The 57,671-nt window shown below is 42.5% G+C and carries 55 protein-coding genes and 1 pseudogene (2 of these 56 cut by a window edge); 45 read left to right on the top strand and 11 right to left on the bottom strand.

Annotated features, from left to right (window positions below):
* Positions 1-128, bottom strand: partial view of an LrgB family protein gene (locus JU57_RS02670; protein WP_037956617.1) — the 5' portion only. 583 nt of this gene lie to the left of the window's left edge; the window shows 128 of its 711 coding nt (coding positions 1-128); its start codon is at positions 126-128; the stop codon falls past the left edge of the window.
* Positions 125-472, bottom strand: a complete 348-nt coding sequence (locus tag JU57_RS02675; protein WP_037956618.1) for a CidA/LrgA family protein — start codon at positions 470-472, stop codon at positions 125-127. Before JU57_RS02675 ends, JU57_RS02670 begins: the two co-directional genes overlap by 4 nt.
* A 20-nt stretch (positions 473-492) precedes the next feature.
* Here JU57_RS02675 and JU57_RS13955 point away from each other — a divergent pair, with 20 nt between their 5' ends.
* From JU57_RS13955 to JU57_RS02685, 3 genes are read left to right on the top strand one after another with little or no spacing between them, the layout of a single operon-like run.
* Entirely contained in the window at positions 493-657 is a 165-nt protein-coding gene (locus tag JU57_RS13955) for a hypothetical protein (RefSeq protein WP_294875461.1), read from the top strand.
* Positions 644-1,510, top strand: coding sequence for an adenine-specific DNA-methyltransferase (yhdJ, locus tag JU57_RS02680; protein WP_037956619.1), 867 nt, complete (start codon positions 644-646; stop codon positions 1,508-1,510). The genes JU57_RS13955 and yhdJ overlap by 14 nt, the downstream gene beginning before the upstream one ends.
* The gene (locus JU57_RS02685; RefSeq protein WP_037956622.1) at positions 1,503-2,603 is read left to right on the top strand and encodes a hypothetical protein; all 1,101 of its coding nucleotides are present in this window, start codon (positions 1,503-1,505) and stop codon (positions 2,601-2,603) included. The genes yhdJ and JU57_RS02685 overlap by 8 nt, the downstream gene beginning before the upstream one ends.
* Positions 2,604-2,615: 12 nt before the next feature.
* On the opposite strand, the gene JU57_RS13630 is transcribed toward JU57_RS02685, so the two are convergent.
* Both JU57_RS13630 and JU57_RS02695 read right to left on the bottom strand, forming a co-directional pair.
* Positions 2,616-3,935, bottom strand: coding sequence for a TIGR04283 family arsenosugar biosynthesis glycosyltransferase (locus JU57_RS13630; RefSeq protein WP_051906512.1), 1,320 nt, complete (start codon positions 3,933-3,935; stop codon positions 2,616-2,618).
* Entirely contained in the window at positions 3,917-5,008 is a 1,092-nt protein-coding gene (locus tag JU57_RS02695; RefSeq protein WP_037956623.1) for a phosphotransferase, read from the bottom strand. Before JU57_RS02695 ends, JU57_RS13630 begins: the two co-directional genes overlap by 19 nt.
* A 292-nt stretch (positions 5,009-5,300) precedes the next feature.
* On the opposite strand from JU57_RS02695, the gene JU57_RS02700 reads away from it, so the two are divergent.
* From JU57_RS02700 to JU57_RS02720, 5 genes are read left to right on the top strand one after another with little or no spacing between them, the layout of a single operon-like run.
* Positions 5,301-5,747 carry a rhodanese-like domain-containing protein gene (locus tag JU57_RS02700; RefSeq protein ID WP_051906514.1) on the top strand — a complete coding sequence of 149 codons (447 nt, stop codon included), beginning with the start codon at positions 5,301-5,303 and terminating at the stop codon, positions 5,745-5,747.
* A complete protein-coding gene (locus tag JU57_RS02705; RefSeq protein ID WP_037956636.1) occupies positions 5,747-6,418 on the top strand; it encodes a TVP38/TMEM64 family protein in 672 nt (223 codons plus the stop codon). The genes JU57_RS02700 and JU57_RS02705 overlap by 1 nt, the downstream gene beginning before the upstream one ends.
* Complete coding sequence (locus JU57_RS02710; protein WP_294875468.1) at positions 6,408-7,520, top strand: (Fe-S)-binding protein; 1,113 nt, start codon at positions 6,408-6,410, stop codon at positions 7,518-7,520. The genes JU57_RS02705 and JU57_RS02710 overlap by 11 nt, the downstream gene beginning before the upstream one ends.
* Positions 7,517-8,152: a TVP38/TMEM64 family protein gene (locus tag JU57_RS02715; RefSeq protein WP_051906516.1), complete on the top strand. Its 636-nt coding sequence runs from the start codon at positions 7,517-7,519 to the stop codon at positions 8,150-8,152. Before JU57_RS02710 ends, JU57_RS02715 begins: the two co-directional genes overlap by 4 nt.
* Positions 8,142-11,123 (top strand): radical SAM protein, encoded by a 2,982-nt coding sequence (locus tag JU57_RS02720; protein ID WP_037956644.1) that lies wholly within the window; start codon positions 8,142-8,144, stop codon positions 11,121-11,123. Before JU57_RS02715 ends, JU57_RS02720 begins: the two co-directional genes overlap by 11 nt.
* A 1-nt stretch (position 11,124) precedes the next feature.
* Here JU57_RS02720 and JU57_RS02725 read toward each other — a convergent pair whose 3' ends face one another.
* Both JU57_RS02725 and JU57_RS02730 read right to left on the bottom strand, forming a co-directional pair.
* Complete coding sequence (locus tag JU57_RS02725) at positions 11,125-11,985, bottom strand: DMT family transporter (RefSeq protein WP_037956647.1); 861 nt, start codon at positions 11,983-11,985, stop codon at positions 11,125-11,127.
* 123 nt (positions 11,986-12,108) lie between these two features.
* Positions 12,109-12,309, bottom strand: a pseudogene (locus JU57_RS02730) (4Fe-4S dicluster domain-containing protein); the annotation flags it as partial.
* 175 nt (positions 12,310-12,484) lie between these two features.
* Here JU57_RS02730 and JU57_RS02735 point away from each other — a divergent pair.
* From JU57_RS02735 to ychF, 12 genes are all read left to right on the top strand, one after another.
* On the top strand, positions 12,485-13,621 hold the full coding sequence (locus JU57_RS02735) for a nicotinate phosphoribosyltransferase (protein ID WP_037956650.1): 1,137 nt from the start codon (positions 12,485-12,487) through the stop codon (positions 13,619-13,621).
* A 54-nt stretch (positions 13,622-13,675) separates the two neighbouring features.
* The gene (locus JU57_RS02740; RefSeq protein ID WP_037956653.1) at positions 13,676-13,927 is read left to right on the top strand and encodes a type II toxin-antitoxin system RelB/DinJ family antitoxin; all 252 of its coding nucleotides are present in this window, start codon (positions 13,676-13,678) and stop codon (positions 13,925-13,927) included.
* On the top strand, positions 13,924-14,181 hold the full coding sequence (locus JU57_RS02745) for a type II toxin-antitoxin system YafQ family toxin (RefSeq protein ID WP_037956656.1): 258 nt from the start codon (positions 13,924-13,926) through the stop codon (positions 14,179-14,181). Before JU57_RS02740 ends, JU57_RS02745 begins: the two co-directional genes overlap by 4 nt.
* A 394-nt stretch (positions 14,182-14,575) precedes the next feature.
* A complete protein-coding gene (napA, locus tag JU57_RS02750; protein WP_037956659.1) occupies positions 14,576-17,365 on the top strand; it encodes a nitrate reductase catalytic subunit NapA in 2,790 nt (929 codons plus the stop codon).
* Between the two features lie 8 nt (positions 17,366-17,373).
* Positions 17,374-18,189, top strand: a complete 816-nt coding sequence (gene napG / locus JU57_RS02755; protein WP_037956662.1) for a ferredoxin-type protein NapG — start codon at positions 17,374-17,376, stop codon at positions 18,187-18,189.
* Positions 18,186-19,019, top strand: coding sequence for a quinol dehydrogenase ferredoxin subunit NapH (gene napH, locus JU57_RS02760; RefSeq protein ID WP_037956665.1), 834 nt, complete (start codon positions 18,186-18,188; stop codon positions 19,017-19,019). The genes napG and napH overlap by 4 nt, the downstream gene beginning before the upstream one ends.
* The gene (locus JU57_RS02765; protein ID WP_294875482.1) at positions 19,016-19,540 is read left to right on the top strand and encodes a nitrate reductase cytochrome c-type subunit; all 525 of its coding nucleotides are present in this window, start codon (positions 19,016-19,018) and stop codon (positions 19,538-19,540) included. Before napH ends, JU57_RS02765 begins: the two co-directional genes overlap by 4 nt.
* A 2-nt stretch (positions 19,541-19,542) precedes the next feature.
* The gene (locus JU57_RS02770) at positions 19,543-20,061 is read left to right on the top strand and encodes a ferredoxin-type protein NapF (RefSeq protein ID WP_037956668.1); all 519 of its coding nucleotides are present in this window, start codon (positions 19,543-19,545) and stop codon (positions 20,059-20,061) included.
* Positions 20,058-21,005, top strand: coding sequence for a hypothetical protein (locus tag JU57_RS02775; protein ID WP_037956672.1), 948 nt, complete (start codon positions 20,058-20,060; stop codon positions 21,003-21,005). The genes JU57_RS02770 and JU57_RS02775 overlap by 4 nt, the downstream gene beginning before the upstream one ends.
* The gene (locus tag JU57_RS02780) at positions 21,002-21,355 is read left to right on the top strand and encodes a chaperone NapD (protein WP_037956675.1); all 354 of its coding nucleotides are present in this window, start codon (positions 21,002-21,004) and stop codon (positions 21,353-21,355) included. The genes JU57_RS02775 and JU57_RS02780 overlap by 4 nt, the downstream gene beginning before the upstream one ends.
* Positions 21,356-21,365: 10 nt before the next feature.
* Entirely contained in the window at positions 21,366-21,902 is a 537-nt protein-coding gene (locus JU57_RS02785; protein ID WP_037956678.1) for a PAS domain-containing protein, read from the top strand.
* A gap of 57 nt (positions 21,903-21,959) precedes the next feature.
* Positions 21,960-23,060 carry a redox-regulated ATPase YchF gene (gene ychF, locus JU57_RS02790; RefSeq protein ID WP_037956681.1) on the top strand — a complete coding sequence of 367 codons (1,101 nt, stop codon included), beginning with the start codon at positions 21,960-21,962 and terminating at the stop codon, positions 23,058-23,060.
* A 58-nt stretch (positions 23,061-23,118) separates the two neighbouring features.
* Here the strand turns inward: ychF and JU57_RS02795 are convergent, their stop codons facing one another.
* Positions 23,119-23,538 (bottom strand): hypothetical protein, encoded by a 420-nt coding sequence (locus JU57_RS02795; RefSeq protein ID WP_051906519.1) that lies wholly within the window; start codon positions 23,536-23,538, stop codon positions 23,119-23,121.
* Between JU57_RS02795 and JU57_RS02800 the strand changes: the two genes are divergently transcribed.
* The 6 genes from JU57_RS02800 (at position 23,531) to JU57_RS02825 (ending at position 31,366) form a co-directional block, all read left to right on the top strand.
* On the top strand, positions 23,531-23,758 hold the full coding sequence (locus tag JU57_RS02800) for a hypothetical protein (RefSeq protein ID WP_037956683.1): 228 nt from the start codon (positions 23,531-23,533) through the stop codon (positions 23,756-23,758). The genes JU57_RS02795 and JU57_RS02800 overlap by 8 nt on opposite strands.
* A complete protein-coding gene (locus tag JU57_RS02805) occupies positions 23,755-24,489 on the top strand; it encodes a DUF4391 domain-containing protein (RefSeq protein ID WP_037956685.1) in 735 nt (244 codons plus the stop codon). Before JU57_RS02800 ends, JU57_RS02805 begins: the two co-directional genes overlap by 4 nt.
* 1 nt (position 24,490) lies before the next feature.
* Positions 24,491-24,877, top strand: coding sequence for a type II toxin-antitoxin system PemK/MazF family toxin (locus tag JU57_RS02810; RefSeq protein WP_037956688.1), 387 nt, complete (start codon positions 24,491-24,493; stop codon positions 24,875-24,877).
* Positions 24,878-25,066: 189 nt separating this feature from the next.
* On the top strand, positions 25,067-26,968 hold the full coding sequence (locus JU57_RS02815; protein ID WP_037956689.1) for a site-specific DNA-methyltransferase: 1,902 nt from the start codon (positions 25,067-25,069) through the stop codon (positions 26,966-26,968).
* A 94-nt stretch (positions 26,969-27,062) separates the two neighbouring features.
* Complete coding sequence (locus JU57_RS02820) at positions 27,063-28,406, top strand: ATP-binding protein (RefSeq protein ID WP_037956691.1); 1,344 nt, start codon at positions 27,063-27,065, stop codon at positions 28,404-28,406.
* Positions 28,403-31,366: a DEAD/DEAH box helicase family protein gene (locus JU57_RS02825; protein ID WP_037956899.1), complete on the top strand. Its 2,964-nt coding sequence runs from the start codon at positions 28,403-28,405 to the stop codon at positions 31,364-31,366. The genes JU57_RS02820 and JU57_RS02825 overlap by 4 nt, the downstream gene beginning before the upstream one ends.
* Before the next feature lie 35 nt (positions 31,367-31,401).
* On the opposite strand, the gene JU57_RS02830 is transcribed toward JU57_RS02825, so the two are convergent.
* Positions 31,402-32,145, bottom strand: a complete 744-nt coding sequence (locus tag JU57_RS02830) for a ferredoxin-thioredoxin reductase catalytic domain-containing protein (RefSeq protein WP_037956693.1) — start codon at positions 32,143-32,145, stop codon at positions 31,402-31,404.
* 205 nt (positions 32,146-32,350) lie between these two features.
* Here JU57_RS02830 and JU57_RS02835 point away from each other — a divergent pair, with 205 nt between their 5' ends.
* From JU57_RS02835 to JU57_RS02895, 13 genes are all read left to right on the top strand, one after another.
* Positions 32,351-32,896: a molecular chaperone TorD family protein gene (locus tag JU57_RS02835; RefSeq protein ID WP_037956695.1), complete on the top strand. Its 546-nt coding sequence runs from the start codon at positions 32,351-32,353 to the stop codon at positions 32,894-32,896.
* Entirely contained in the window at positions 32,893-35,169 is a 2,277-nt protein-coding gene (locus JU57_RS02840; RefSeq protein ID WP_294875499.1) for a molybdopterin-dependent oxidoreductase, read from the top strand. Before JU57_RS02835 ends, JU57_RS02840 begins: the two co-directional genes overlap by 4 nt.
* A 12-nt stretch (positions 35,170-35,181) precedes the next feature.
* On the top strand, positions 35,182-35,820 hold the full coding sequence (locus JU57_RS02845) for a 4Fe-4S dicluster domain-containing protein (RefSeq protein ID WP_037956697.1): 639 nt from the start codon (positions 35,182-35,184) through the stop codon (positions 35,818-35,820).
* A 4-nt stretch (positions 35,821-35,824) separates the two neighbouring features.
* Complete coding sequence (locus tag JU57_RS02850) at positions 35,825-36,187, top strand: hypothetical protein (RefSeq protein WP_037956699.1); 363 nt, start codon at positions 35,825-35,827, stop codon at positions 36,185-36,187.
* A gap of 81 nt (positions 36,188-36,268) precedes the next feature.
* On the top strand, positions 36,269-36,961 hold the full coding sequence (locus JU57_RS02855; protein ID WP_037956702.1) for a response regulator transcription factor: 693 nt from the start codon (positions 36,269-36,271) through the stop codon (positions 36,959-36,961).
* Positions 36,948-38,618: an ABC transporter substrate-binding protein gene (locus tag JU57_RS02860; protein WP_037956704.1), complete on the top strand. Its 1,671-nt coding sequence runs from the start codon at positions 36,948-36,950 to the stop codon at positions 38,616-38,618. The genes JU57_RS02855 and JU57_RS02860 overlap by 14 nt, the downstream gene beginning before the upstream one ends.
* Positions 38,611-40,275 (top strand): HAMP domain-containing sensor histidine kinase, encoded by a 1,665-nt coding sequence (locus JU57_RS02865; RefSeq protein ID WP_051906522.1) that lies wholly within the window; start codon positions 38,611-38,613, stop codon positions 40,273-40,275. The genes JU57_RS02860 and JU57_RS02865 overlap by 8 nt, the downstream gene beginning before the upstream one ends.
* Positions 40,276-40,472: 197 nt before the next feature.
* Positions 40,473-40,763: a c-type cytochrome gene (locus JU57_RS02870; RefSeq protein ID WP_037956705.1), complete on the top strand. Its 291-nt coding sequence runs from the start codon at positions 40,473-40,475 to the stop codon at positions 40,761-40,763.
* A 13-nt stretch (positions 40,764-40,776) separates the two neighbouring features.
* Entirely contained in the window at positions 40,777-41,283 is a 507-nt protein-coding gene (locus JU57_RS02875; protein ID WP_037956707.1) for a Rieske 2Fe-2S domain-containing protein, read from the top strand.
* 9 nt (positions 41,284-41,292) lie between these two features.
* The gene (locus JU57_RS02880; protein ID WP_037956709.1) at positions 41,293-42,543 is read left to right on the top strand and encodes a cytochrome bc complex cytochrome b subunit; all 1,251 of its coding nucleotides are present in this window, start codon (positions 41,293-41,295) and stop codon (positions 42,541-42,543) included.
* On the top strand, positions 42,540-43,394 hold the full coding sequence (locus JU57_RS02885) for a c-type cytochrome (RefSeq protein WP_037956711.1): 855 nt from the start codon (positions 42,540-42,542) through the stop codon (positions 43,392-43,394). The genes JU57_RS02880 and JU57_RS02885 overlap by 4 nt, the downstream gene beginning before the upstream one ends.
* Positions 43,395-43,432: 38 nt before the next feature.
* Positions 43,433-45,028 (top strand): methyl-accepting chemotaxis protein, encoded by a 1,596-nt coding sequence (locus JU57_RS02890; RefSeq protein ID WP_037956714.1) that lies wholly within the window; start codon positions 43,433-43,435, stop codon positions 45,026-45,028.
* 289 nt (positions 45,029-45,317) lie between these two features.
* Positions 45,318-46,517: an OprD family outer membrane porin gene (locus tag JU57_RS02895; RefSeq protein WP_037956715.1), complete on the top strand. Its 1,200-nt coding sequence runs from the start codon at positions 45,318-45,320 to the stop codon at positions 46,515-46,517.
* Between the two features lie 45 nt (positions 46,518-46,562).
* On the opposite strand, the gene JU57_RS02900 is transcribed toward JU57_RS02895, so the two are convergent.
* Together JU57_RS02900 and JU57_RS02905 are read right to left on the bottom strand one after the other, a co-directional pair.
* The gene (locus JU57_RS02900) at positions 46,563-48,551 is read right to left on the bottom strand and encodes an EAL domain-containing protein (RefSeq protein WP_294875517.1); all 1,989 of its coding nucleotides are present in this window, start codon (positions 48,549-48,551) and stop codon (positions 46,563-46,565) included.
* Complete coding sequence (locus JU57_RS02905) at positions 48,487-49,377, bottom strand: phosphatidylserine decarboxylase (protein ID WP_037956716.1); 891 nt, start codon at positions 49,375-49,377, stop codon at positions 48,487-48,489. Before JU57_RS02905 ends, JU57_RS02900 begins: the two co-directional genes overlap by 65 nt.
* A gap of 88 nt (positions 49,378-49,465) precedes the next feature.
* On the opposite strand from JU57_RS02905, the gene dbpA reads away from it, so the two are divergent.
* The 3 genes from dbpA (at position 49,466) to JU57_RS02920 (ending at position 52,968) form a co-directional block, all read left to right on the top strand.
* Entirely contained in the window at positions 49,466-50,857 is a 1,392-nt protein-coding gene (gene dbpA, locus JU57_RS02910; protein ID WP_051906526.1) for an ATP-dependent RNA helicase DbpA, read from the top strand.
* A gap of 108 nt (positions 50,858-50,965) precedes the next feature.
* Positions 50,966-52,237, top strand: a complete 1,272-nt coding sequence (locus JU57_RS02915) for an ATP-binding protein (RefSeq protein ID WP_037956718.1) — start codon at positions 50,966-50,968, stop codon at positions 52,235-52,237.
* Between the two features lie 2 nt (positions 52,238-52,239).
* Complete coding sequence (locus JU57_RS02920) at positions 52,240-52,968, top strand: RloB family protein (RefSeq protein WP_037956719.1); 729 nt, start codon at positions 52,240-52,242, stop codon at positions 52,966-52,968.
* 111 nt (positions 52,969-53,079) lie between these two features.
* Here JU57_RS02920 and JU57_RS02925 read toward each other — a convergent pair whose 3' ends face one another.
* Complete coding sequence (locus tag JU57_RS02925; RefSeq protein WP_037956720.1) at positions 53,080-53,691, bottom strand: PAS domain-containing protein; 612 nt, start codon at positions 53,689-53,691, stop codon at positions 53,080-53,082.
* 89 nt (positions 53,692-53,780) lie between these two features.
* Here JU57_RS02925 and JU57_RS02930 point away from each other — a divergent pair, with 89 nt between their 5' ends.
* From JU57_RS02930 to JU57_RS02945, 3 genes are all read left to right on the top strand, one after another.
* On the top strand, positions 53,781-54,632 hold the full coding sequence (locus JU57_RS02930; protein ID WP_037956723.1) for an NAD(P)-dependent oxidoreductase: 852 nt from the start codon (positions 53,781-53,783) through the stop codon (positions 54,630-54,632).
* Positions 54,633-54,881: 249 nt separating this feature from the next.
* A complete protein-coding gene (locus JU57_RS02935) occupies positions 54,882-55,079 on the top strand; it encodes a twin-arginine translocation signal domain-containing protein (RefSeq protein ID WP_037956725.1) in 198 nt (65 codons plus the stop codon).
* 22 nt (positions 55,080-55,101) lie between these two features.
* On the top strand, positions 55,102-57,671 hold the 5' portion of the coding sequence (locus JU57_RS02945; RefSeq protein ID WP_294875528.1) for a formate dehydrogenase subunit alpha. It continues 292 nt past the right edge of the window; 2,570 of the gene's 2,862 nt are visible here — the first part of the coding sequence; its start codon is at positions 55,102-55,104; its stop codon lies off the right edge, out of view.

Below are 57,671 nucleotides of genomic sequence, written 5' to 3' on the forward strand. Positions count from 1 at the left end.
GGCTGCAAGAGCGCGTTTTTACCCGTCTTTTCGTAAATAATAATCCCGATTTTATAGGCACTGAGCGTGATGATAATCCAGCTAAGAGGCGTGTTCATCACATAAGCGATCAATGCGTCAACGTTCATTTTCTCTCCTTGCTCGAGATCAACACATCCATTAGTTTGACACTAAATGCGAGGGCTAAGAAGGTTCCTACGATCAACGAAGCGAGGATAGCAAGAAGTTCATTGGAAATCGTCTCAAATTGGGTGATAATGCCTGCGGCGGCTGGAATGATGAAAAGAGGCAAATAGCGTAGTAGCCAAAACACCGCGTTATCAAGGGCGTGAAAACTCCCTTTGCGGATCATCAAAAAGAGCAAAAGCAACACCATACCGATGATGGCTCCGGGGATTTTGAGCATAAAAAGTTTACTGATGCACTCTCCGACAAATTGGAAGAGTATAAGGGTCAAGATACCGTGTAGCATGGCTTTCCTAAAGTTTTTAGATGGATTATACAGAATTTAGTTTCGGTGCGCTTTATACTCATGTGCTAATGCGTATTGTTTATGCAAAAAATATCAAAAAATACCTGATTGTTTCAGTAAAAATTTGTTATGATAAAATTAGATTAAGCAAAATAGTTGAAGGTTGGGCGAATGCAAATAGTTGAAAAAAATGGGCATACATTAATATGTGCCGATCTCAATGATGCTCTTGTAACCATTCCCGATAATTCAGTCGATTTAATTTTTATTGATCCTCCGTATAATATTGGTAAAATTTTTGAAAATACGCACGATAAATGGGAAAGTGATGAAGCGTATCTGCATTGGAGTTATCATTGGATTGATACGTGCATTGAAAAATTAAAAGATACAGGTTCCTTGTATATTATGACTTCAACGCAATTTATGCCCTATTTTGATCTCTACATTCGTAAAAAATTAAAAATTCTCTCACGCATTGTTTGGTATTACGATAGTTCTGGAGTACAAGCAAAAAAATATTTTGGATCGTTGTATGAGCCTATTTTGTTTTGCGTTAAAAATGACAAGAGCTATTGTTTTAATGCCCAAGAGATTCTTGTTGAAGCAAAGACAGGCGCAAAGAGAAAACTGATTGACTACCGCAAACCCACACCTACGCCTTATAATGTGGAAAAAGTCCCAGGAAATGTATGGGAATTCCCACGTGTACGATACCGCATGGAAGAGTATGAGAGCCACCCTTCCCAAAAACCCATCCATCTATTAGAGCGAATTATTAAAGCATCTTCTAATGAGGGCGATGTTGTTTTGGATCCTTTTTCAGGAACATTCACAACATCGTATGTTGCAAAAAAATTGGGGCGAAAGTCTATTGGAATTGATATTTCAGAAAAATATTTTCAAATAGGGCTCAGAAGAGTTCTTGGGTTGGAGCATCACAATGGCACAGCATTGGAGCGTGAAGCCAAAAGTTATGAGGGTAAACCTAGCAACCATGAGCAGATGACACTGTTTGGTAAGGTCTCAAATGCTTGAACATAGTTTTACTCAGAAAATAATTGAACAGCTTTTTGAACACACAGGCATTGCAGGGAAAGAGCTTATCAGGCAATCTCCTCTTTTGCACTATATTAACCTCAAGACAAAATCTGCGAATCGTGGTTCAAAATCACGAGGAAGCTTTGCAAATTTATATGCTATTTATGTTCTTGTCGAAGATTATATCAAGGTCTCAGAAACGCAAGAGTATGCTAAGTACGAAGGGGCAATATTTTCTGATTTATTTTCGAGGCAACGAGAGCTACCTTTTGGGGCTAAACTTCAAAATCATGCACTTAACCATAGACTCAACGAGGAGTTTCATAAGTATTTTCCAACATTACAATCCCAAGTCATTATGCGTGAAAAGAGCCGGTATTGGATTAATACCTTTTTCTTAGAAGTTATGATTGATGGGAAGAAATATAATCTTAGCCGCGCCATTATTTCGATTATTGATTTGTACATCGAAGAAAAACGCAATGCGTTTGAGCGTTTTATTAAAGTATGTGAAGGCTTGCAGACGCTTGAGAGCAAGGATTCTGGAAAAGCAAGTGAATTTATTCTTGGTTTATTAAAACCCAATGTAGATGCTCGTTTATTTGAAATTGTCAGTTTTTCTATTTTAAAATATTTTTATCACAATCAAAAGATATTTTGGGGTTTTAGAAAAGAGGATTTGACGGAAGAAAATTTAACATTATATAAGACAGGTCGAACGAATGCAAACGATGGTGGTATCGATTTTGTGATGAGACCTTTGGGACGGTTTTTTCAAGTAACGGAAACGTTAGATGTCAAAAAATATTTTTTAGACATCGATAAGCTTGAGCATTATCCTATTATTTTTGTTATTAAGACGGAAGAAGAAATTCAAACGGTGAAAGATAAATTGCGAAGTACGGCTATGCAACAATTTGGTATAGAAAAAATTGTTGAAAAGTATATGGCGTGTATTGAAGAGATTATTACGATTCCTATCTTGGCAACTTATTTTCATCATGCAATTAGCGAAGGAAACCTTGCTTATATTTTGCACGAAATTGTCAATCAAAGTAAACTAGAATTTAACTACGAAGCAGATGAATAAGAAACGTATTTTTTAGTGTGTTTTGTAAAATCGTGAAAGTTTAATAGGTGAAACTCCGATCCAGTAAAGAAAGCTTAAAACACGGTTGCGAAGCGTGACGTAGAGGATGCCTTCTTTATGCCACCTTCGCGGTGAGGTCAAGACTTTGGACTTTAAAAGAGTGATCGTGTGATCTCGTTTTTTCAGCCGTTTCATGATCTCCACATCTTCCATGAGCGCAATGTGCGCGTACCCTCCAAGAGTCCTAAAAAACGAAGCTTGGAAAAAATGGGCTTGATCGCCGTAGGGAATTTTTGTTATGTGGGTGCGAAGATTTGCCAGCGTTTCGATGCAAAAAAGCCCCAGATGCGATGTGTTAATGCCAAGGCTAAAGGCACCTGCTTTGGTTACATGTAAAGCGTTTTCGATCTTTTGATCCCAGTGATAGGGCAAAAGCGTGTCGGCGTGTAGAAAAAGCAGCATTTCCCCTCGTGCCTTTTGCGCACCTTCATTCATTTGCGTGCTTCTGCCTTTGGATGAAAACGCGACGCGAACCGAGCTTACATGTAAACGCTCCACGGTGGTTTTTTCATGCGTATCGACCACGATGATTTCGTAGTTTTGGGTCTTTGCCATTGCTTTAAGATGCGATAGCGTGTGAATCAGTGTCTCCTCTTCATGATAAACGGGAATGATGACACTGATGCGTGGAAGTGTACTTAACGTACTTTGCGCAAAGCGTGTCAGAGGTGAGTCATAATCTTTACATGTAAACGCACGCAAATCCTCTAACGTGTCGATGTCACGCAGCATTTCCCCTTTAGCGACACGAAGAGGCGAGAGTTTTAGAAGCGTGTTGGCGTAGACATCGCTTTGACTGTAGGGAATGCCTTCAAACGCCTCTTTGCAAAAGGTGTGTGCGTGAAAACCGATGAGGTAGTAGCCGCCGTCTTCCGTGGGCGAGAGCATCGCATCGTGGTTGCAAAGGTGGGCAAACGCCTCTTCGAAAAGGCGCTCATCCACATTAGGGATGTCCGAACCTACCAAAATCGCACGTTTATAGCCTTTTTCAAACACTGCCTCAAAAGCGTTTTGCATACGCTCGCCTAAGTCATTTCCGCTTTGGTAAAAAAGCGCTTTTCCTTCTAAATAAGAGGGCAAAGCGGTGCGCTCTTCATCATCGTACGCTACGATGACATCGGTGTTTTGAGGAAGCGTGAGGTTCAAGAGGTGCTCACACATGAGGCGGTAAAGCGTGGTGGCATTGTCATTCCCAATCCCCTCCGCCAGACGTGTTTTGACACGCCTAAAAACAGGCGCTTTCATAAAAAAAATCAGTGCGTTTTGGTGCATAAATGTCGTTCCACAAGGGTGATAAACGCTTCAAAATGCTTTACATGTAAAAAGGTTTCAATCAGTTCGATGCTCAGTTTTTCGCACAGCGCGTAGGCTTTGGTTTTGTCTTCCACTGACGCAATTGCTTCCAGCGGCTTGGCTTTAGCAGGTACGACCAAACGACGTGAAAGTTCGGCGCCACAAAAGCCAATGCTTTGTTGCAGTATGTGCAAAGGCACGCTGCCCATATCGTTTTCAAACGCTTTCCAAAGGGCGCGAACGATAGGCTGAAATTGGATAGGTTTGTGCCTAAAACAGTTGTAAATCTCGCCAAAAATAATGTGTGCCAACAGCGTGCCGATGTCAAAGCCAAGTGGTCCCCAAAAGGAGAATTCTGCGTCGATGATGGCAAGGTTTTCATGCTTAATCATGATAGAACCCGTGTGCAAATCGCCGTGGATCAAGCACTCTTTTTCGTTTTGAAACAGGTTTAAAAGCACGTCAATATTCTGCAAAAATGTCGCGCTTTTAGGCGCAGGACTAAAGTGTGAGGGCAGCATTAACGCAGGGTTATTTTCGATGTGTGGAAAGATAAAAATGTACTCTTCGCTGATGCGCTTTAAGGTTGCGTTTTCATAGTAAGCGGCTTCATGTTGGGATGGCACTTTCGTGTAAAGGGCTGCTAAAAATGTGCCCAGTTTCGCGTACAACGAAAGGGCGATAAACTGATCGAATTGCGCTGTTTGCAAGAGTTTGTAGCCCACCAAATCTTCCATCGCAAAGCAAAAAGAGGCTTCATCGAGGTGGTAAAGCGTTGGAATCAAAGAAGGTGCAATGCTTTTAAAGTAGCCAAGCGTGTGCATCTCGACGCAAATGCGGTTTTGAGGCAGTGGAAAATCCTTGCCCAAAAGCCGAAGAAAGGGCGCTGCGTATTTGAGAATCAGCGAAGTACCACTTTGGTCGCTGATGCGAAAGATAAAGTTTAAATTACCATCGCCTATCTCTTTCACGTTCAGAGGTGGATGTCTGAAAAAAGTATTTAAAGCCGTTGTTCGGTCGATGTACTCTCGTATCTCATTTTCAGTCTGCACGATAAATCCTTACATGTCAAAGCGCCATTATAGCAAAATCAGTCAATAAACATTGACCGTGTTAACCTTTTTCTAAGTCACAAAAGCTTATGATAACATCCAAATCATGTAACGGCTTAAGGTTTAAGCGTACATCAAAATGACATGACACTGCTCTTTTTGATATATTAGACTTCTTTCATAACCCATTGAAAAAAGTGATGTGCTATGAGCAAACTCTTTATCTTTTCAAGGGTTATGAAAGAAGTCTATTTCCCAACCCTTACATGTAAATATTTCCTTAGGAGAATCGATGAAACTCTCTTCATTGTTAGCGTTACCCCTTGCGGCATTATTGCTTATTGGATGTGGTGGAAAAGTGAAAGAAAATGCTAAGTACAACTACATTACAGCGGATGAAACGGCAAAGTTGATGCGTGAAGACGCCTCTAAAATCGTCTTGGTGGACATTCAAGAGAAAAAAGATTTTGAGGAAGAGCATTTAAAAGGTGCGCTTGAAACCTATGCGTATCCTGTTAAAACCGAGGATGAAAAAGCCCGACTTGCAGCATTGCTTCCAGACATTAAGCCAGATCAAAAAGTGATCATCGTCTGCCCAAGAGGCGGTGGAGGAGCAGATAGGGCGTATGACTTTTACCTTGAAAAAGGGCTCAAAAAAGAACAACTCTTAACGCTCAAAGACGGTCAATACGGTTGGCCTCGCGATAAAATCAAAGATGTTTTAGCCGTTAGCAAATAATGCTCAAACCTTCCAAAATCGCGATACTGCTTCTTAGCGGTGTCGCGCTTACCCTTTTTTTTATCTGCCCTCAGACACGCCATTTCTTTTTTGAGTTGATCGCCCTGTTTCAAAGCTTAGACATCGAAACTATCAAAGCGTACATTCTCTCCTTTGGCATGCTCGCTCCTTTGGTTTCTTTTGCGTTGATGGTCTTTCAAGCGGTCTTGGCACCACTTCCAGCGTTTCTCATCACCTTTGCGAACGCAGCGCTCTTTGGCTGGGTGTATGGAGCCGCACTTTCATGGTTTAGCGCGATGGTGGGAGCACTGTTGTGTTTTTACATCGCCAAGTTTTTGGGTCGCGATGTGGTCGAAAAACTCACCAGTAAAATGGCGTTGGAAAGCGTGGATGCTTTTTTTGAGAAGCATGGCACGTACGCGATTGTGATCGCCAGACTGCTTCCGTTTATCTCCTTTGATGTGGTGAGTTACGCCGCAGGGTTGACCTCCATGAGGCTGAGCTCTTTTTTGATCGCCACAGGTATGGGGCAACTGCCTGCAACGTTGGTCTATTCGTACGCAGGAGAGATGCTCACAGGCGGCGCTAAAACGGTCGTTTACGGTCTTTTGATCTTGTTTGCGGTTTCTATTTTGGTCTACCTGATCAAGCGGGTGTATCGTGCAAAGTGAGATTAGCGCGTATGAAAAGGCGTGTGTAGACTGTAGGAGCTGTATGAAGGGCTGTCCGATGCTTTACAGCTTCACCATTTCTCCCAAAACATTGCTGAGTAAATTTACCACGGAACGTCCTTCGAGCGATATGGCATTTGCCTGTGCCAATTGTGGACTTTGCGCGCATATGTGTCCTCAAGACATCGACTTTGGAAAGGTGTTTACCGCTTCCAAAGCGCAGTTTGCGGAAGATAAAAACGTGTTGAAAAAGTACGGTTATGGTGCGGTCATCTTCCACCAAAAAAGTAGTTTTTCAAGACTTTTTTCGACGACTAAAAGCTTTACGCAAGGAGCGTACACGCATATGGCATTTATGCCCGGATGTGCGCTGAGCTCGTACTCTCCACGCCTTATTCATACGGTTTTTCATTACTTACAATCCAAATGCTCAGGCATGGGCATCATTCAGCAGTGCTGTGGCACACCCACACGCATGATGGGCGACATGACGCAGTTTCAAACTTACCATTCCAAGCTTGAGCGTGATCTTGAAAAAATGGGCGCAACCACGGTGGTGACTGCGTGTGAGAACTGTTTTATGAGTCTTAAAACCTATGTGCCGCATATCAAAATCGTCTCGCTTTATTCATTGTTAGCTCAAATCGGACTGCCAGAGCATGCAAAAGAGCGCCATAAAAATGCACCCAAAATGGCACTGCATGACCCGTGTCCGACGCGGTATGAAAAAGAGATTCACCACGATGTGCGCACGCTTTTAATGCAGATCGGATTGCCTTATGAGGAGTTCAAACAAAACCGTGAAAAAACGCTCTGCTGTGGCAGTGGGGGCATGTTGGAACTCACCCATTCGGGCTTAGCGCATGAGCAGATGCGTTCTCGTGCCCATCAAACGGAGTGTGAGAGCATTGTCAGTTACTGCCAAAGTTGCGCGGAGTCGATGAGTAAAGGGGGTAAAAACGGGGTGCATCTGCTCGATCTCATCTTCAATCCTGCGTTTGCGATGAAACAAGAAGTGCCGGGCACTTTAAAAAAATGGTATAACCGTTTTAGCTCACGCCAGAAAATCAGCGCTTTAAAGGATAACGCATCAAAAAAGTGATTTTGTTTTTAGCCTTTGGCATCGTGATGTTCGTCTTTTATAAAATGGGCGTGCTCTCTTATGCGCAAGTCGAATCGATCCAAACCTTTGTGCAAAGCTTTGGCATCTACGCACCGCTGATCTTCATCGTCCTTTTCACGCTTGCACCCCTCATCTTTTTTCCCGATGGCATTTTAGCGCTTGCCGGTGGGCTTATCTTTGGGTTTGCGTGGGGTAGCGTTTATATCATTTTAGGTGCGTTGTGTGGCGGTACTTTGTCGTTTTATCTTGCACGACTGTATGGCAAAAAAATGCGTGAAAAATTGGCGCATGAAAAGCTGATTACCTTTCAAAAAAGCGTTCAAAACCATGGATTTGTGGTGATTTTACTCCTTCGTTTAGTGCCACTTGTGCCGTTTAATATCATCAGTTACAGCGCAGGGTTTTCTACGATTCGCTACCGTGATTTTTTCTTGGCAACGCTTTTGGGCATGCTTCCTGGGGTTTTGGTGTATGCGAACATCGGAGCACAATCGCTGAGTTTTGGAAGCAGGGAATTTTACATTTCGGTAGGTTTATTGGGCGTACTTGTCGTGATTTCAATGATTTTAAAACACCGTGTCAAAAAGAGGTTAGAAGCGTATGAAAAATAGTTGGCAGAGAATCGTTTTTGAAGAGCGTCCGATTTACGTGCACCGTTTTAGTGCAGACTGGTTTGTGCCAAATGCAAGTGCAGATGCGCTTTTACAAAGTGCGGAAAAAAGCCTTGCGTATGAGACGTTAAAACACCGCATCTCAGAGCCCAATCCGCTGGTTTACACACCCAAATCCTCTTCCAAAACAGCTCTTCACGAGTTTTGGATACACCTCACCAACCGTTGCAATCTTAGCTGTACGCACTGCCTTTTTAGCTCTTCACCTAAAGAGAAAGATACGCTGAATTTCGAGACGATTGCTTTACATGTAAATGAGGCGTACACTCTTGGCTGTCGGCTTTTTATCATCAGCGGTGGTGAGCCGTTGGTGCATCCTGAACTGTTGGCTTTGGTGGAGATAATTTTAGCGATGAGCGACACCGAAGTGGTCATTTTAACCAATGGCATCTTGCTTGAAAAAGTCTTTACATGTAAAGACTTCCCAACCTCACGTCTGCACTTCCAAATCAGCCTTGATGGATTGCCTAAAGAGCATGATGCGATTCGAGGCGTTGGGAGTTTTGAGAAACTTGAGCGCAACATCCTTTGGCTTCAAAAAGCAGGGTATTCGTTCTCGCTTTCGGTCTGTCTGCATCCACTGAATATCCACAGTTTAGATGCGATTGTGACGTTGGCAAGCGCACTTAAAGCGGGTCATCTGCATTTCTTATGGTACTTTTCGCGTGGACGAGGCGTTGATGAGGGCTTGATAGCGCATGACACGCTCTTTAACGCGCTCACAAACGCCTATCAAAAAGCGCAAACGTTAGGACTTGTCATCGACAATTTTGAAGCCCTGAAAACACAAATCTTCGCGCCAAAAGGCACGGTGCATGACGGCTCAAGTTCAGGGCGCAGTTCCATCGCTTTAGGTTACGATGGGCACTTTTACCCCAGTGCGGCGATGGTCGGCGAGGGCGCACTTTGGATGGAAGGAGAGAGCATTGCTGAAGCACTTGAAAGCAGAGTGGCTAAAGACATTGCGTCGCATTCCATCACCGCACTCTCTTCACCACTGCGCTTTTTACTTGGTGGCGGCGACTTAGACCACAGCTTTTCGCATGCCAAAACAGTGATGGGCGATGACCCGTATGAACCGCTGTTGGAAAAGCTCGCATTGTGGCTGATCCTGCAAGAGGCGAAGCAGTTTGAATCTTTACATGTAAAGCCTGCTTTATGTTTGGAGATGGGCGACATTCTTTACAGTTGTGGGGCAAATGAGGGCGTGGCGCATACCCATGCGAACTGTCTGCTTGCCACTGGGGAGAGCGAGTCGTTGCGCTTGGTCAAAGCCTTTTACCATGATGCGGCATTGGAAGATAAGGAAAGCATTCTCAATCCTGCGTGCTACGAAGAGCAGTACCTTTCGCATATTCCCTCCCATTTGCGCTTTCGAGGCTACGGCTGTGGAAGTCCTATCTTAGATGCGAAACTAAAGCAGGGTGAGTCGATGCTAGATTTGGGTTCAGGCAGAGGCATTGAGTGTTTTATCGCCTCCAAATTGGTGGGTAAAAATGGGCGTGTGGTGGGGGTTGATATGCTCGACTCGATGCTGAAAATCGCGCGAAGTGGGGCAGAAGAGGTGGCTCAAAGTCTGGGGTATAGCAACCTCACGTTTGCCAAAGGCTACCTTGAAGCATTGCCTGAAAATGAGGGGAGTTTTGATGTCATCACTTCCAACTGCGTGCTCAATCTCTCCAGTCATAAACGCAAACTCTTTGCGGAAATCTTTCGGGTGCTGAAAAAGGGTGGAAGGCTTGTGGTCTCCGATGTCATCTGCGATGAAGAGGCGAGCGCTATCATCCGCAATGATGCGAAACTGAGTGGCGAGTGCATCGGTGGAGCGCTTACGCAAACCCATCTTTTAGGACTGCTTCGTGAGAGTGGGTTTGAGCATATTGCGCTTATCAAACGCTTTTTTTACCGTGAAGTGCAAGGGCACAATTTTTACTCGCTCACCTTTGAGGCGTACAAATCCAGTGAACAAAAGAGGATCGAAGTCATCTATAAAGGTGTGGGCGAGAGCCTCGCGTTGGACAACGGTGTTGTGCTGTTTAAAGGCATCAAAACACGTATCGATGAGGCGTTGGCGAAACGGTTGGAAAGCGAGCTGTTTCTACTCGATGAAAAGGGAAATGCCACCAACCAAGAGGGGCAAAGCTGTTCGTGTGCGACACCGCCTGAGGCGAAATCAAGCCTTTTAGTGGCACCTACAGCAAAGGTTTCCTTTAGTGTAGCACCTAAACAAAATCATAACTGCATGGTCTGCTCCTCAGAGCTTGTCTATAAGGCGACGCTTGAAGAAGCCACATGCTCCTACTGCGGAAGTATCAGTCATCAAAGCGTTACATGTAAAGAGGGGCATTATGTCTGCGATGCGTGTCACTCTAAAGAGGCATTAGCGGTGATAGAGCATCTCTGTGCAACATCCCAAGAGCGTGATATGCTCAAACTTTTTAGGCAAATCAGAGAACACCCCAGCATCCCAAAACACGGTCCTGAACACCACGCGATGGTGCCTGTCATCATCGTAACTGCCTATAAAAACAGTGGTGGAAAACTGCCCGAAAATGCACTTAAAGCCGCCATTTCAAGAGGTTCTAGCGTGATGGGTGGCGCGTGTGGGTTTTTAGGAATTTGTGGTGCGGCAAGCGGTGTTGGCATTGGTTTTGCCATTTTGTTAGAGGCTTCACCCGTAGCAAAAAAAGCGCGCTCCACAGCTCAAAAAGTAACGTACGCGGTGCTCGGCAAAATCGCCGAATACGAAGCGGCTCGTTGTTGTCACAGGGAAGTCTGGACAGCGCTCAACATCGCCTCATCGTTGTCCGAAACGTTTTTACATGTAAAGCTTTTGGCTGAGAGAGAAACCAAATGCGATCAGAAGAAATTTAACCAGTATTGTTACGGCAAAGCGTGCCCGATCTTTTAAATCAATGGGTCTGATACCGCTTCATAAAAAAATGATGCAACCACAATGAAAAGGCGATGACACCGCTTCCCAAAGCGAGCAAGGTGTAATTGGTTGGTGTTCCCCAAATGAGAAGGTTCATCACTAATCCTGCGGGAACTAAAGCATTGTTCATGATGCCAAGCACGCCTGCATCGACTTCACACACGCCCTTGTTCCATAGAAAATACCCAAGCCCTGAGGCTACGACGCCCAGCCACAGTAAAACGCCCCATTGTGTGAAGGTTGGGGAGAGTTTTTCTGTGCTGCCAAACCATCCAAACGCAACTAAACTGACGATCAAGGCTCCAAAATGAAAGTACCCAAACACGTCGCGTTGTGAGATGTTTTGATGCGACTCCATCACTTTTTTATAGGCACTTTGCCCGATGGCAAAACAGATATTGGCCCCTTGTATCATCAAAAAACCGGTAATAAACTGCGATGTCACATCGTGGTAACGGATGATATACGCTCCCAAAACCGCCACACCCGTGCTCACAAGATACAGGGGTTTGAACTCTTTTTTTAAAGCATCATAAGCTAACGTCACGTAAATGGGGGTAAAAATGGTGAAAAGAATGACCTCAGGCACGCTAAGAAACAGAAAGGATTGGTAGAAAAAGAGGTACATCATGCCTATTTGTACACTGCCGATCAGCATGATTTTCAGTTTTAATTCCGTAGCGATTCCTCGAAATTTTGTGAAGGGTAAAAAGAGAAGTGAGGCAAGGGAAACACGCACTAAGACAGCAAAATAGCTATCGATTTTCCCAGATAAAACTTCGCCAATAAAACTAAACGAAAACGCCCAGATCAGCGTCATCAGAATCAAATATCGCATGGATGTCCTTCTTAAAACGAAGCCATTACTATACCATGCGGATGATTATGTTTAACGTAAAAAATTGCAGAAGAGAAGAAGGCAGGTCAAGCCTGCCTTAATGACATGCAATTACGCACCTAAAACAATACAGCCCTCTGTTGGACAGGCTTCCATACACGCTGGTGAGCCATGATGATCTACACACTCAACACATTTGTCTGGATAAACATAATAAATATCTGCTCCTGTTGGGTTGTCGCTATCATCCACAATAGCCTCCACAGGACACTCATCAATACAGGCGCCACATGAGATACAAATATCTGTAATTTTTACTGCCATAACTTTTCCTTAAATGAGATTTTTAATCAAAAAATTTTACTGTAAGATCGTAGCATGAAAATAGCGTTACATGTAAAAGCGGCTAGACGTTAAAAATTTACGATATTTCCTTTTTTCTCAGCAATTTTATAGCAAAAGGAGACTATAAAGTGAAGATGAAACGACAAGGATCTGCATGCAAAACAGTCACAAATCTGATTCAATCAACATCTCCTCATGGACCGATAAATACTTTTCAAACACCAAAGCGATCATCGAACATTTCGGAGACACAGACGTCACGTATGCGTTCTTTTTACGTCGCCCCGTACTTTGCGCAACGCGTTTAGCTACGCAGTGGATTCAAGCACAAGCGAAAAAGGACGGCATGAGAGTTACCATCGAAATGCTGCACGAAGAGGGCGAATGGGTCGGTGCAGGCGAGCCTTTGTTTTATCTCAGCGGTTCGTTTGCTTTTTTGGTGGAACTCGAAACGCTCATCTTACAAAAGCTAGGCTCCGCGTGTGTTGCCGCTTACAATGCCTATGAGATGTGCCAAATACTCCCCAATGTCGCTTTTTTAGCGATGGACGCGCGCCATTGTGCAGGTACAGAAATGGCTGAGATGATGGCGTATGGGGCATCGGTTGGCTCAAACGTGGCACAAAGTAAACTGGGAGCGGTAGGATTTATCGGCAATGCAACCGATGCAACGGCTCATTTTTTCGGACGTGAAAAAGGGCTGGGCACGGTTCCTCACGCTCTCATCGGTTACTCTGGCTCAACGCTAAAAGCGGCTCAAATGTTCCATGAATGCTTCCCCAAAGAGAATATCCCCATCTTAGCGGACTATTTTGGTCAAGAAATCACCGATACCTTGGAAGTCTGTAATGCCTTTGCAGGCTTGGCGCACGAGGGAAAGATCGCCGTGCGCCTCGATACCCACGGTGGACGCTTTTTGGAAGGACTTGATACGCAAAAAAGTTACCATGTCCTAGAACGCCATGCACCCGATGCCGTGCGCGATTACCGCACGGAAGCCGAGTTGCACGACCTGATCGGCACAGGTGTTTCAGCCGCGGCACTATGGAGTATGAGGGAATCTCTGGACAACGCAGGATTTCCAAAAGTACGCATCATCGCCTCTTCAGGCTTCACACCGCAAAAATGCCGCTCAATGGCATGGGCAAAAGCGCCCATCGACATCATCGGTACAGGCTCTTTTCTACCCGATAAATGGAGTGAAACCAATGCCACAGCCGACATCATCGCTTACGGTGGTGTGCCAAGGGTCAAAGTTGGACGGGAATTTTTACTTAAGAAGAGTCGTTAAATTGTTTGTAATTGTACTACGTTTGTGGTACAATTTTATAAAAAAGGAGACACCATGAGAACCAGTACCAGTGTTCGCATCGATGAAGAGACAAAGCTGATTGCCTCGGAAGTATTAAAACAGTATGGTATGAGCCTGAGTGAGGGAATTAACCTTTTTTGTAAGCAAGTCGTTATGACGTATTCCATCCCTTTTGAGTTAAAAGTGCCAACGGAGAGAATGAAAAAAGCACTCAAAGAGCTAGAGAAGAGAGAAGGAAAATCATTTGATTCCATCGAAGCATTAAAAGCTGATCTTGAGTCATGAAATACTCCATCTTTCGTACATCTTCTTTCAAAAAAGCCTATAAAAAGCTCTCTTCATCTGAGCAAGAACTTGTTTTAACGATTGTTGTTAAACTTGCTCAGGGTGAAAGTTTGGATGAAAAATACAAAGATCATTTTCTGATAGGCAACTATAAAGGATGTCGGGAGTGTCACATTAAACCCGATTTACTGCTCATCTACAAAATCAATAACGATGAAGTGGAATTGGTTTTGGTAGAAGTTGGTAAATCGTGAAGCATTGCCCGACTTTTGAATATATATTTGGTTTATAATACCCGCATTATGTACAAGAATGTCTCTAGATGCTTTCGCCTCGGCGATTTGCTCAAGTTCATCTTTTGAAACGTGAGGAATAGAAACAATTTTATATAAATCACCCAAACTGCTAGTTGCGAAGAAGGGTCTAAAAATTTAGAAATTTATAATGAAAAGTAGAAAGGGAGAGGCTACTTTTTATCTGCCACAAACTCATAGAATTCTGGTAAATAACGTTACATCTCTTTTTTACATGTAAACCCAAAATCCCCACAAAATTAAATTTACAAAACTAAAATATTGACTTAAGTCATAGATTGGATTTTTGCTAAGTGATAGAATGACCTCGTAACTCAAATCAGGAGGTTTCAACATGTCGCTTTCAAGAAGAGACTTTTTAAAAACATCTGCCGCTGTGAGCGCTGCTGCTGCGGTGGGCATTAGCGTGCCTTCCGAGCTTAAGGCCGCAGGGGAACACGCCGAAAAAGATTGGCGTTGGGACAAATCCGTTTGCCGATTCTGTGGTACCGGTTGTGGTATTATGGTTGCGACCAAAGAGGGTAAAATCGTCGCAGTCAAAGGTGATCCAGCAGCTCCCGTCAATCGCGGACTGAACTGCATCAAGGGCTATTTTAATGCCAAAATTATGTACGGAGCGGATCGTCTTAAAGAGCCACTTCTTCGGATGAACGACAAAGGCGAATTTGACAAAAAAGGTCAATTCAAACCTGTTTCATGGAAACGTGCGTTTGACGAGATGGAAAAACACATCAAAGCCGCTTTTAAAGTCGGAGGTCCTGAAGCCATTGGTGTTTTTGGTTCCGGTCAATACACGATTCAAGAAGGCTATGCCGCGGCGAAGCTTATGAAAGCGGGATTTCGTGCCAATGGAATTGATCCTAATGCCCGTCACTGTATGGCATCAGCGGTTGCTGGTTTTATGCAAACCTTTGGCATCGATGAGCCAGCAGGCTGTTACGATGACATCGAACTCACCGACACGATTGTGACGTGGGGCGCCAATATGGCAGAGATGCACCCGATTTTGTGGTCACGGGTGAGCGATCGTAAATTAACAGATCCCGATAAAGTCAAAGTGGTCAATATTTCGACCTATACGCACCGCTGTTCTGACTTAGCCGATCTTGAGATTATCTTCTCTCCAAGTACCGACCTTGCGATGTGGAATTATATTGCGCGTGAAATTGTGTACAACCATCCCGAATCTATTGATTGGGATTTTGTTAAAAAACATACTATTTTTGCAACAGGTTTTGCCAATATTGGGTATGGAATGCGCACAGAAGCCGAAGCAAAGAAGCTAGGGTATTCTGCAAAAGAGCTTGAAATCATTAAAAAAGAAGATGCCAAAGTCATTAGTGAAAAAGAGGCTCCCGGTCTTGCTCACTTAGGTGTCAAAGTGGGCGATACCATGAAAATGGACAAAGCAGGCGCTGCTGGGGCTCACTGGGAAATTACCTTTGAAGATTTCAAAAAAGCGTTGGAGCCTTACACCTTAGACTACGTTGCGAAAATTTCTAAAGGCAATCCCGATGAGAGCCTTGAGGATTTCAAAGCAAAACTGCAAACACTTGCCAATCTGTATATCGATAAAAATCGTAAAGTTGTCAGCTTTTGGACGATGGGCTTTAACCAACATCAACGTGGTACGTGGGTCAATGAGCAATCGTATATGGTTCACTTTTTATTGGGAAAACAAGCCAAACCAGGTTCAGGTGCGTTCTCATTGACAGGACAACCGAGTGCGTGTGGAACGGCACGAGAAGTGGGAACATTCACCCACAGACTTCCAGCCGATATGGACGTTTCTATCCCTGCCCACAGAGCGGTCAGTGAAAAAATTTGGAAACTCCCTGCGGGCACACTCAACCCCATGGGGTATCAACATATTATGAATATTCACCGTCAAATCGAGAGTGGAAAAATAAAATTTGCATGGGTCAATGTGTGCAATCCTTACCAAGACACCGCCAATGCGGAACACTGGATCAAAGCGGCTCGTAATTTGGACAATTTTATCGTCTGTTCGGATGCGTATCCTGGCATTTCGGCTAAAGTGTCTGATCTTATCTTGCCTTCTGCGATGATTTATGAAAAATGGGGATCATACGGCAATGCAGAGCGTCGTACACAACACTGGAGACAGCAAGTCCTCCCCGTTGGTGATGCGATGAGTGACACATGGCAGTGGGTTGAGCTTTCCAAACGCTTTACGATTAAAGAGGTTTGGGGTGAGCAACCGATCAAAGATGGCAAGCTTCCAAATGTCATCGAAGCTGCAAAAGCGATGGGGTACAAAGAAACTGACACCCTTTATGATGTTCTCTTTGCCAATGAATTTTTCAAATCATTCAAAGCAAAAGACCCGATTGGGGAAGGGTTTGATAACTCTGAAGTGTTCGGGGATAAGCGTGGCGTAATGGGCAGCGATGGCAAAGCGTGGAAGGGCTATGGTTTCTTCTTGCAAAAAGCTTTATGGGAAGAGTATCGCCAATTTGGACTAGGTCATGGACATGACTTGGCGGATTTTGACACGTATCATAAAGTCAGAGGTCTTAAATGGCCCGTCGTCGATGGCAAAGAGACCCAATGGCGCTTTAATGCGAAGTACGACCCGTATGCGGCAAAAGCCAATAACGGTGAGTTTGCATTTTACGGTAGCGCAGCAAAAGCACTCAAACGTGGCAATCTTGTAAAACCAACCACCGAAGAGACCTTCTCTTTGAAAAACAAAGCAAAAATTTTCTTTAGACCCTATATGGATCCATGCGAAATGCCAGATGCCCAGTACGATACATGGTTGTGTACAGGACGTGTGTTAGAGCACTGGCACAGTGGCACGATGACAATGAGGGTTCCTGAGCTTTACCGCGCTGTTCCTGAAGCATTGTGTTATATGCACCCTGAAGATGCAAAAATGAAAGGCTTTAAACAAGGCGAATTGATTTGGATGGAGAGTCGAAGAGGGTCGTGTAAAGCACGTGTCGAGACGCGTGGACGTAACCGAACCCCACGAGGGCTTGTGTTTGTGCCTTGGTTTGATGAAAAAGTGTTTATCAACAAAGTGTGCCTCGATGCAACATGTCCGATCTCAAAACAGACAGACTATAAAAAATGTGCGGTTAAGCTTTATAAAGCCTAATCATAACGATGAAAACAACCGACAAAATCGCAATCTCAGACCGTCGTAAATTCCTTGCTTTGATGGCTCAAGGCGGTGGACTGATGGCTCTGGGTGGCATGGTGTGGACAGGGTATTTGGAAGAGGCGAAGGGCACTCCTTTGATTTTAAGACCGCCTGGGGCAGCTCTTGAGGCAGACTTTATGCGCTTGTGTATCAAGTGTGGGCAGTGCGTTACTGCGTGTCCGTACGATACGCTCATCCTTGCCAAACCCGGAGATACAAAGCCACTGGGAACGCCTTTTTATATTCCGAGAGAGGTTCCGTGTTATATGTGCCCTGACATACCCTGTGTGCCTGTGTGCCCAAGTGGAGCATTGGAAGCAAAACGTGTTTCTAAGATCACAGAGGGTGTGAATGAACTTGACATCACTCAAGCACGTATGGGGCTTGCCGTCGTTGACGTGGAGTCGTGCATTGCATTTTGGGGGATTCAGTGTGATGCGTGTTATCGAGCGTGTCCGATTATGGACAGTGCGATTAAGTTAGAGTACAAACGCAATGAGCGAACCGGCAAACATGCCTATTTGACACCCGTGGTCAATAGCCTGACCTGTACAGGGTGTGGCTTGTGCGAGAGGGCATGTGTTACTGAAAAAGCGGCGATTCATGTGCTTCCTTTGGAAATTGCCAAAGGAAGTATCGGCTCTCACTACATTAAAGGCTGGGAGCAAGGGGATGAGAAACGCTTAGAAAAAGAGCAGGGCGATGTCACGACGCATACCAAACGGAGCGAGAAGTCTGCGACAGACTATTTAAACGCGAATGAGGAGATGTTCAAATGAGAGAATGGATACGAAGCCACCGTTTTATGATGGCACGACGTTTGACTCAGCTGGGCATTCTTGGCTTATTTGTCGCTGCCAATAGCTATGGTTTTATGCTCTTAAGTGGTACGTTGAGTGCCTCTTTGGTGTTTCATAAACTTCCCTTAGCCGATCCGTTTGCCCTGTTGCAGATGTTAACAGCTGGAGCACTTTTAGGCGTAGATGTCCTTGTGGGTGGCGCTTTAATCCTGCTATTTTACATTGTTGTCGGAGGTCGTGCCTTTTGTTCATGGGTCTGCCCGATCAACATGGTAACGGACGCAGCCAATGCAACACGCAGGGGTCTTTTACTCGATAAAACGATTGAAAAAAAACTTTGGCTCAGTCGCAGTGTTCGGTACTGGGTTTTAGCTCTGAGCCTGATACTCTCGTTTATCACAGGGGTTGCAGCATTTGAGATGGTCAGTCCTATCGGGATTTTAAGCCGAGGCATCATCTTTGGTATGGGGCTTAGTATGGCGCCCATACTGTGCATCTATCTGTTCGACCTGTTTGCGGTGAAAAATGGCTGGTGTGGACACATCTGTCCTTTGGGTGGATTTTACGCTCTGGTGGGGAGGCTTAGTTTGATTCGTGTAAAGCACGATCATACGAAGTGTACCTTGTGCATGAAATGTAAAGAGATTTGCCCTGAAAAACAGGTGCTTGGCATCATTTCGAAGCAAAGTGGCGCGATCACATCAGGTGAGTGTACCAACTGTGGTAGATGCGTTGAGGTGTGTGAGAGTGATGCACTCTCTTTTGGCGTGAGGAATTACATTAACACAAATGTAGGAGAAAAAGAATGATCAATACAAAAACATTAATAATGGGTTCTTTGTTAGGTATGATGATAGCAACGGGATGTGCTGTGTCTCAGTCGTACAACGAAGAGGAATTAGGGCTTAGAAAGGTGGATCTCTACAGCGAAAAGAGCGTTGTAAGTGAGCCAACATCGTACTCGACGGTGAGTGCAGGTGAATCTAAAGTGATTCAACGTTCGTTTGAAAACGCGCCTCCTATGATTCCGCATGATGTTGAGGGTATGATGGAGATCAGCAAAGAGAGCAATGCGTGTACAGGATGCCATATGCCAGAAGTGGCAGAGGCAGTGAAAGCGACGCCGATTCCAAAGTCGCACTTTTTTGATATGCGAACGCAAAAGGTGCTCACGGAGATGAGTCAAGCTCGTTACAACTGTACCGCATGCCATGCGCCACAATCGGCAAACGAGCCTTTGGTTAAAAATGAATTTAAACCAGAGTATCGTAAAGCAAATGGTGCACAACGTTCAAACCTTCTTGATACACTCAATGACGGCGTGAAATAAGCATGCAAAATAGCAGCAGAAGAGGGGTTTTTACCTCTCTTTTTGGTAGGAAAAGCGCACAAAAAATTCAAAAAGAGCCCAGTGTGGTGCGCCCACCGTATCATCAAGAGGGGTATGATTTTTTAGATCATTGCGTTACATGTAACGAGTCACCGTGCATGAACGCCTGTGAAGAAAAGATCATCTTCCTAGGTGCCGACCATACGCCTTGCTTAGACTTTACCAAAGGTGGATGTACCTTTTGTGAAGCGTGCGCAAGTGCGTGTCCGAGTGATGTTTTGAGTCTTACATGTAAAGATCAAAAAGCTTTACATGTAAAAGCGCAAATCGACATCTTGAGCTGTATGGCATGGCATCAAAGTTTGTGCAACAGCTGTTTGGATGCGTGTGAGCCTAGGGCTATTTTATTTTTAGGATTGTTTCGCCCACATGTCGAGATGGATGTCTGCACTGGCTGTGGCATGTGTGTAAGCATCTGCCCAAGCAGTGCGATTCTCATCAAAGAGGAGGTAAAGGTATGAGGTATTTTTTGATCATGAGCCTGTGTGTGAGCGTACTTTTCAGTGCCGAACTGAGCCCTCGAAGCATTATTCAAGCACGTGGAAATGTACAACACATAGCGCTTTCCGAGGGTAAAATCATCGCAGGAACGAGTGTGGGTACGGTTGAGATTTTTAAGATGGAGGATGCTTCAAAACTTGCTCAGATTGTTCTCCCCACGATTAAAGACTTTACCGGCGATGAGGTCGCTCCCAAAGTTTTTTCGGTCGATATGTTAGGTAACACGCTTTTAGCAGTCGTTCAAGCCAGCAGTGGAGCACGTGAGCTTTACCTTATAGAGGAGGGCAAACCCAAAGTGCTCATCGATGCGCATGCCAATCTTTTCATCTCCAAAGCGAAATTTGTCGATAAAAACCGCATTTTAGTCGCTCTTTTGAGCAATGAATTTTTACTCTGGGACATTGGCGCACACAAAGAGATCTACCGCGTTCAGCCTTCCTCTTCGCACTTTAGCGATTTTGCGTTGAATGAAACCAAAACCATGGTGGCAAGTTCGTGCGAATCGGGTGAGATAACCGTCTTTGATGCGCTCAGTGGTAACATCATCAAAGTGCTCAAAGGTGGCAATGTGGACAATGTCTACAACGTTGACTTTAAAAAAGAGAAAATTCTCTGTGCAGGGCAAGATCGACGTGGCATTATTTACGATCTTAAAAGTAGGGCGTATGATCGCTTTGATGGCTCGTTTCTGATCTATGCAGGCGCTCTGAGTCCTAGCCTAAAATTTGGCGCGTTTGCCTTGAATGAACAAAACGATATTGTCCTGTTTGACCTTGCCACGAAAACCAAAGTCCATACGCTCAAAGGGCAGAAAAGTACGCTCAATACCATCGTTTTTGCTACGGATAAAGAGCTGGTCAGTAGCAGCGACGATCAATTTATTATGATTTGGAGACTCCCATGAATATTTCAAGTATTGTGATACAAACCAAGCCTTTACATGTAAAAGAGATCATCGCGATTTGCGAGGCGAGCGATTTTTGTGATTACCATTTTTGCGATGAGCAAACGGGCAAAATTGTCGTGACGATTGAGGGTGAAAACCTTGATGAAGAGATGGCAAAAATGAAGCAAATCGAGAAGATTCCGCATGTCATCTGCGCCGATATGATGATGGCATACAGCGAAGATGAACTCGACGAACAACGCGAAATGCTAGCGCACGCGCCCAGTGTTCCAGAGATACTCAATGATGAAACGATTGCGCTTAAAGACATCGTCTATAAGGGTGATTTGAAAAAGAAAATAGACTAAAGGAGCTGCCATGCAAACGACCTATCAGATGTTTGTTGAAACGTGTGTGCCCAGTGATGAACTCATCGTTTCGCGTACGGATTTACAGGGGAACATAACCTACGCCAATGAGACATTTGCGCAGATTTCAGGCTATGAAGTGGATGAACTCATCGGAAAACCGCATAACATCGTGCGCCATCCCGATATGCCTCGTTCGATCTTTCAAACCCTTTGGCAGAGTTTGAGCTATGGTCAAATGTGGAGAGGTTATGTCAAAAACTTACGTAAAGATGGCGGTTATTATTGGGTCTATGCCGAAGTCTCAGGCGTCTACAAAGAGGGCGTGTTAGTGGAGTACAAATCCCTTCGTGCTCCGATTGATGACGCGACAAAAGTCATCATGCAAAAAGCATACGATGAGCGCAAAACACAGGAAGAGAAGATCAGCAGAGCGGTTATCTATTTGCAAAGCGATTTGGTTGAAAAACTCGAAAAATTGGCACAGGAACAGAAACGTTCCGCCGATGAGATCGCGAATGAGATATTAAGCGACACACTCTTTTAGAGGAGCCTTAAGCGCATACGCGGTACAATACCTTTAAAAAATATAAAGGCAATATCCATGGGTTTAGGTGTCGGTATCGTAGGACTCCCCAATGTCGGAAAATCAACCACGTTTAATGCGCTCACCAAAGCGCAAAATGCAGAATCTGCAAACTATCCTTTTTGTACAATAGAACCCAATAAGGCTGTTGTTCCAGTACCTGATCCAAGACTCGAAGAGCTTGCAAAGATCGTCAATCCTGAGCGCATTCAGCACTCAACGGTCGATTTTGTCGACATCGCGGGTTTGGTTAAAGGTGCAAGTGCAGGCGAGGGGCTTGGCAATCAATTTTTGTCCAACATTCGCGAAGTCGAAGTCATTTTACACATGGTACGTTGTTTTGAAGATGAGAACATCACGCACGTTGAAAACAGCATCAACCCGCTTCGTGACATCGAGATTATCGAGAGCGAGCTTATTTTTGCGGACGTTCAACAACTCGATAAAAAGCTAGACCGTCTCAAACGTCAAGCCAAACTTGAAAAGGGCGCACAAGCGATGGCAGAAGTTGCTACGGAGCTTCGTGCACACCTTGATGACATCAAACCGGTGAGTACCTTTCCTCGCAAAGACGATGAAAACTTCCAAGCGCTTGATAAAGAGCTACGTTTTCTCTCTAACAAAACGATCATTTACGGCGCAAACGTTGATGAAGCAGGGCTGTTAGAAGAGAACGAACACGTCAAAGCGGTGAAAGCACACGCCAAAGAGGTCGGTGCGGACGTGGTTGTGTTGTGTGCGAAAGTCGAAGAAGAGATGATCGCCCTTGAAGAGGAAGAAGCCGAAGAGTTCTTAAAAGAGCTTGGCATCGAAGAATCAGGTCTGAAGCAGATCATTCGTCTAGCATTTGACAAATTAGGTCTTGCATCGTACTTCACCGCAGGCGTTAAAGAGGTTCGCGCGTGGACGATTGAAAAAGGCTGGAAAGCCCCAAAAGCGGCGGCGGTGATTCACAACGATTTTGAAAAAGGATTTATCCGCGCAGAAGTCATTGGTTACAACGATTTTATCGCCTACAAAGGCGAAGCTGGCTCAAAAGAGGCAGGCAAAATGCGACTAGAAGGCAAAGAGTACATCGTTCAAGATGGCGATGTGATGCACTTTAGATTTAACGTTTAACTTTCAACCACGTTTACATGTAAGCTTACATGTAAACGTGGTTTACTTCACTATATTTTCAATTTTGCTTCATCTGCAAAAGAAGCAGCCGTGTGTTTCGTGAGCTAAAATAAAGCGTCAAAGCAAACAAAAGCACAGCGATGGAAAACATCGTAACGGTTGCCATATCCCACTCGCCATTGCCATTTTGGGCTCGCGAAAGTTTTCCACCCGTGGTTGCTTTCGTTTGTACATCTGCAGGAAATCCTCCCAAAGGCGCGATGCCTTCTTTAACCACACTGTGCCCAGGACCGCCATCGAGTACGACTTGGTAGGGCTCTTTGGGAATGGCGATGACGAGTTCACTCGATTCTGGCAAGCGTTGTTGAAACAATACATTTCCACTGAGGAGTGACTCCACCTTAATGAGTGCGCCCGAAGCGAGCTCTCCTGTACTAAACTCGCCACGAACGGTGATGGTGTCATCATCGTTGTTCATAAGTCAAGAAGCTATCGCACTTTTTGAAGCTAAAACGAAACATTACAACGATATGAGTTTTTATGTATCGCAATTAGAAAGTGCCATTGAAAGCATCGTCGGTAAAAAAGAAGAAGTGGGCTTAGACTCTTTATTTGTGCGTGGTGGCACAAACATCACCGCACACAGTTTTGCAGCCAAAGAGGAGTTTGAACTTATCTCTTACTTGGTGATTGAATGAGCAAAAGTGTTTTAGAGTATTTTGCTTTACCTAAGAGCTGTTATATCGATAAAAAGCTTTACAAAAAGCAATTCATCGAAAACTTCTCTTTAAACATTCATGAGCGAAAGGTACTAAGTGAGTATGTGCAAAGCATCACCTTAGACTGCCTTCTCAATCAAAATACTATCAACATTCCACCCTTTTCAAACGAAGAAATAGACTATACCGAAGTAGCTTTTGTAAGTGTCGAAATCACCTCGCAAGACAAGCTCAAAACTCTCTCCAAAATCATCCAATACATTCCATACCCACTGATCGTTATCTTTACATGTAAAGAGTCTTGCTGCCTAAGCCTTTCCAACAAGCGCATCAACAAATCAGATAGCACAAAACTCTTTGTGGAAGAGGAATATTTTACCCCTTGGCTCAATCTTGAAAGTCTTTCATCCATTGAAAAAGAGTTTTTAGAAAGCTTACATGTAAAAGAACACCCTTTTACAGATTTGTATGCGTTTTATAAGAGCTATTTAGATAAACTTTTAGCGCTCAATGCCTCAAAATTTAGCGGTAATTTACATGTAAAAGAGACAACCGAAGCATCACTCAAAGAGATACAAGCCTTACATGTAAAGATAAATGAACTCAAAAGCAAACTCAAAAAAGAGACCGCTTTCAATGCCAAAGTAGCGTTAAACATTGAGATAAAAAAAATGAACGACAAAATAGAAAAATTAAAAGAGAGTTTATAAGATGAAAAGATTTGATGAGTGGAATGACCTTAAAAAAGACCTTGATGAGAAAGAAGAGTTTGTCATTCCCAAAGAAAGAGAAGTGTACTGGGCAAGTATAGGTGAAAATATTGGCTATGAGCAAAATGGCAAAGGTGGGTCATTTTCCAGACCCGTACTCATCGTTAAAAAATATTCAAAAAATATGTTTTTTGGAGTGCCCCTATCTACACAAATCAAAGAGGGAAGTTTCTTTTATAATTTTACTTTTTTAGATGAAACAAGCAACGCCTTGATTGTTCAAAGTAGGTTATTTGACGCAAAGAGACTTGAAAATAGGTTAGGAATGATAAGTGAAGAAGATTTTGAAAATATCAAGGGAAAGATAAAAGTTTTATTAGGAATGTAGATTTTCTCCCCTTAGAGTTACTAAGGGGCGTCCCGAAGGAAATTATGTTGACATTATAACAAAAAAAATTGAAAAAGATATAAAAGATAAAATAACACAAAGTAACTCCCACCAAAAGATGGGAGAGCCCCTAAGGGATAGAAAGCGTATTGTATCAAAAAGAAAGACAAATAAAAAAGGACACGACCTATGCAACAACTAAATGGCACATCAAAAGACATTCTCGCTGAAAACATAGAAAAACTAAAAGAGCTATTCCCAGAAGTTTTCAGTGAAGGCAAGATAGATTTTAAAAAGCTTGAAGAGGAACTTGGAACCTTTACATGTAATGATGCTGAGCGCTACAACTTCACATGGGCGGGTAAAAGTGAAGCTAAAAAGATAGCCCAAACACCAAGCACGGGAACACTAAGACCATGTCGTGAAGAGAGCAAAAAATGGGATACCACGCAAAATCTCTACATCGAGGGCGACAATCTTGAAGTCTTAAAGCTTCTTCAAAAGTCCTACTACAAACAAGTCAAGATGATCTACATCGACCCACCATACAACACAGGCAAAGACTTTGTCTATAAAGATAACTTTCACGACAATATCAAAAACTACCTCGAAATCACAGGGCAAGTCGATAGCGAAGGCAACAAACTCTCGACCAATAGCGACACAAATGGACGCTACCACAGTGACTGGCTCTCTATGATGTATCCACGCCTTAAACTCGCTCGCAATCTTTTGAAAGACGATGGCGTTATTTTTATCTCAATTGATGATAATGAAGTGGCAAATTTGAGAAAAGTGTGTGATGAAATTTTTGGAGAAGACAACTTTGTAGCTGAAATTTCTGTAGCGTCAAACTCTTCAAAAAATAACGCTAAACTTTTTTCCATATCCCATGAGTATATGTTATGTTATGCAAAAAGTAAAATATGCATAAACGAAGAATGGAAAGTGAAGAAAAATAATGTCGATGAATATTATAGTAGAGCTATGCAATTGGTTAAAAGAGGTCTTACAGAAGAAGAAATTCATAATGAATTATTAGAATTGGTTAAATATCCAAGATTTTACGATTTAGATCACTATACTTTTGCTGATGAGAATGGTATTTATCAAACAGATAATCCAGGAGGCGTTTCAAATGGCAATATGATAACTGAAATATATCATCCCGTAACAAATAAAAAATGCACGAAACCAAATGGAGGATGGCGTTATAAAGACGAAGAAATTCAAAGAATGCTAAATGAAGGTCTGTTTTCCTTTGGAGAAGATGAAACAGGAATACCACGACCAAAGAGATATTTAAAAGATTATATGTCTCAACTTCCAAAATCGACAATGTTTTTTGACTCACAATCTTCAACAAAATGGTTAAAATCAAATAAAATACCATTTGATTTTGCAAAGTCTATTGAGTTAATTAAGCATATATTGTCAATTTTTCCCAATGATGTTGTTCTTGACTTTTTTAGTGGCTCTGCAACAACAGCTCATGCAGTGATGCAACTTAATTCAGAAGATGAAGGCAATCGCAAATTTATCATGGTGCAATTACCCGAAACGACAGACAATAAAGAATATTCAACAATTTGCGAAATAGGTAAAGAACGCATACGAAGAGCGGGAGAAAAAATCATCGCTGAAAATTGCAATAAAGATTTGTCAAACCTCGATATAGGCTTTAAAGTCCTTAAACTCGATAGCTCAAATATCAAAGCATGGGATAGCAACTTTAAAAATGTCGAAGGAAGCCTTCTTGATGCAGTCGAAAACATCAAAAGCGATAGAAGCAGTGAAGATTTACTCTACGAAATCCTTTTAAAATACGGACTTGACCTAACACTCCCTATCGAAGAAAAAGAAATGAATGACAAAAAAGTATTTATCATAGGCTATGGTGCCTTGGTTGCTTGCTTAGACAATGACATCACCATCCCAACCGTCGAAGCCATAGCCAAACTAAAAGAACACTACCAAAGCGAAATTATGCGAGTAGTCTTCAAAGATGCAAGCTTCAAAGATGCGGTGGTTAAAACCAACGCTTATCAAATTTTGAAACAATTCGGCATTGACGAAGTTGTGAGTGTGTGATGGGTATGAAACTTTGGTGAGTTAGTTTTTTTCAAAGTTGCATTGATGGCAAAACAGAAAAGATACAAGAAAATAATAATGAAGAGAATAAAAAATGAATTTACACATTAACGAATCCCAAAACATAGAATTTAAACAATCTTGGAGAGATGAATATATCAAATGGATCAGTGCATTTGGTAATAGCGATGGTGGAAAACTTTATATTGGGGTCAATGATGAGGGTGAAATTATTGGTATAGAAAATGCAAAAAAACTTCTCGAAGATATACCAAATAAGATAAAAGATATTTTGGGCATCATGGCAGATGTCAACTTACATGTAAAAGAAGACAAAGAGTATCTTGAAATCATCACAGATAAATATCCATACCCTATAAGCTATAAAGGCTCATACTACTACAGAAGTGGAAGTAGCACGCAAGAGCTAAAAGGTGCCGCACTTGATAAATTTTTGCTCTCTCGTCAAGGCAAAAAGTGGGATGGCGTACCCGTGCCTTATTTTGGTTATGATGATTTAGATCCATTTGCATTTAAACTTTTTCGCCAAAAAGCAGAGAAAAAGAAGCGAATCGATGCTGAACTTTTAAACGTGAGCGATGAAGTGCTTGTCGATAAACTACATCTCAAAGAAGGTGATTATCTGAAGCGTGCCACAACACTTCTTTTTGCTAAAGTTCCTCAAAAATATGTCACTGGAAGCATCATAAAGATAGGCTATTTTAAGTCAGACAGCGATTTGGTCTATCAAGATGTAATCGAAGGCAATCTGTTTGAGCAAGTCGATAAAACTATGGAGCTTATCTTTACAAAATACCTGAAAGCACTCATAACTTATGAAGGTGTTCAAAGAGTTGAGAGTTTCCCAGTATCTGAACAGGCTTTTAGAGAAGCGCTTATTAATGCAGTGGTACATAAAGATTACGGCTCGGGGCATACCATACAGATAAGTGTTTATGATGATAAATTACTAATCTGGAATGCTGGAGATTTACCACCACACTGGACTGTAGAGACACTTTTGCAAAAGCATTCTTCTGAGCCACATAATCCTGCTATTGCGTATCCTTTTTTCTTAGCTGGTTATATCGAATCATGGGGAAGAGGCATAGAGAAAATTATCGATGAATCTAAAAAATTCAATGGCATTACTCCACAGTTTAAGTGGCAAAATGGCTTATGGGTTGAGTTTTATTTTAATAAAGCGAAAAGATCATCTGATGGGTTGGGTGATGGGTTGGGTGATGGGTTGGGTGATACACAACAAAATATAATACTTCTCATACAAAATAATCCAAGAATTTCCACAACAGCCCTTGCCTCTAAACTTAATATCAGTACAACTGCTATTGAAAAACATATTAAAACATTAAAAGCACAAAACGTAATCCAAAGAGTAGGAAGTGCTAAAGGTGGACATTGGGAGATGATAAAATGAAAATACAATTTGAAAGTAATTTAGAATACCAAGACCAAGCCATAAGTGCTATTGTCGATATTTTTGAGGGGCAAGAGGTGTGTCAAAGCAATTTTTCTGTTTCAAAAATGACCGATAATATTTTACACAGCATTCACAATGAACTAGGAATTGGTAATAGACTTGAACTCCTTGATGAAGAACTTTTGGAAAACATCCAAAAAATTCAACTACGCAATGGGCTTGGGGCTTCTAAAAAACTTGAAAGTATGGACTTTTCAGTGGAGATGGAGACAGGAACGGGTAAAACCTATGTTTATCTCAAAACCATTTTTGAACTCAATCGCAAGTATGGTTTTACTAAATTTATCATCGTTGTGCCTTCTATCGCCATCAAAGAAGGTACAAAAAAGACCCTTGATATTACCAATGAGCATTTTAAAGCCATCTTTGATAATGTCAATTATGACTATTTTATCTATGATAGCTCCAATTTAGAGCAAGTAAGAGACTTTGCTACCAGTAACGATATACGCATTATGGTCATCAACATTGATGCGTTCAGAAAAAGTTTCACCGATCCAAGCAAGGACACCAAAGCCAATATTATTCATAGAAATAACGATAGACTAAGTGGCTTAAAGCCCATAGAATTTATCTCTTCGACCAATCCTATCGTTATCATTGATGAGCCTCAAAGTGTTGATAACACACCCAAAGCTCAAGAAGCGATTAAAACCCTTAATCCTTTGTGTAGGTTACGATACAGCGCAACACATATCAACGCTTACAATTTGATGTACAAGCTTGATAGCATTGATGCGTATGATAAAAAATTGGTCAAACAAATCGAAGTTGCTAATGTCAGGCTAAGTGAATCAGCCAATAATGCTTATGTCAAACTTTTGAGTGTTAAAGCAAGCCCAAGAAGTGCGCAAATTGAGATTGATGTCAATCAAAGTGGAAAAACTGTTCGTAAAGTTGTTACTGTAAAAAATGGTCAAGACTTGTATGAACTTTCTAATGGAAGAGGACTTTATAATAATTTTACGGTAAATGACATTTACATCGAAAAAGGTAAGGAATCTATAAAATTTTTGAATGGAGCGATTGTTCATATGGGTGAATCCCTTGGTGAACTTGATGGCGATAGCATTAAGCGACTTCAAATACAAAAAACCATTAAAGAGCATTTTGAAAAAGAAAAATTTCTCAACCCTCAAGGCATCAAAGTTCTTTCACTCTTTTTTATTGATAGAGTGGCAAATTACCGTGAATATGACAGCGAAGGCAATCCTCAAAAAGGTAAATATGCCCAATGGTTTGAAGAAGAATATAAGCAGATTATAAAACAAAAAGATTATGCAGACGTGTTTAATAGTATTAAGGATTTAGATACAGAAGTAGAAAAAATCCACAATGGTTATTTTTCAAAAGATAAAAAAGGTATTTTAAAAGAGAGTACTGGCAATAATGCCGATGATGAAGATACTTTCAATCTTATTATGAAAGATAAAGAGAAGTTACTCTCTTTTGAAAGTTCACTTCGTTTTATCTTTTCACATAGTGCGCTCAAAGAGGGATGGGATAACCCAAATGTCTTTCAAATCTGTACACTTAATGAAACCAATTCAGCAATGAAAAAACGACAAGAAATAGGACGAGGGCTGAGGATTTGTGTTAATCAAGAGGGTGAACGTGTCTATGGATTTGAGAATAATACACTTACGGTTATGGCAAATGAAAGTTATGAAGAGTTTGCTAAAAGCCTACAATCAGAGATTGAAAGCGAAGAGGGCATCAAATTTGGTGTCATTCAAGAACATTTCTTTGCCAACTTATCTACCAAAAATGATGTCGGAGAAATTCACTATTTAGGCTTTGAAAAAAGTGAAGCATTGCTTCACTTTTTGCTTGATAAAGGCTATATTAATACCCAAGGTAAAATCCAAGATACACTCAAAATTGCATTAAAAGAGAATACTTTCAAAGTACCAGAAGAATTTGCTTCTATACAAGAAAATATCATCCAATCCATCAAAAAAGTGGCTGGTGGTCTTAATATCAAAGATGCTTCTGATAAAAAATTGGTCACGCTTCATAAACAAATTTTATTGGGTGAAGATTTTCAAGCACTTTGGAATGAAATCAAATACAAAACGACCTATCGAGTTGATTTTGATGTGGAAGCATTAGTCGATACATGTGCGAAAAAGATAGCTAATGAGCTCACGTGTGGTAAAATCAAATATATCTATTCAAAAGCCAAAAATAAAATCACGCGTGTGGGTATTGAAGTTGATGAAAATAGTATTAGCATAACTCCCCATGATGTAAAAGTCATTCAATATCAATTGCCAGATATTGTCACCTATCTTCAGAATGAAACCAAACTCACACGTAAAAATATTGTCGATATTCTTATTCAAAGTGAAAAGATAGAGAGTTTCAAAAACAACCCACAAAAGTTCATTGATGGGGTTATCGCGATTATTCGCAAAACTATGAGCATTTTTATCGTAGATGGTATCAAATACCATAAAATTGGTGATGCCTTCTACTATGCACAAGAGTGCTTTGAAGATAAAGAGCTTTATGGCTATTTATCTTCTAACATGTATAAAAATAGAGAAAATAAATCCATTTATGACTACACAGTTTATGATTCTGACATTGAAAAAAGTTTTGCCAAATCTTTCAATGAAAATGAAAATGTCAAACTCTTTACAAAACTGCCCTCATGGTTTAAAATCAATACCCCTCTTGGAGGCTACAACCCAGATTGGGCGGTGCTTATAGAAAAAGACAATGAAGAAAAACTTTACTTTGTAGTGGAGAGTAAAGGAAGCTTATTTAGCGATGATTTGAGAGATACAGAAGAAGCAAAAATCCATTGCGCTAAAAAGCATTTTAATGAAATATCGTCGAAGGCAACACTGGTTGTATCCAATACATTTCAAAATTTTTCTGAGAATTTTTAGTTAACAAAAAAATATTAAAACCTTTAAACCTTCACTTACTCTCCGCTCTCGCATTCTCCATCGTACGCCATAATGCCATATTCCAAATTGAGGACGGTTTTGTAGCCCATGTGTTTTAAAATGCGTTGACAGTAGGCACTTCTGCTTCCGCTGTAGCAGTACAAGATGGCAGGAATATGCTCTTGTCCGCTCAGTTGGGAGAGGGCGGTGTGAAAACTGGTTGTGGGGATCAAAAAGTCGGTGCCTTTGATACGGTTGCTGATCCACTCCATCCATTCGCGTGTGTCGACAAGGTTGAATGTCACGCAGCCTTGTGCTCTGGCGTCTAAAAGCGCTTCAAGTTCACTGCCATCGAGTTGGTCTTTTTTCATCAACACTTCGCACTCTTCTTTGCTTAAGCCTCTTGAATGGGTATGGGCGGCTTCTTCCATGCTCTCTTCTTGGGCAAGTTCGCGCGCATGTTCAGGGGTGCAGAAGATCGTGCAATGGCATTGGCCTTTTTGGGGAATTTCGATGGTGAGGGCAGGTGTACAGGGGCATAAACGGTTGCCTGCTTTGGCTTGCTCTTCAGGCGTGTTTCCGATGACCATAAAACAGGGACAGTAGCGTTTGCCATAGATCAGTTTATTGCGTGTTAAGCCTTGCTGTATGGACTCTTTGACTTCGGTGAGTGGGGTATAATCAAAGCCAAATTGTGCACAGACTTTATCGGTAAATGCTTCTGTTTTCTCTAGTTCTGCTCTAAATTCGGGTGAGTTCATATCTATTTTAGTTATCAAATCTATATCCTCTATTTATTATTTTATGCCGTATTATAGAGAATTTGCATTGGAAGAAAATTAAAAGAACGCTTTACATGTAAAGCCTCAAGAAAAGAGGGTGGTTATTTTTACATGTAAAACCCCTTTTGCGATTTTTTTGCTCTTTTTTTGCTTTACCATTTCTCTAGTTGGTTAAAAAATTAAATTAAAAAAAGAGTTTAAGATGCAAACAACTTCAAGACTAGACGACGTTAAACACCTTCGGGACATCTTTAATGCTCAAAATTCCAAAGAGCTTAAAGCTGCGTTTGATGCACTGAATGCTTCCATTGAAATTTCGGAAGAGGATTTGGAAGTACAGTTCAATCGTTATTTTGTAGGCCCCATGGAGCCCATCGCCGATCCGTTTGCTTCCATTTACATCGACGATCCTGATGTGGTGATGTCAAAAAGTACCTTACATGTAAGGGAATTGTACGAAACGATGGGCTTTACAAATCCGCTTAAAAACATCATTCCCGATGATCATTTGGGTGTTGAGTTAGATGCGTATTACCAACTACTCTATCTTGAAGAGGCTAAAGAGATCGCTTACTTACGTGAGCTTCGTCACTATTTTTTACATGAACACTTGAGTCTTTGGGTGCCACGCTTCATTGAACGCGCCTTAGAGCAAAGTGAGCATGACTCCAAGGCCATGATTTTTATTTTATTACAGCTCAAATCGTTATTGATAAGAGAAACTACTACACAAGGAGTTACCGCATGAGTTACTCAAAGGAAAACGTTGAGTCCATTGTGAACAATGGCATCAGCCGAAGAAGTTTTTTAAAAGGGCTTGCAGCCAGTGGTGTGTTGTCTTCATTCCCCGGAGGCATTCTCCAAGCCAATGAAGATCTTAATACTAAAATACCGTACCTAGGCGAGAAAAGTTACCAAACGTTCCGCAACGCCTGTCCTAGAAACTGTTATGACACCTGTAGCATCAAAACCTACGTTAAAGATGGCGTGATGCAGTTTATCGAGGGCGCAACGGAATCGACATACACCAGAGGTGGCTGTTGTGTTAAGGGCAATTCGTACGTTAAGCGTGTTTACTCAGCACGTCGTCTAAAATACCCGATGATGCAAGTGGGTGGCAAAGGCTCAGGTAACTGGAAACGCATCTCTTGGGACACCGCGATGGATATTATCGCTAAAAAATTACTGGAGATAAAAAAAGAGGATGGCACGCTTTTAGGGGCAGCGCTGACAAAATACTCAGGTAATTTTGGCATCACGCACTATGGCATTGAGGGGATGTTTAACTCGATTGGCTATACAACAAGGCTTGCAGGCACACCGTGTTGGCCAGCAGGCATTGACGCGCAAAATCTCGATATGGGCGATATGTGGTGTAACGATCCTGAAGAGATGAAAGACAGTAAATTTATCATTCTCTGGGGTGTCAATCCTGCGAGTAACTCCATTCACTCGATGAAATACATCTATGAAGCGAAGAAAAAAGGGGCAAAAGTTGTTGTCATCGATCCTGTTTTCACGGAAGCCGCTTCCAAAGCGAGTCAATACATTCAGATCAAAACGGGAACGGATGGTCTTTTGGCCCTTGGTATGGCGAAGATCATCATTGATGCAGGATTGCACGATCAAAAATGGCTTGATGCCAACTCAAAAGGGTACAAAGAGTACAAAGCGTATCTTGATAAAGAGATCAAATTAGATAACGTTTCCAAAATCACAGGCATTCCTTTAGCGATGATCAAAGAGTTGGCTTTATCGTTTGCCAAAGCGAAACCTGCGACGATTTGGATGGGGTATGGCATGCAACGTCACACCAATGGCGGTTCAATGATCCGCGCGATTGACGCCTTCGTAGCTGTGTCTGGAAACATCGGCAAATACGCAGGTGGGGCTCGTTATGGACACCTTAACACATGGGGCTTTAACTACGCTGCGCTGAGCCAGCCAAAACCAGAAGGCAGTGTCGGTTACACGGGTCCTGAAGGTGCTAAGGGTGAGTTTGCACAAGTAGGTGGTGAAAAAGCGGCGTATACGGATCGTTTCTTGAACATCAACAAAACCGCGCGTGAACTGATTAACGCGAAAGAGCCAAAAGTAAGACTTCTTTGGGTGGCATGCAAAAATCCTTTTGCACAAGATTTTGACCGCAATCAACTGATTCGTGCTTTCCAACAACTGGATCTTGTGGTGGTCGCTGACCAGTTCTTTAATGAAACAGCGAAATGGGCAGACATCGTGCTTCCTGTGACGACTCAGTTTGAAGAGTACGATGTGAACGTTTCGTACTGGCATTATTGGTTAACCCTGAATGAGCAAGCGATCAAACCACTTTTTGAAGTCAAATCAGACCTTGAAATCGCAGCGATGCTTTCCAAACGGATGAATCAACTTCAAGCTGGTTCATGTACCTTCCCTCAAAGTGTCGATACCAAAGCGATGATGGTCAAAGAGTTTAATCCTGGTATTTACGAGCAATTTGGAATCAAGTCATGGGAAGAGCTTAAACATGGACCGGTCAAAGCCAAAGCGGTCATTCCGTTTGCCGATGGCAAGTTTAAAACACCAAGTGGTAAGTTTGAGTTCTATTCGGACAAAGCGTTGGAGCTTTTCGGAAGCGCATTACCGACGTACCTTGAAGTGCGCAAACCCTACGATAAATTCCGTATGACTTCGCCTCACACCAGATGGAGTTTGCACTCACAGTTCCAAAACTTGGAGTGGATGGAAGACGTGCATCCTGAACCTTACGTGTACATCAACCCTGAAGATGCGGAAGCCAAAATGGTCAAAGAGGGCGACACAGTAGCGGTCTTTAACAAACAAGGACTCTTAAGGCTCAAAGCCAAACTCACCGACAATGTTCAATCTGGAACCGTTTTGATGTACGAACAGTGGTATAACAACAACATTTACAATGTCAATGAATTGGTCGATGACACGAGTTCCGACATGGGTGCGTTTAAGACAGGTGCGCCGGGTGTTGCACTGCACGATACCTTTGTCAACTTTAGAAAACTATAACAGGAGATTGTGATGCAAAAAGCTTTTTTAGTCGATGGCAGTATCTGTCTAGGATGTAATACGTGTGCAATGGCCTGTAAAAATCAGTATCATCAAGATAAAGGGATTTTGTGGCGCAAGGTGCGTGAGATCGGGGCAGAGGAGTATCATATCGATAATAACAATATCTTGCCCACCTTAGTTTCGTACCAAAAAGCACCCAAGGCTGAGATGCCGATGGAGCGATTCTACTTTTCATTGGCATGTAACCATTGTGAAAACCCAGCCTGTGTGGCGATTTGTCCTGTGGGCGCACATACGAAAGACCCTGAAACAGGTATTTGTAAACATGACCAAACGATCTGTATTGGGTGTGGAGGATGCGTTAAAGCGTGCCCGTTTGGCGCTTCAAAGTTCAATGAAAAGATGGGACAAGCCGAGAAATGCAGTATGTGTTGGGAAAGGCAAGCCGATGGTAAAACAACGGCGTGTGTTCAGTCTTGCCCTGTAGGCGCTATTGCTATCATTGATCTTCACGATCCAAAGTATAAAGAGTATGCGAATGCTTCACCCATTGGCATTGACTATGCGATCAACGCGGAGACGAAACCGACAACACGGTTTATTCATCCATCCATGCCCAAAGAGGTTTACAGACTTCCAAAAGGATAATCATATGAAAACAACACTACGATGGATTGTAAGTCTTTGTGGTGTTTTTCTTTCACTCGCTTGGGGGCAGCCTGCCCCAAGCACCTGTAGTTTTGGAGATCCGCGTTTTGAAGAGCTTTCCCATCAAAACGTTGTCATTATCGAGCCCAAAAACTACGTGGTGGGCGAAGAAAACTTCGTTATAATACAGCTCGAAAAGCCAGAACTTCCCTCCGGCTACATGGTGAGTGTCTTTATCGATACGCTCACATCACCCCAAAGTGAACCTGAAGTGCAAGGATGGTACCCCAAAACGAGCATTAAGCCCTTACGTGAGGGAGTCTATGAGCTGTCGGTTCGTGTGAACCTGATGTATAAGGGAAGCTGAGGCGGTATTTTGGTTGCAAGTCTTGCAAATACAAAGATTCGTTTTACCGCAAAGAAACCGAAATGATAAGGAGCATCAAACGTGGATAAACTTTTTTTGGAACGATTGAAGACGCTCACCATTCTCTATGCCGAAGATGAAGAGGGTATCCGTAAAAACATTGCGGCATCGCTTCGCTACTACACCAAAGAGGTCATCGAAGCGGAGAATGGCAAAATTGCTTTAGAGCTCTATAAAAGCGAAAAACCCGACATTGTCCTGACCGATATTTTAATGCCCGTGATGAACGGCGTGGATCTGGTACGAGAGATTCGTAAAACCGATGAAGAGACGCCACTGGTCATCATCTCGGCACATACCGATAGAGAGTATCTGCTCAAAGTGGTTGATCTGCACTTAGAGCAGTACATCATCAAACCGGTCAATCTCAACGGTCTTTTAGAAGCCCTCGCACGCTGTTTAAAACGCATTTCCCAAACGCATACAATTGTCTATGAACTTCCCTGTGGCTACTCGTACGATGTCGATCATAAGCTGTTGACGTATGAAGGCGAGACGATACATCTCAATAAAAAAGAGGCGGGATTTTTGGAATTACTGCTGCACAATAAACAGCGCATCGTCACCTACGATGAGTTGCAAGCCCATGTTTGGCAAGATGACGTGATGACCGATAGTGCGCTTCGCTCATTGGTGCGAAATTTACGCAAGAAGTTACCGAAAGATTTTATTACCAATTTATCAGGGGTTGGATACCGATTTGAAATGTGCTAGACTCGTTTTTTTACTGCTTTTTTGGGTAAGCTTTAGCAATGCACAGGAGTGGAAAAACCCCTTTTACTACCGCAGTGACGATACCGCTTCCGTGCTCATCAACGAGCGTGTGGCAGGCTCTCACATCAAAGTTTTTTTACCCACCATGCCTTATTTGTACGTCTCAAAACTGGTCAATGGCACACTGGTTCGCTCCAGTGGCAACCATGAAGGGTGGGAGTATATGATGGCAACATCGTATGCGAAGATAGACGATCTTACCTATGAATTTTCCTTGCGAAAAGGGGTTCTATTTCAAGATGGAACACCGTTTAATGCGGACTCTGTGGTGGAAAACTTTGCCTATTTTATGAAAGACCCCGTGGTCTATTCGGACATTCATAAACGACTCAAGGACGTAACCAAGGTCGATGAGCATACCATTCGCATTCATCTGCACAAACCCTACGGACTGCTTTTTAGCGACCTCACTTCTATCAATCTTTACACATCTGCCTACCTCAAACGCTACGGCTGGAGTACGAAAGAGGGTTCTACATGTAATAGTATGCAAGCCCCTGGTCCGTATGGTTTGGGACCGTATATTTTAAAGCAAGGGTACGCGACAGGGCGGTTTCAAACGCCTATTTTAGAGCTCAAAGCCAATCCGAATTATTATGAAGCGGGCTTGCCGTATATTGAAAATGTGACGATTTATACCGAACTAACCTCCAATCAATCAGTCTCAATGGCGTTGGAGGAGGAGCGTTTAGACATTACGCCCATTCCGTTCAACAAAAAAGTAGAAACCGTGCTTTCCAAATACGCAAGGCTCTACACCAAACCTTCAACGCATAGCATTTCGATCTATTTTAATATGCTCAAACCTAACAGCAAACTCCAAGATCAAAACGTACGCATCGCGCTCAATAAAGCGCTCAACCAAGCCAACTTACTCAATTTTGTCTATAAAAAAGAGGGCGAACTTGCTCCCACCGAAGCTTCAGTCAATTATCGCTCCGTTAAACGAGCAACGAAGAGTCTTCCAACATGGGGTGAGCGTGCGCGCCAAAACCCTGAAGAGGAAAAGGAACTTAAAAAGATTTTAAATGGATTGGAACTTGATGTTATCACGATGGATCGTTTTATGTTTTTGTGGCGAGGCATCGAGTATCAGCTTAAAAGGTACGGTGTAACCCTGCATTACACGACCACGCCCAATGAAAAAGAGATCTACGAGCAGCTGCTCACCAATAGAGAATCGCCTAAAAAATGGGATATTTTGACATGGGGCAATGATGATTGGAGCAGTCATAACCCTTGGACAGCCTTTTTTGCGTATCGCATCTCCGATAAATGGTCGGCGATTGATAAAGACGATCTGATGCAAGAGTACATCGAGCATTTTTTCGATGTCGAATTTCAAAGTCCTGCCTTTGATGAGGTGGTTTCAAAAATTGTCAAACGGGCGTATGAGAAGGCGTATATGCTCTTTGTTCCCTCTCCAAACATTGTTTTAGCGGTCAATAAAGAGGTTTCTTATGAGCCCTCATCGGTTTTACTGATGCCTCTGTGGAAGGCAAAATTGACCAAATATCACTGGTCGATCAGAGGCAATGCCACGTATCCAAAAGAGCGCGAAGCGCCCATGTTACCATTAAGGTTTGAATATGATTAAGTATCTTTCCATGCGCTATAAATTTTTTCTGATGGCATCTTTGGGCATTTGTGCGATTGTCACGCTCTCCTTTTTAGCCTTTGACATTACCAACAAAGGTGTGGTCAATGTCAACAATGTCTTTGAAGGCTCCAAGCGGGTTCAGACGATTCAGCAGAGTTACATTTTGCCGCTGTTTAAGCTTCGCGAACAATCGCTCTCACTCATTATGGCGCCCAATGAAGACTTGCGCAAAGACATTCTTCAAAAAATCAATGAGATGCACCTTCAAATGGAAACACCGTTTAGCAAGCTTCCAGCACAAGTGTATTCCCAATGGAAAAACTACGTCGGATTGATCTTAGCCAATCAAGCTTATCTCAAAGAGGATTTTGAAGAGGGCGCGTTTATCAATGCTAACACAGCGGAGCGTGACCAGTTTTACACGCTTATGGATTCGCTTGAAGTGTTGCAACAAAACGAGCTCACCCATTCGTCTGAAACGTATTCTAAAGCCAATCGTGAAGCGATCAATTCGCGCTATTTTATTGCCATTTGGTTGATTATTATTGTGCTGTTGACCTTTATGTTTGGCTTTTTTATTGCTAAAAATATTGTCGATTCGATTTTACATGTAAGACGAGGTCTTCGAGAATTTTTTGACTACTTGAAGTCGCCCTCCACCGAAGAGGCGACGCGCATTCACATTCCGCTGACCAACAAAGATGAACTAGGCGACATGGCACGCCAGATCAATCAGAACATTGAGATCATTCAAGCCAATCTTGAACAAGATAGCAAACTCATCGAAGATGCGACCAATGTCGTCGAAGATCTCAAACTGGGCAATTTGGATCGCAGACTCGTGGCTTCGGGCAATTCTGATCAGCTCAATCTGCTCAAAGCCGTAATGAATGAGATGCTTAATAATTTGGAGCTACGCATTCAGCAAGAGATCAATGAGCGCACCCGTCAAGAACAGCTACTGATTCAGCAAAGCAAACTCGCCGCCATGGGCAATATGATCGGCAATATCGCGCATCAATGGAGACAACCTCTAGGCGAAATCAACGCGCTTTTGATGATCATCCAAGTCAGACAGCATTTTGATGACTTTAATGAAGCCTTTTTAACGGAGAAGATCGAAGAGTGCAACCGCATCACCGCGTACATGTCTAATACGATCAGTGACTTTCAAAACTTTTTCAAACCCTCCAAAGACAAAGAGATTTTTGAGATCAATGATGCGTGCGAGCGTGCAAGCTCCATCATCCAAGCCTCCTTACGTTACCACTCCATTGAGTTTTTGTTTGAGGCAACTGAATCGATCAAAGTGTTGGGTTATCCCAATGAATTTGCCCAAGCACTTTTGAATATTCTCTCCAATGCCAAAGATGTTCTCACTGATAGGCAGATTGAAAATCCGTTCATTCACATGAGCGTAAAAAATGGTGAAAAGTATACGCTGATCAAGATCGAAGACAACGGTGGCGGCATTTCAAAAGAGCATTTGGAGCGCATTTTTGAGCCGTATTTTACGACCAAACACGCTAAGCAAGGTACGGGCATCGGGCTTTATATGACCAAGATGATCATCGAAAACAATATGAACGGCATCGTAACGGTTAAAAATACAGAGCATGGTGCACTCTTTACGATCAAAATCAAACATCATTAACCTATTGAACTCTTGACACGTCTTTAAAGTAAAGCTCTAAAGACTACGTTAACACTAGGTACACTTGGGCAGAGTGCCCACGCACTTTTGGTGCTCTATTAACTTAAAAAGAAGAATTAATTTCTCTTTTTCATCTCAGCCACATTTTTTTGCCACTTTTTTTCACTACTATTCTCGAAACATTCAAGGAGTCGTAGATGAAAATTATCTCAAAATCACTTATTATTGCCACCACATTGGCGATTAGCGCGCATGCAACGCCACTTTACACTAAATGTATTGCGTGTCATGGCGCGTCTGGGGAGAAAGCTGCGTTAAACAAAAGTTTGATCATCAAAGATATGAGCAAGGCTGATTTTATAAGCGCGATGAAGGGCTATAAAGATGGTAGTTACGGCAAAGAGCAAAAAGCGTTGATGAAAGCGCAAGTAGCAACACTTAGTGATGCTCAAATCGAAGAGATTGCCTCTTTTATCGTAAAAAAATAGTTGGTTTTCAAACATGGAAACCTGTCAAAAAAGACGTGATTTTATAGGCATGGCACTCGCAGGCGTTAGCGCTGTGGGTGGCGTGTGTGCGCTTGGAGCGATGAAAAAGAGTTGGGATCCTCTCCCGAGTGTCCAATCAGCTGGCTTCGTCACCGTCGATGTTTCCACGATAGAAGAGGGCGAAGCGCGCAGTTTTGTGTGGCGTGGAAAGCCTATTTTTGTTCTTCGTAAAAGTGCCGATACCCCTAAAAATGCGAAACGCGATGTGGTCATTGGCGAGAAAGTCTTTACGCTTGTCATCGGACTGTGTACCCATCTTGGTTGTATCCCTTCGTATGATGCAAAGCAAAAAAGTTTTATCTGCGCCTGTCACGGTGGCGTTTTTGATGCGAGTGGTATCAACACCTTTGGTCCGCCACCTCGTCCACTGGACATTCCTCCCTTTAAAATTGCCGGTGAAACGCTTGTTTTGGGTGAAGAGGGAGAAGAGTACAAAAAATTAACCGCGAAAAAAGCGTAGGAGTAGGGCATGGCAGAAATACGAAAAAGCGAAGGCTTTATAGACTGGCTCGATCAACGTCTCGCGGTGAAAGCCTTTATGCGTGTGATGATGACCGAATATTGGATACCCAAAAACATCAATTTCCTCTGGGCAATGGGTGTCGTTTTGGTCGTTCTTTTTGGAGTGTTATTGGTGACGGGACTGCTTTTATTGATGTACTACAAACCTGACATTAATCTCGCGTTTGATAGTGTCAACTATACCATCATGCAAGAAGTAGAGTATGGCTGGTTGTGGCGACATATGCACGGTGTGGCTGCTTCTGCGACGTTTCTGATCATCTATATTCACCTTTTTACGGGTATTTACTACGGTTCCTACAAAAAAGGGCGTGAGATGATCTGGATAACAGGAATGGTGCTTTTTATCGCCTTTTCCGCCGAAGCGTTTAGTGGTTATATGCTTCCGTGGGGGCAGATGAGTTACTGGGCGGCGCAAGTGATTACCAATCTTTTCAGTGGTATTCCCGTCATTGGCGATGATGTGGTCATCTGGATACGCGGTGATTACGTGGTGGCGGATGCAACGTTGACACGTTTTTTCATGCTTCATGTTGTGTTGCTTCCTTTGGTGATTATCGTGGTGATTGCGGTGCATTTTTACTCACTTCGTTTTTCCCATGTCAATAATCAAGAATCCGAAGTCTTTAACTTTGATGTAGAATCGAAAAAGTTTTTAGAAGGGCGCAAAAAAGAGTCAAAGGTCGTTCCTTTTTGGCCTGTTTTCCTTTCAAAAGATTTCTTTGTCGTCGGTTTTTTTATGACGATTTTCTTTGCATTGGTCTGTTATCAGTTTGATTTTGCGATGGATCCGATCAACTTTGAGCCTGCTAATTCGATGAAAACGCCGGCACATATCTATCCTGAGTGGTATTTTTTGTGGAACTACGAAGTGCTTCGAGGCTTTTTCTTTGACATCGGTGGCATGGCGGCGATGGACATTGGGTTGATCGCGTTTGTGATCGCCAACATCGTCTTTATGATCTTGCCTTTTTTAGATCGCAATCCAATGAACACCGCCCCTGCGCACAAACGACCTGTCTTTAAATACTGGTTTTGGCTTTTGGTGATCGACATGATCGTACTCACCGTCTATGGCAAACTTCCTCCCACTGGTATGAATGCGTGGGTGGGTTTTGTGGCTGCTGTTATTTTCCTAGGACTGTTTATCGCCCTTCCATTCATTACCAAATACGAAGCAAAAGGAAATGTCCAATGAGAGAGATCAAGATTTTGGCCATTGTGCTCTTTTTTACGGCGGTGACCTATTGGGGCGTGGAGCCTTATGCGCATTCGCAAATGCACCCACATGTGGCACCTGCAGATTTTGGTTTTAAAGACTTAGAACCTTTACATGTAAACGGAAATGTGGAAAACGGTCAAGTGTTGGTCGAAGCCAATTGCATTGCATGTCATAGCATTAAAAGTTTAGGTCTAGAAGCGCCTATGAGCATCGAAGATGCGGCGAATGCGTATGGTGTCGTGCCTCCAGATCTGAGTCATGCAGGGGTAATTTACGATAAAAATTACCTTGCAGGCTTTTTAAAAGACCCTGTGGGTGCGACCAAACTTTCGCATAAATTTGGCGAGGCTAAACCGTACGCGATGCCGAGTTACAGTTTTTTAAGCGAGCAAGAGATCGCTGATATTGTGGCGTATCTTAAAAATATTGTCGCTACAAAGGTGTCCGATAAAACGGTCTTTGAAGAGGCGTGTGGCAGATGCCATAGTATGAAGTACGACGCACTTAAAGCGCAAACACCGAACGCTTTTATCAAAAGCTATCTAGGTGCTGAAGCACCTGATGTGTCGATGATGATTCGCTCTAAAAAAGCGGAGTATCTGAGCACGTTTATGAATGAGCCGACAAAGATGGTTGAGGGCATTGCGATGCCTCGTGTGGGGCTCACAGAGGCGTCTCAAGATCAAGTGATCAACTACATGGAAAGTGTGGGAGATCGCAAAAAGGCGGAGCGTGAAAGCCTTGGCTTAAAGCTCATTGGATTTATGGCTATTTTTACCCTAATAGCGTATTTGTGGAAAGTTCAAATTTGGAAAGAGGTGGAGTAATCCGCCTCTTTTTCTCGTGTCAACTTAAAGGTAAGATGATGTTAAAAACAATCAAATCAAAAACTATTTTTACGCTCTTTGTTGCAACGCTTGGTACGCTTGGTATTTTATTTTTTTTAATATCGTATGACTTTGAAAAATTGGCTAAAAGTCAATTTAAAACCTCTTCAACCATGCTCTCTTCCGCCATTTTTCAAACCATCAAAGAGAGTATGAACTCTGGCGATCCACAAGTAATCGCTACTACCATTCAAAATGCTGCAACTATTTTGGGTGTAACGCAACTGAAAGTGTATAAAAGTCCATCGGTTAAAGAGCTTTTTGGAAGCCCGAAAGATGAGCAGATTCCTGCAAAATTAGAGCCGCTTTTACACCAACACACAGAATTTTTTGAAGAGTTTAAAGAAAAAGATCAAGAGTACATACGCATAGCACTTCCTCTCAAAGCTGAAGTATCGTGTCTTAGCTGCCATGCCAATGCGAAAGAAAATGATGTTTTAGGTGTGAGCGAACTGATTATCTCGACACAAACATCTAAAGAGAGTATCTTTCGTGCCAAAATGCGTATTATCTTCTTTATGGCGTTAGCGGTAGCCCTTATCTTGATAAGTTTTTCGCTCTTTTTTAAAAAAGAGATTTTTGGTGTCATTGAAACGTTGCGGTTGATGGTTTATAACGTGGCAAAAGGTGATTGTGATTTAACAAAACGCCTTGAGATTAAGCAGTACGATGAACTAGGGGTTGTTTCATCGCTTATCAATGAGTTCTTATCCAAAATACAAACGACACTTCACGATGTTAAAATAAGCTCCTCTCTCAATCAAGAGTCTGCCCAAGCTTTAAGAACGATTGCTGCTTCTGTTGTTGAAAAGATTGCTTCGCAAATTGATGCGATTGCTCAAGTTCACCGTTCCATCATGGCAATACGCAGTGAAACAAATGAGTCGTATTCCCTCTCTCAAATAAGCTCTACGAATCTACAAGAAGCACGAAAATCGCTCGGTCAGCTCTTTTGTGAGCTTGAAGCTTCCGTTGTAGCTATACAGTATGATAGTGAGCACGAAAGTGCATTAGCCGACAAAATGACACAATTAACCACGCATGCTACACAGATCAAAACGGTTTTAGAGACGATTGAAGAGATTGCGTCGCAAACCAATCTGCTCTCTTTAAATGCGGCGATTGAAGCAGCACGTGCGGGTGAGCATGGAAGAGGATTTGCCGTGGTGGCAGATGAAGTACGTAAGTTGGCAGAGAAGACGCAAAAAAGCCTTGAAGAGATCAGTCTTGTCGTGCATGCTATTACCACAGGGATTTTGGAGATTAGCGCTGAAATTCAAAAGAGCTCTGAAAATGCCACAGCTATCTCGCTAAACTCTCAAACGTTGATTGATGAGGCAAAGAAGTCTGATGCAAAGCTTCTGTTGGCAACCCATAATGCAGACGAGACCATGCAAAAAAATAGCCAAACACTGCATCATATTGAAGCCTTGGTTGATGTGGCACACACCATGGTTCACCTCGCAGAGGAGACTCAAGAGACAACGCTTGGTTTACAAACCATTTGCACGGAGCAAGCAAAAAAGAGTGATGATTTAAAAAGCATGCTTCAAGCCTTTCGTACCCAAAAATAATCTCAACTCTCTTCCTTGTTTAGCCGAAGAGAGTTCTCTTTCTCTTTCCTATTATTTCGTCAAAAAAACTCTTTTTACCTGCGATTATTTTGCTCTTTTTTTTATTTAAAATTTTCCTTGAAGCTTCAAATTAATTATAAAAATAACGGGCATATTAAAGGTTTAGATGGATGGGTTTATGCGTCTGTCTGGATGCGTTTGAATGTAAAACGTAGCGCATCGTTTTTGGCATAAATTAACGTCATAACGGCTTTACATGTAAAGTCGTTTTATCTTCAAGGAGAAACGTATGAAATTGGCAAATCTTAGTGTGGCAGCGCTGTGTCTTGCAGGGCTTAGTACCTGTTCTTTGGGTGCCGATACATTGGCGGATGCTTTCAAAGAGGGCAAAATCAGTGGTGAACTCAAAGCATTTTACTGGGATCGCGACCGTAATCCCTCTATCAATTCGGCTTCCATCTTCAACACGGGTGTCGTTCTTGGCTACACCACAGGCTCTTACAATGGCTTTAGTCTTGGCTTAACAGGGCAAGCCAATAGCGCGCCATTTGCAAGTTCCAACGCTAAAACACAATTCGGGTGGGATGAGTACGGCTCAGGTGCACAACTTTCCGAAGCCTATTTGGCGTATAGCGCAGGTAAAACTACCGTTCAAGTCGGACGAATGTTTTTAAATACGCCACTCATCGCCTCTATAAGTAACCGTATGGTCAAAGAGGCATTTGAAGGTGCAAGCATCGTCAATACCGATCTCCCCAACACAACTTTGACCGCAGCCTACGTGCAAAAATTCCAAGCACAAACCGATGGGGCTGGCAACATCGGTAAATTTACCACCTATAATAATCCTTACGGCGTCTCACCACTCTTGGAAGATGGTGCCTATACCCTTGTTGCGGTCAATAAAAGTATCACAGGCTTAACCCTAACCGCGGCGTATGCAGAAGACTTGGAAACCAACGGAGCGATGGCGTACGCAGAAGCGGCGTACAGTATTGCCGTGAACGCCTTTACCTACGGCTTGAGCGCACAATACTACTACAGCGACAAAGAAGTCACGGGGAGCAAAGATGCCGATCTTTACGGGCTTAAAGCAAGCCTCGGTTATGGCGCACTCAGTGGTTATGTGGCTTACACAACCGTGAGCAAAGATGCCACCGTGACACCGGGCATTGGTTGGGGGGCTGATCTTGCGTACACCGGAACCATCATTCTCTCTAGCAGTTACCCTGCTAACACCGATGCGTATGCCATCGGTCTTGGTTACGCATTTACCCCAACCACAACGCTTGGGGCAAGTTACACGATAACCGACGATGATGACCTCGCGTACGGCAAAGCTTCGTACGTTTCACTCACGGGCAATTACGCCTTTGATGGCGCCCTCAAGGGACTCAGTTTCCTTGTGATGTACGATAAAGAGTATCGCGATTTAGCAGGGGCTCAAGATAAAGACGAGTTTAGATTTAGCGCCAGTTATAAGTTCTAAAATGTCTCAGCGCTTTTACATGTAAAGTTTACATGTAAAAGCGTTTTAAAACATCTCAGGTCTTCCAAAATGGTAGCCTTGGGAGTAATCAATGCCCATATCGCGTACCATCTCGTAAATGGCTTCGCTCTCGACAAACTCTGCGACGGTGGTGAGATTTTGCTTTTTGGCAAACAGAACGATGGTCTCAACAATGTGCTGACTGGCGGTGTTGTGTTTAATATTTTTAATCAAACTTCCATCAATTTTAAGAATGTCAGGCTCATACGAGAGCAGTCGCTCAAAGTTGGAATACCCCGTTCCAAAGTCATCAATGGCGATCTTAACACCCCGTGCTTTCACTTTTTGGATAAATTGCCTAATGAGTAAAAAGTCTTTAATATCTTCACTCTCCAACAGCTCAAAAATGACGCGATGTGCCTGTTCTTCATGCGCAATCAAAAGGTGCTCAATGTAGTCGGTGATCTCATCGCGCTCGATGTCATGCACGGAGAGGTTGATGGAGATAGAAACGTCGGGTACTTTCAGCAGTGCAGCAAAGGAGTTTTCCAAAACGATCTTGGTGATTTTGGAGTAGTAGCGCCCTTTTTTGGCGATTTCTAAGAAATAAAACGGTGTTAAAAGCTGTCCCTCTTCGGTCACAAGGCGTACTAAGGATTCGTATTTTTCTACTTCTTGTGTGATGTTGTTGACGATGGGCTGGAAGCACGAGATGATTTTGTGATTGTCAATCGCTGTTTTAATCATATGAATCGTCTCAATATTTTTAAGCGCATTTTCATACTCAATGCCAGAGAGTCCATCCGCGTAGACGATGGATTGCTTATGTTCAATCGCATTTTGTATGCCAATTTTGGCGTCTTCAAAGATTTTGAAAATGCCATACGTAAAGCTACAGATCACAGAGATGTCGTACTCAAGGGAATCGACTTTAACGATATACTCTTTGACATTGGCTAAAAATTGCTCTAAAACAGTGTGGATCTCCTCTTTGCTTGCTTTACAGTTACGGCGGTCAATCGCAAAGGCATACAAGCCATTCTCAAGGTGATAGACTCTTTGAAATCCCCAACGATTGGGCATCAGATAGAGCATATTTTTACCAAACGCCATTTCGATTTTTTCGACACTGGCTTTGTCATAAAACTTCTCTAAGATGGTGTAGTCTTCGATTTGCACCAAGATCAGCACCGAAAGACGATTTGCTTCTAAAAAATCAAAAAGTTGCTTTTTATCGCTCATAATCGCGGTAATGTCATGGCGCAACGAGATGTACTCTTCCACCTCACCGTTAGGATTTAAAATGGGCTGGATGGTCGTTTTGACATAGTAGGTATCGCCGTTTTTTGCACGGTTTTTCACGATGCCTTGCCATGTTTTTTTCTCATCCTTAATCGTTTTCCACAGATCCCTAAAAGCGGTTTTAGGCATATCAGGATGGCGAATGATATTGTGCGATTTTCCAAGAAGCTCCTCTTTGGTGTACCCAGAAATTTGGCAAAATTTATCATTGACAAACGTGATGATCCCTTTTGGGTCGGTTTTTGAGATGATGGAGCTTAGATTGGTGATGTTTTCATACTGTTTGAGTAAGAGCACATTTTTGGTATTTTGATACCGAAGGTGAATTTTTTCGATCACTTTGTGCAATGTTCGGATCAGCTGCGAGATATTGAGTGGTTTGAGCAGATACCCATCCACGCCAGCTTCTATGGTCTGAGTGAGAAAGTTTGACTCATGGTGCGCTGAGAGAACGATGATCGCCACATCAGCGCTGATCGTTCGGATGCGCTGTATCAGCTCGATGCCATTCATGCGTGGCATCGTAATGTCGGTAATGACAAGGTCGATCTTTGCGTGCGAATCGGCATACAGACGCGCACCATCCTCGCCGTCTTCGCCTACAATGATCGTGTCGAAAAATTCTGAAAAAAGACTGGTGGCGGCATGCCTTGCTTGTGGATCATCTTCAATGTAAAGAAGCGTCATTCCCCGACTCATCTGCTTCAACGATGCTATTTGCTTGCGCTCCATAGCGTATTCCCCCTATTGGTTGCCCGAATTTGACATGACCTATGTTGCCAAGGTTAAGATCGATAGACTCTTTTTCAAACAGCATGACAATGGTTGATCCCATTTCAAAATGACCCAATTCATCGCCTTTTGAGAGCGAAAGATCGTCATACTGATAACATTGTTGAAGGCTAGATTTGGCATTTGTCTGAATGTTGGCATCAAAAGTAAATGCCATTTTACCCACATTTAAAGCGCCAACAAAGACCATGTAAAAGAGTCTATTTTCTTTAGTGTAACATTCTAGCACAACACGCTCGTTTTCGATGAAAAGTCCCTCAATTTTACGAAGCCATGTGAAATTTACGGGATAAAGTTTCCCTGGAAGGTGCACCGCTTTGGCAATGCGCATATCAATCGGTGCATGATACCGATGATAATCACGCGGCGAGAGGTAAAAGTTGACAAACATTCCACCCTCCAACCGCGCTTTTTTCTCTTTGGCGATGTAATCGCCCAAAAGGCGTCTCACATCGTAGCTAAATCCTTTTATCTGTAACGCAAGCTGCGCTTCAATGATGCCAAAAGCGCTTATAAAACTATCGCAAGGCGAGATCACGGTTGTATCGTTGATGTTAAAAAGACGGCGCGTTTTAAAACGCCTTGTAAAAAAGGCATTCAGACTTTTGTAAGAAGAAGCTTCTTCAAATTCCGTCAAATCAACCTTCATCATCGCCGTATACGATTGGTTGATGATGCGTTGTAGAGCGCTTGGGAACTCTTTGGACGCAAAAACACCAAAAAGACGAGACGCAATAGAACTTTTAAAGTTAGGGTAACGTTGCATGAGACTCTTTCGATTGATAAATTTCTTTGGAAGATTTGATTATAGCGAATCAATACGCTTCTTGCAAAAAATGTGATATATTTGCGCCATGAAAACAACACAAACCCACTCTTTTGAGCAACTCATCACCAATGCGGACATGTTAGCCAACCTCACACAACTTGGCTACACCACCATGACGCCCATCCAAGAAGCATCGTTAGTGTACATCATCGAAGGGCGCGACATCGTCGCCAAAGCGAAAACCGGCAGTGGCAAGACCGCCGCGTTTGGTTTGCCGCTTCTTTTAGCTTTACATGTAAACTCCATGCGCATTCAGTCTGTCGTACTCTGCCCAACGCGCGAACTTGCCGAACAAGTCAGCGCGGAGCTTAGACGACTCGCCAGATTTGCGCATAACATTAAAATCGTCACGCTGTGTGGTGGAACGCGTTTTGTACCGCAGTGCATCAACCTAGAGCATGGCGCGCACATCGTGGTCGGAACGCCGGGGCGCATTTTGCAACATTTGCAAGAGAAAACCATTAACTTTGAGCAGATTAAAACGCTCGTCCTCGATGAAGCAGACCGTATGCTCGACATGGGTTTTTACGAAGACATCGAGAAGATCATCGCCAAAATGCCTGCAAAACGTCAAACCTTGCTTTTTTCCGCCACCTTTCCCAAAGAGATCGAGCGCATGTGCAACGAAGTGCAAAACGATGCTTTACATGTAAGCATCGAAGAAGAGGCAACCACCTCACCCAACATCACCCAAATCTGCTACACCGTCGAACCACGCGAAAAAGAGGCCGCACTCAAAGGCGTTTTGTTAGAGAGCGATGCCAAGTCAGTCATCATCTTTTGTAAAACCAAAGTGGGCGTCGCCGAGCTTCAAGGTTACCTGTTAGATGAAGGCTTTGATGCACTTAGTTTGCATGGTGATTTAGAACAGATCGACCGCGACGAGCACCTGCTACTTTTCGCCAACGGCAGTGCCCAAATCCTCGTAGCCACCGACCTTGCCTCACGCGGACTGGACGTCAAAGATGTCGAGATGGTCATCAACTACGAACTCCCTCAAACGATGGAAATCTACACCCACCGAATCGGTCGAACAGGGCGCATGGAAAAAGAAGGCATGGCAGTCAGCTTCGTCACGCCAAGAGAAGAGGGCTTCTTTGAAGAGCTCACAGAGGCAAATTTTGCCTTTACATGTAAACGCATCAGCGACCTAAATCCAACCCTCTCAAAGCCCAAAAAAGCCCTGTGCATCACGCTCTGCATCGACGCAGGCAAAAAACACAAAATGCGCGCAGGCGACATCTTGGGAACGCTCACCAAAGACTTGGGTCTGGAGGCTGGGATCATTGGAAAAATTGACATCTTAGAGAAGTTTTCTTACGTCGCCATAGCGCGCGAATATGCCGATAAAGCGTTTGATGGGCTGTGTGCTACGACGATTAAAAATAGACGGTTTAAGATTTGGAAGTTGGGGTAAGAATAGTGTTTTTTAAAATATATATAAAATTTGTTAAAAATTTACAAAAATAAGCTTTATTTTGTTTTTATAGTGATATTATATAGGTAATAAAACGAGGAGTTACTCATGTTAGTACAATTTAGTGTTGATAATTATCGCTCGATTAAAGACAAAGTCACTTTGAGTATGATGACCGCCACTAAAGATAAAGAACGATGCTTTAAAATTCGGAATTATGAGCTATTAAATAGTGCTGTTATTTACGGAGCAAATGCAAGCGGGAAAAGCAATCTTTTACGGGCTATGTCATTTATGAAGAATATCGTTCTTAATAAAATGAAAGTCATTCAATCAACAGATACACTTCCACATGATCCTTTTAAGCTTAATACTACAACACAAGATGCATCCAGTACATTTGAAATCATTTTTTTTATTGATACGGTTAAATACCGCTATGGTTTTGAAATTGATGATACAACCGTCTATACTGAATGGTTATACGCTGATGAAAAAGGCAAAGAAGCCAAACTTTTTTATCGTGAAATGGGTGAGGAAGAGTATGTTAACCTTTCTTTTAAAGAAGGGTATCAATTTTTTGACAAAAAAAATACAAAAATTACTATCTCTAAAAACCAACTTTTTCTTTGGAAGTGCGATCAGAATGATGGTGAAATTTCTAAAAGTATTTTAAACTGGTTCAAACATTTTAATATTATCAATGGTGTTGAACATGATGGATATATTAATTACACGATGCAAAAAATGGAAGATGTGAATTTTAGAAAAGAAATTATCAAGTTTGTCAAGACAGCGGATATTGGAATTGAAGATATTATCTTAGAAGAAAATGATATTCCTAAAGAGATGCTAGAGAAAATACCTTTGCCTGATGAATTAAGGCAGAAATTTTTAGAAGATGGCGGTTTGAAACAAGTAGATATAAATACCTATCATGCAAAATATGATGAAAAAAATAGTGTAGTAGGTAAAGAAGTTTTTGAGTTAGATGATGAAGAATCATTAGGTACACGTAAATTTTTCAAAATGTCAGCACCGATTTTAAATACCTTACAAGAAGGCAAAATTTTAGCGATTGATGAACTTGATGCAAGTTTGCATCCAATGCTCACCATGCACCTCATTAAACTTTTTCATGACCCAAAAGTGAACACAAAGAATGCCCAATTGATTTTCACAACGCATGATACCAACCTTTTAAAGCCACATTTGTTTAGACGAGATCAAATTTGGTTTACGGAAAAAGACGTGTATGGTTCTACTCATCTGAATGCGTTAGCAGAGTTTAAAGATGTACGAAAAGACGCAGATTTTGAGAAAGAGTATATTCAAGGAAAATACGGAGCCATCCCGTATCTTGGAAAGTTTGAGTTTTAGCTATGAGAAGAAAAGATAAAGAGGCTGAACAAGCACGAAAAAGAGAGCAAACCAAACAGGAATTAAAACGTACAATTGCAACGAAAGAGCAAATTCCTGACATTATCATAGCTTGTGAAGATGAGGCTTCTGCGCCTACTTATTTTAAAGCACTTATTGGACAGTTAAGAGAGTCACGAAAAATTACACCAGACTCTTTTGTCATTGCAAAACATACTAATACCCATCCTACAGGAATTTTGGAAGACTTAAAAAAGCATCGATGTAAATTTAGTGGTAAAAGCTATAAAGATTTTAAACACAAATGGATTGTGATCGATAGAGATAAAGAACACGTAAATGGCGGAGGACATAGTCCCGAAGATTTTAACAGTGCGTTAGCCCAAGCTAAAAGTTTAAAAGTTGATGTGGCTTATTCTAACGATGCGTTTGAATTGTGGTATTTACTTCATTTTAACCCTCGTGAAACAGCCATTTTAAGAGATGAACTTTTAACACAAGTGATAGAAAAATTGCAAGCTCGTAATGAGTCTAAATTTGGACAACTTGATAAAGATACCATTAAACAAGCTACTTTTACAAAACTTATTTTTGATGAACTTCAGGCTTTGCAAGAAACTGCCATTAAAAATGCAGAAAGATTAATGGCATCTTATGAAGTAGCTCATAATCCAGAAAATGACAATCCCTCAACGACAGACAGTACATGTATTAGTGAAATTGTTAAATAGTTTATGGATAGAATAAATTGCGGATATATTTAATGCCTAAAAAGGCTATATTTAGGCATTTTTACACTTTTTATCCTCAATAATTGCGGATATTTTTGCGCATCTTTTAGCTTAACCTCTCACCGCTTTCAACCAGTTATAAATCGTAGCCTTCGAGACATTTAAAACCGAGCAGATATACCCCACAACATTGCGAATGGCGAAGATGCCTTCACTCTCTAAAAAAACCACCAACTCTTTTTTGTCATCACTCGAAAGACCTGAGAGGGCGATGTTTTTAATACTCAAATATTTCTCTATCGTCTCATCGGTGTGTTCTCTCCAACTTTGGGAAAAAAGCACGGAGGGTTTGGGTGCGGAGTCGTTTACATGTAAAAAGCCTTTGAGCGACTCAAACAGCGATTCTATCGGTTCTGTGTTGTAGTTAATGCAGATCATCCCGATGGGTTTTTCCTCCGCGTCTCGCACGATGATGCTCACCGCTTTGAGGCGTTTGCCTTCACTGCTGGTTTTATCGTACGGGCCGACCCAATTTTCTTTGATGCTGTTTAGGTCTTTGAGCTCGCTTATCATCGCATCGCCGACGCGACGTTTGGAGAAGGCATTGACGATGTGGACGAGTTTTTTGGCTTCAAGATCGTGCATGACGACTTCGACATTGGGGTAAAACAGTTTTGCTATGGCATCGCACAAGGCGACATAAGGTTTGAGCTCTTTTTTCATTCGGAAATCATAACACAACTTTTGCAAAATTATCTTGATAAAGTGTCTAATTTAGACTATAATTCTAAAAATTATCCCAAGGAATGAACATGGCAATTGGTTTTATCGGACTAGGCAATTTAGGAACGGCTATTGCAAAACGGTTAGCAAGCATGGGCGAAGAGGTTTTGGTATGGAACCGAACAAAGGCGAAAGCGGAAGCCAAAGGGTTTGTGTGTGAAAGCTCACCCAAAGCGCTCTTGGAGAAATGCGACACAGTACTCATGTGTCTGTTTGACTCGGATGGCGTACGCAATGTCTTAACAATGGAGAACGGACTTTTAAGCGCCAATCTCAAAGACAAAACCATCATCGATCTTTCGACCAACCATTTCAATGACGTGGTTGAGTTTCACGCGATGGTTGAAAAGCAGGGTGGCAGTTACCTTGAGTCGCCTGTTTTAGGCAGTGTTGTCCCTGCAAGTAAAGGTGAGTTGACCGCTGTTTGCGCTGGGCGTGAGAGTGTTTTTCTTACGTGTAAACCTCTTTTAGAGAAATTTGCTTCGACGATTTTTCATCTCAAAGAGGCAGGATTTGCAGCGAAGATGAAGCTGATCAATAACCTCTGTTTGGGTTCATTTATGGCAACGATTGCCGAGTGTGCGGCACTGGGTGAAGCGTGTGGCATCGATAAAAAAGAGCTTTTAGAGATTTTGGGCGCAGGTGGGGGAAAGTCATTGGTGTTGGCGGCTAAAACGCAAAAGCTCATCGATGAAGATTTTAGTCCGCATTTTAGCACCGCTGCGATCACCAAAGATTTGCATTGTCTGCAAGACTTGGCGTATAGCCTGAACCGTCCGCTTTACACCGCAAGTGTCACCAAAGAGCTGTTTTCCAAAATGAAAATGAGCGGTTACGGTGACGAAGACTTCAGTTCTATTTACCGACTTTTTAAGGCGTGACAAAAAAAGGGCATTTTAATGGTAAAGTGCCCTTTACATTTTTCAAAAAACTCTCCCCCTTTTTTCCCTCTTTTTACTGGTACTATCTGCGCACGATTTAAATAATATAAAATTTATCTTACTTTAACTATTTAATTTGTAATCTTTCAGTTTTTTAAAATTATTGAAGAGATTATCCGAAAGAATGCCCTTTCTTTGGGGTGATCTCTTGAAAAATCAAAGAGATCAAAATGACTAAGGAGGTGCAATATGAACGAAAGTAGACGTGGCTTTGTCAAAAAAGCTGCACTTGTAAGTGCGGTCGCAACCGTAGGTGTTGTGGGTGTACACGCAAGTTCTGCGGGTTCAAAAAGTACAAGTGGCGTGGTAAAAGGAACGTCTCCAAAAAAAGAGATCACCTATACTAAAACTGGAGCATGGGAAGATTATTACAAATCTGCTATGTAAATAAACAAAAGGATAACGCGTTATGGAAAGCACAACAACGCGTGCTCTAACAACGACCGTAGGTCGAAGATCATTTTTGAAAATGGCAGCCTTGGGAAGCGTTTTTGGCGCAACATCAAGCTTTGCTAGTGAGAAAGTGACAAGAGCCGCAACAGAGGAAGAGATCAAAGATCCATTTCCTGGAAGTAAAAAAGTAAAAACCATCTGTACATCGTGTTCAGTTGGATGTGGTGTGATCGCAGAAGTTCACAACGGTGTTTGGGTTCGTCAAGAAGTTGCTCAAGACCACCCAATCAGCCTTGGCGGACACTGCTGTAAGGGTGCCGATATGATCGATATGGTCAGATCAGAAGTACGCCTTAAGTACCCCATGGAAAAAGTCAATGGTCAATGGAAACGCCTCTCTTGGGATGAAGCATTAACGAAGATTGCTACTAAATTAGCAGACCTTAAGAAAAAAGATGGTCCCGATGCGGTTCAATTCTTAGGCTCCGCCAAAATGAGCAATGAACAAGCATACTACTTTAGAAAGTTTGCCGCGTTTTTTGGAACCAACAATATAGATCATCAAGCAAGAATCTGACACAGCTCCTCAGTCGCCGGTGTGGCGAATACATTAGGATATGGGTCAATGACAAACTCGTTTGGAGACATCCAAAATGCAAAATCTATCTTTATTATCGGTTGTAATCCTGCCGTTAATCACCCTGTAGGTTTTGGTCATATATTAAAAGCAAAAGAGCGCAATAACGCGAAAATTATTGTTATCGATCCACGCTTTACGAAAAGTGCTGCAAAAGCAGACTACTTTGCACAAATTCGCCCTGGTACGGACATCCCGTTTGTCTATGGTATGCTGCATATCATCTTCAAAAACGGTTGGGAAGATAAAAAATACATCGAAGATCGCGTGTATGGTATGGATGAAATCCGTGCGGAAGCTGCCAAATGGACACCACAAGTTGTTGCGGATGTTACAGGCGTTAGTGCAGAGACACTCATTGAAATTACAACTATTTATGCTAAAAACTCTCCCGGTACGCTCCTTTGGGCGATGGGTCTAACTCAACATACCGTTGGTACAGGCAATACGCGTATTGCTCCCATTCTTCAAATGGCGTTAGGTTATATGGGAAAAGCGGGTGGCGGTACTAACATTCTAAGAGGGCATGACAACGTTCAAGGTGCTACGGATATGGGATGTTTATCGGACACGCTTCCTGGTTATTATGGCTTGGTGGAAGGCTCGTGGAAATATTACGCACGCATGTGGGGCGTAGAGTACGACTACATCAAATCACACTTTAAAGACGCTTCATGGATGGGCAAACCAGGCTTTACCTTAGCTCGTTGGTGGGCAGGCGTTCTCGCTGGTAAACCAGGTGAAGATGCCATTGAAAATGCAGGCACAAACCTCAAAGCGCTTGTCGTTATGGGTTGTGGTATTACATCAACATCGCAAAACCTCAAAATCCAACAAGGTCTTGATAACTTAGAGCTTTTGGTGATCGCTGATCCATTTGTCAATGAAGCGGCTATTTTAACCAATCGAAAAGACAATCTCTTTATCTTGCCAAGTGCAACACAGTTTGAGAGCAGCGGAACCGTTTCTGCGACCAACCGAAGTGCGCAGTGGCGTTATAAAGTCGTTGAGCCTCTTTATGAGAGTAAAGCCGATCAAGACATTATGTTTGAACTTGCGAAGCGTTTAGGCTTCTACGAAGAGTATACCCGTTCCATGATGATGCACCTTAAAAGTGATGGCTATCTTGAAATGACACCGGGTAAAAAAACCTTCCAATGGCCTGAAGATGCGACTATTGAGATTTCTCGCACCCTTAGAACCATCGGTATGATGGGCTGGACACCAGAGCGTATCAAAAAACATACCGACAATTGGCATATGTTTGATGAAATCACTGGAGCGGGCAAAGGTGAGATGAAAGGCGAATACTACGGACTTCCTTGGCCATGTTGGAGCGTCAAACACGGCGGTACACCAAACCTTTACAATGTGGATGTTCCTATCTCTGAGGGCGGTATGGGCTTTAGAAATAACTTTGGTTTGGAAAAAGATGGCGTTAGCTTGCTTGCAGGTCAAGGTTCGGCTCCCGTAAACTCAAAAGTCGATGGTGGATACCCTGAGATCACCAAAGAAAATATCGAAAAACTTATCGGAAGAACGCTGAGTGCCTCTGAAAAAGATCTTTGTGGTGCGAACTGGAAAACATGTACGAGTGGTAAATTGGTTGACTTGGCGCTGGAAGCAGGTTTGACACCGTATGGTAACGCGAAAGCGCGCGCCGTTGTGTGGACATTCCCTGATCGTATTCCATTGCACAGAGAACCTCTTTATTCTTCACGTCCTGATTTGGTTGAAAAATACCCAACGTATGCGGATAAAGCAAACCATTTCCGTGTGACAACCAAGTATGCGTCAATTCAAAAAGAGAAAGACTACACCAAAGAGTTCCCTATTATCATGACGACAGGTCGTTTGGTAACGATGATGGGTGCAGGTTTGGAAAACAGAGCCTCTAAATATATTTGTGCGCTCACTCCTGAGATGTTCTGCGATATTCACCCTGATTT

This window comes from Sulfurospirillum sp. SCADC (assembly GCF_000743525.1).
Lineage (GTDB): Bacteria > Campylobacterota > Campylobacteria > Campylobacterales > Sulfurospirillaceae > Sulfurospirillum.

Excerpts from the sequence above, each read along its gene's own strand:
- JU57_RS02845 (WP_037956697.1), top strand. The coding sequence starts at position 35,182 with ATGCAAAAAGCTTTTTTAGTCGATGGCAGTATCTGTCTAGGATGTAAT.
- JU57_RS02775 (WP_037956672.1), top strand. The coding sequence starts at position 20,058 with ATGAGGTATTTTTTGATCATGAGCCTGTGTGTGAGCGTACTTTTCAGT.
- JU57_RS02735 (WP_037956650.1), top strand. The coding sequence starts at position 12,485 with ATGCAAAACAGTCACAAATCTGATTCAATCAACATCTCCTCATGGACC.
- JU57_RS02685 (WP_037956622.1), top strand. The coding sequence starts at position 1,503 with ATGCTTGAACATAGTTTTACTCAGAAAATAATTGAACAGCTTTTTGAA.
- JU57_RS02930 (WP_037956723.1), top strand. The coding sequence starts at position 53,781 with ATGGCAATTGGTTTTATCGGACTAGGCAATTTAGGAACGGCTATTGCA.
- JU57_RS02740 (WP_037956653.1), top strand. The coding sequence starts at position 13,676 with ATGAGAACCAGTACCAGTGTTCGCATCGATGAAGAGACAAAGCTGATT.
- JU57_RS02870 (WP_037956705.1), top strand. The coding sequence starts at position 40,473 with ATGAAAATTATCTCAAAATCACTTATTATTGCCACCACATTGGCGATT.
- JU57_RS02925 (WP_037956720.1), bottom strand. The coding sequence starts at position 53,691 with ATGAAAAAAGAGCTCAAACCTTATGTCGCCTTGTGCGATGCCATAGCA.
- JU57_RS02780 (WP_037956675.1), top strand. The coding sequence starts at position 21,002 with ATGAATATTTCAAGTATTGTGATACAAACCAAGCCTTTACATGTAAAA.
- dbpA (WP_051906526.1), top strand. The coding sequence starts at position 49,466 with ATGAAAACAACACAAACCCACTCTTTTGAGCAACTCATCACCAATGCG.
- napG (WP_037956662.1), top strand. The coding sequence starts at position 17,374 with ATGAAAACAACCGACAAAATCGCAATCTCAGACCGTCGTAAATTCCTT.
- ychF (WP_037956681.1), top strand. The coding sequence starts at position 21,960 with ATGGGTTTAGGTGTCGGTATCGTAGGACTCCCCAATGTCGGAAAATCA.
- JU57_RS02840 (WP_294875499.1), top strand. The coding sequence starts at position 32,893 with ATGAGTTACTCAAAGGAAAACGTTGAGTCCATTGTGAACAATGGCATC.
- JU57_RS02935 (WP_037956725.1), top strand. The coding sequence starts at position 54,882 with ATGAACGAAAGTAGACGTGGCTTTGTCAAAAAAGCTGCACTTGTAAGT.
- JU57_RS02720 (WP_037956644.1), top strand. The coding sequence starts at position 8,142 with ATGAAAAATAGTTGGCAGAGAATCGTTTTTGAAGAGCGTCCGATTTAC.
- yhdJ (WP_037956619.1), top strand. The coding sequence starts at position 644 with ATGCAAATAGTTGAAAAAAATGGGCATACATTAATATGTGCCGATCTC.
- JU57_RS02895 (WP_037956715.1), top strand. The coding sequence starts at position 45,318 with ATGAAATTGGCAAATCTTAGTGTGGCAGCGCTGTGTCTTGCAGGGCTT.
- JU57_RS02835 (WP_037956695.1), top strand. The coding sequence starts at position 32,351 with ATGCAAACAACTTCAAGACTAGACGACGTTAAACACCTTCGGGACATC.
- JU57_RS02865 (WP_051906522.1), top strand. The coding sequence starts at position 38,611 with ATGATTAAGTATCTTTCCATGCGCTATAAATTTTTTCTGATGGCATCT.
- napA (WP_037956659.1), top strand. The coding sequence starts at position 14,576 with ATGTCGCTTTCAAGAAGAGACTTTTTAAAAACATCTGCCGCTGTGAGC.
- JU57_RS02745 (WP_037956656.1), top strand. The coding sequence starts at position 13,924 with ATGAAATACTCCATCTTTCGTACATCTTCTTTCAAAAAAGCCTATAAA.
- JU57_RS02805 (WP_037956685.1), top strand. The coding sequence starts at position 23,755 with ATGAGCAAAAGTGTTTTAGAGTATTTTGCTTTACCTAAGAGCTGTTAT.
- JU57_RS02795 (WP_051906519.1), bottom strand. The coding sequence starts at position 23,538 with ATGAACAACGATGATGACACCATCACCGTTCGTGGCGAGTTTAGTACA.
- JU57_RS02785 (WP_037956678.1), top strand. The coding sequence starts at position 21,366 with ATGCAAACGACCTATCAGATGTTTGTTGAAACGTGTGTGCCCAGTGAT.
- JU57_RS02765 (WP_294875482.1), top strand. The coding sequence starts at position 19,016 with ATGATCAATACAAAAACATTAATAATGGGTTCTTTGTTAGGTATGATG.
- JU57_RS02850 (WP_037956699.1), top strand. The coding sequence starts at position 35,825 with ATGAAAACAACACTACGATGGATTGTAAGTCTTTGTGGTGTTTTTCTT.
- JU57_RS02900 (WP_294875517.1), bottom strand. The coding sequence starts at position 48,551 with ATGGAGCGCAAGCAAATAGCATCGTTGAAGCAGATGAGTCGGGGAATG.
- JU57_RS02815 (WP_037956689.1), top strand. The coding sequence starts at position 25,067 with ATGCAACAACTAAATGGCACATCAAAAGACATTCTCGCTGAAAACATA.
- JU57_RS02825 (WP_037956899.1), top strand. The coding sequence starts at position 28,403 with ATGAAAATACAATTTGAAAGTAATTTAGAATACCAAGACCAAGCCATA.
- JU57_RS13955 (WP_294875461.1), top strand. The coding sequence starts at position 493 with ATGGATTATACAGAATTTAGTTTCGGTGCGCTTTATACTCATGTGCTA.
- JU57_RS02675 (WP_037956618.1), bottom strand. The coding sequence starts at position 472 with ATGCTACACGGTATCTTGACCCTTATACTCTTCCAATTTGTCGGAGAG.
- JU57_RS02880 (WP_037956709.1), top strand. The coding sequence starts at position 41,293 with ATGGCAGAAATACGAAAAAGCGAAGGCTTTATAGACTGGCTCGATCAA.
- JU57_RS02700 (WP_051906514.1), top strand. The coding sequence starts at position 5,301 with ATGAAACTCTCTTCATTGTTAGCGTTACCCCTTGCGGCATTATTGCTT.
- JU57_RS02885 (WP_037956711.1), top strand. The coding sequence starts at position 42,540 with ATGAGAGAGATCAAGATTTTGGCCATTGTGCTCTTTTTTACGGCGGTG.
- JU57_RS13630 (WP_051906512.1), bottom strand. The coding sequence starts at position 3,935 with ATGCACCAAAACGCACTGATTTTTTTTATGAAAGCGCCTGTTTTTAGG.
- JU57_RS02770 (WP_037956668.1), top strand. The coding sequence starts at position 19,543 with ATGCAAAATAGCAGCAGAAGAGGGGTTTTTACCTCTCTTTTTGGTAGG.
- JU57_RS02705 (WP_037956636.1), top strand. The coding sequence starts at position 5,747 with ATGCTCAAACCTTCCAAAATCGCGATACTGCTTCTTAGCGGTGTCGCG.
- JU57_RS02820 (WP_037956691.1), top strand. The coding sequence starts at position 27,063 with ATGAATTTACACATTAACGAATCCCAAAACATAGAATTTAAACAATCT.
- JU57_RS02915 (WP_037956718.1), top strand. The coding sequence starts at position 50,966 with ATGTTAGTACAATTTAGTGTTGATAATTATCGCTCGATTAAAGACAAA.
- JU57_RS02725 (WP_037956647.1), bottom strand. The coding sequence starts at position 11,985 with ATGCGATATTTGATTCTGATGACGCTGATCTGGGCGTTTTCGTTTAGT.
- JU57_RS02810 (WP_037956688.1), top strand. The coding sequence starts at position 24,491 with ATGAAAAGATTTGATGAGTGGAATGACCTTAAAAAAGACCTTGATGAG.
- JU57_RS02905 (WP_037956716.1), bottom strand. The coding sequence starts at position 49,377 with ATGCAACGTTACCCTAACTTTAAAAGTTCTATTGCGTCTCGTCTTTTT.
- JU57_RS02890 (WP_037956714.1), top strand. The coding sequence starts at position 43,433 with ATGTTAAAAACAATCAAATCAAAAACTATTTTTACGCTCTTTGTTGCA.
- napH (WP_037956665.1), top strand. The coding sequence starts at position 18,186 with ATGAGAGAATGGATACGAAGCCACCGTTTTATGATGGCACGACGTTTG.
- JU57_RS02920 (WP_037956719.1), top strand. The coding sequence starts at position 52,240 with ATGAGAAGAAAAGATAAAGAGGCTGAACAAGCACGAAAAAGAGAGCAA.
- JU57_RS02875 (WP_037956707.1), top strand. The coding sequence starts at position 40,777 with ATGGAAACCTGTCAAAAAAGACGTGATTTTATAGGCATGGCACTCGCA.